Origin of the sequence: Neobacillus mesonae, assembly GCF_001636315.1 — a bacterium.
Lineage (GTDB): Bacteria > Bacillota > Bacilli > Bacillales > Cytobacillaceae > Neobacillus > Neobacillus mesonae.
On record NZ_KV440949.1, the window covers coordinates 2,913,473 to 2,965,972 of the forward strand.

Here is a 52,500-nt window from a genome sequence, read left to right on the forward strand (position 1 = left end):
AACAAATTCACAACGCTTAAACCAGGAAGTACGCAGAAGGGAAAAAGTAATTCGTATCTTTCCAAATACCCAATCTGCCTTTCGATTGGTAGGTGCCGTTCTAATGCAATATCAAGAGGCCTACTCCATGAGGAAGACATTAATTAATAACTAATTTTGCTTTATTTTTCGACTCCACTTCCATCATGGGATGATCACATATCCGGGAAGGGCTGTCAAAGTGAAAAGCCTTTGACAGCCCTTCCCGGATATGTAGAAGAAAAACCATGGAAGTTTCGTCAAAAAAAATGAAAGGGTATGGATAGAGAATATAAAGGAAATAAGTTGAAAATAATTGCCTTTGATTTTACACAAAAATCAGGACTTGACTCCGAAAATCGTGGAGAGCGGCTATTTTGGTCAATGGGTGTGGGGTGCATTGCCCGAAAACAGGAAAGAGCGGTCATTATGGTCAATGGAGTAGGGTTTCATTGACCACAAAAGGAGGAAAGCAGCTATTTTGGTCAATGTATCAAGGCTATCATTAGATCATTACTTGAGAAATGGCTGTAAAAAATAGTAGTATGGGAATAAATATTAGTGAGAGGCAGGAATCGCCAATGATAGCCGTAATTGAAAAAGCAAATAAGGGTTACACCGCCCGTTTTGACCGTCACCTCAAACATCCCGTCGAAGAGGTATGGTCCTGGCTGACGGAAAACGAAAAGCTTGCTAAATGGTTTAACGAACTGCGAGTGTGTGAGCTGCAAGAAGGCGGGCATATGACGTTCGATATGCAGAATGGCACATTAGAAGAACTACCAATTTACGAATTCAAAATGTATTCGGTACTTGAATTCTCTTGGTGGGCTGATACGGTACGATTTGAGTTGGCTCCTGAAAAAGAAGGCTGCAAGTTGACAATGATTGAAAAGCTTGCGGAAATTACTGACCATACCCCCAAAGACCTTGCCGGCTGGCATGTATGCCTTGATGTAATAGAGGCATTAATGGACGGCAGGACCATCGAGAGAATGGAAGAATGGAAAAAGTGGTATGAAAAATATAAAGAAGCAGTTGGGGAAGCTGTTCAAAAATAAACTGGGTATCGCCCCCCTGACTTGTTCAACCAAACGTTTGTTTAAAAGAGTTGAACTGCTAATTAAACGTTTGTTTGAAAAATTCGAGTTGCTAATCAAACGTTCGTTTAAAATGCAGACCTGCTAACCAAACGTTTGATTGAAATCAAAAGCTGTTATCCTTTCATTAATCAGACACCACTTATATAATAGAATCACACCGAACGGAAGGAGATTCTTCATGCGGTATTTATTTCTATTAATTGTCGCCATTCCTGCAGCGGAAATCGCGGTATTACTTTTATCAGGGAAAACCATTGGCGTTTGGCCAACATTGCTGATTATTTTAGCAACTGGAGTTTTAGGGGCTTATTTGGCAAAACGAGAAGGACTCCAAACGATTCGCAGGGCGCAGGAGCAGCTTCGGCATGGACAAATTCCCGGCAGTGCAGTTTTAGATGGAATCTGCATCCTAGTTGGCGGAGTTTTGCTGTTAACACCAGGTTTCATTACGGATATCACCGGGTTTTTAATGCTTTTCCCGCCGACTAGAAAGGTATTTAAATTATTTATGCTCAATTCAATCAGAAAGCGAATTGAGAGAGGAAATATAAAAATTATTAAGTGAGCGATACCAATTTTCTTCACAGAAAGTTGGTATTTTTTTTATAAAGTAAAGGGAATTTTAGTAAATTTCAAGAATATATAAATATGGGCAATATTGCTCAACTCTTGAGAGGAGGATTACATATATGTCAAAAAAGGTACTAATCATTGCTGGGGATGCAGTTGAGGCGTTGGAGATTTATTATCCGTATTTTCGCTGTCTTGAGGAAGGGTATGATGTGAAAATTGCTGCTCCATCGAAAAAGAAGCTGCAAACGGTCGTTCATGACTTTATCGGCTGGGATACGTATACCGAAAGTAAAGGCTATTTAATCGATTCTCAATTGGCTTTTGAAGAGGTTAATCCGGAAGAATATGACGGCTTAATTATTCCTGGTGGAAGAGCGCCGGAATATATTCGTTTAAACGAAAATGTCCCAAGAATTGTTGCTCATTTCTTTGAAGCGAATAAACCGGTTGGTGCGATTTGTCATGCCAGCCTTGTATTAACAACGGTCCGCCAATATTTAGAGGGCCGTGAGCTGACTGCTTATATCGCTTGCAAGCCGGATGTTGAAGCATGTGGCGCAACCTATATTGAAAACACACTGCATGTGGAAGGTAATCTTGTTTCCGGACATGCATGGCCGGATCTTCCAGGATTTATGAAGGAGTTTATTAACCAGCTAAATAAATAGAGTCATAGGAAAACACATTGTGATTCAAATCACAGTGTGTTTTTTATTTTTAAAAGGGATAGGAATTATATGGTAAAATATAATTAAATTATTTCATAGCTTGGGGGTTTTTTTGATGGATCATACATCAAAAGCAACAGAGTGTCCTAAATGTGGTGGACGAGAATTGGGGATAGGGAAGCATTCTGGATATGCTGTCATGTACCCGGATAATAAGATGAGCATGGGTTCGAATGTTGAATACATTCTTTGCACAGACTGTGGATTTATTATTGAGAGCTACGTCAAAAAGCCAGGTAAATTCAAAGGGGCACTTTATTAAAAGGCCTGGTTTTTTATGGTGCCTGACACCAATCTTCCACTTCCCTCTTTTTTAATAATTATATTTCCGCCGCATACATTTAGAGTAATAAGATTATGAACTGCAGGGGGAGCTATAGTGGATATTGTTGCAAGAAGCGGGGATTCGATTGCGTATTATAGTCAATTGTTTCAAATTCATCAGCAGCTTATTATAGATTCCAATCCGGGGATACAGCCGGAGCAGCTATCGATTGGACAAACCGTGAAAATTCCGGGGTTCGAGTTTCGAGGGTATTTGCTTAAGGAAAATGACTCGTTCTGGTCCATTGCTGAAAAAATGGATTTTAAACTGGATGCGTTATTGGCAGCCAATTCGGATATGAACCCCAATTTGCTGCAGCCAGGGCAGATGATCAAAGTACCGCAGCAAATTACTCGCAGAGTGGTTTATGGAAAGCAGAATTACGATTACAACGTTCTAAAAAGAGATATTCGAAGATTGCAGATGATATATCCATTTATGAAGACGAGTGCTATCGGAAAAACTGTTCTAGAGAACGATATTCCAGAAATTACAGTAGGAAGCGGTCTGAAAAAGGTTCACTATAATGGTTCGTTTCATGCTAATGAGTGGATTACCACCGCTGTTTTGATGACCTGTTTGAATGATTATCTTTTGGCGCTTACGAATCAGACTCTAATGCGGGGCATAAAAACTTTTCCATTATACAAAGAAACATTCTTATCCATAGTGCCAATGGTGAATCCGGACGGGGTTAATCTTGTTTTGAATGGCCCGCCGGAAGCATGGGAAAGTAGACTGGTGGAAATGAATAATGGCAGTCAGGATTTTTCAGGATGGAAGGCCAATATTAGGGGAGTCGATTTGAATGATCAATTTCCGGCAAAGTGGGAAGAAGAGGGGGAGGGTCACCCGAAGCAGCCGGGCCCAAGGGATTATGGCGGTGAAAAGCCTCTGACGGAGCCAGAAGCTATTGCGATGGCAGATCTTGCAAAAAGTCGTGATTTCTCTAGGGTGCTGGCATTTCATACTCAAGGTGAAGAGATTTATTGGGGCTTTGATAATCTTGAACCACCTCAATCAGAAATCATGGTGAATGAATTTTTCCGGGTAAGCGGCTACGAGCCGGTAAAGAATATCGAAAGCTATGCAGGTTATAAGGACTGGTTTATCCAAGAATGGCGCCGGCCTGGTTTTACTATTGAACTCGGCAGTGGAACCAACCCGCTACCGATTGAACAATTTGATAAGATTTACGACGATACAATGGGAATTTTTTTAGCGGGTCTTTACATGTAGTTTTTTTGAAAAAACCATTGACAAATATTTAATTATATGCTATAATTAAATATTAATTGACACAATGTAAATTCCGTCTTATTATAGACTCCTGGCTGCATTTAGCTAGGAGTCTTTCTGTTTAAGGGGGAATTTTTTTGAATCAAAATAAGGGTAGTTTAACCGCGTTAGTAAGCTGTTTTGCCAGAGGTTATCATGCGTCGAAAAGCCAAAACCCTATTTTTCAAGATTGTATAGCAAACTCTCTTTTGCATGAGGAAGAAAAACATTTGATTGGGTCAAATTGGGCCAATGCGATTCATTTTTTTGACATGGAAAAAGGTGAGACGTTAAAGAGTTTTGATGAAAAATTAGAGTGGGTGATGAATACCCAGACGATTCCACAGCTGGTCAGCCGGTCCAGGTATGCCGAGAATGGCCTGATATCAGCAATCAAGAGAGGCTACCGGCAGTATGTCATATTAGGTGCAGGGTTTGATACGTTTGCTTGGCGGCAGGAAAACCTTCCGGATGATTTTACTATTTATGAGGTCGATCACCCCACGACTCAGGAGTTTAAACGAAACCGTCTTGAGGAAATGGGGCTGGACATCCCTGAAAATATAAAATTTGTTCCGGTAGATTTTACATCAGATTCTCTTTTGGATGAGTTAAAAAAGGCTGGCTATAATCGGCAACAGTATAGCTATTTTAGTCTGCTTGGTGTCGTAATGTATTTAGAGAAACAAGATTTCTTTAAGCTTTTATCCAGTGTATCGGATTTAGCGGTAAACGGAAGTTCCTTTGTATTTGATTACCTTGATGAAGCGGCTTTTGATGAGAAAACGGCTGCCAAGAAAATGACCCAGATGAGGCAAATAACAGCCAGCACAGGAGAGACGATCTTGACCGGCTTTGATCCGTTTGAAATGGACAGAGAACTCCAGGATTGCAACATGCTGTTGTATGAAAATCTTTCCCCGGCTAATATTGAAGAAATGTATTTTTCCGGCAGAACAGATGGATTACATGCTTTTGATCATTTTCATTTTGCGCACTTAGTGGTTCATAAATAATATTCTGTACGAAACATCGTTCTGAGTATTGGAACGATGTTTTTTTTAAATCAAACGTTCGCTTGAAATTAATACCAGATGAAATGGTAAAATGAGATGGGTTCAAAAACTATATTTTTCCTGGAGATTAGTATGGAAATTTCACTGATTAGGCATGGCAAATCCAAGCATGTTGATAACAACCTAATGAATTGCATGGAATTTCAAGGCTGGGTTGAAAAGTATGACAGAAGCGGAGTGTTTGAAGAAAAGGCTTACCCCTCCTTAGCGCTTGAAAAAATGGCAGCGGCAAATCTTGTGATTACAAGTGATTTGAAAAGGACAATAGAGTCCGCAAGTTTGTTAAACCCGCATATTAAAGCCATTGTGGACAAATTATACAGGGAAGTCGAATTACCAGTGCTGCCCAGAATAGCAGGGGTCAAATTAAGTCCAGCAAGCTGGGCAGTTATGTTAAGATGTCTTTGGTTCATGGGCTATTCACGGCAATGCGAATCTATTGCCCGCGCCAAACAAAGGGCAAAATTAGCAGCTGAACAATTGGTGAAGCAGGCAGAGGATCATCATTCAGTTGTTTTAGTTGGTCATGGATTTTTTAATAGATTCATAGCGAAGGAACTAAAGAAAATGGGCTGGGAAGGCAAGCGGAAATCAAGTGCCAAACACTGGCATTGCACGACATATTCACTAACAATTTAATAGGTGAAAATATTATAAAAAAGAGGTACAAGTATGTTTGGAAATATTTTATGGACGATTTATTTAGGGATATTAGGAACTATTGCGATCGGCTATTTACTTAAAGGGAAATATAAAACGTTTCTAGCAAAAGTTGATTTTGTCGTTTCGATTATTACATGGATTGGCTTGTTTGGTTATGTAACCAATACGCAAATTCTAAACCCGCTTGTTTGGAAATTTGTATTTTTTGGAGGATTATTGTGGGATGTTATTTTTGGTATGTTTTTCAACCATCATTACGATGATGAATCGATCGATGAGATCCCTCCAAATGTAAGATTCATTATTGTAGCGGTGTCATTAGTAATCCTTGTTGGACCGCTCTATTATGGTTTATTTAAATATGCGTTCTAAAGCGTACTAGTTACCCAAAATTCACATGGTGTCAGGCACCAGCATAAAAAAACCGAACGGTGTCAAATACCGTTCGGTTTTTCCTTAATGAATTTGTGTAACTTGTTTATTCTTAGGCGTGACTTGGGCTCGGTCTTTTCTGTTAGTCAAAATCAAGATGGAAGGCAGCAGCATTCCCCTCACAAGGAAGGTATCCATCAAGACACCCACAGCCATCGTAACTCCGAATAAAAATAGCTCTTGCAGCGGCTGCGTCATTAATACCGCAAAGGTTGCCGCCAAAATGATACCCGCTGATGAAATCACACCGCCAGTTAAAGCAACCCCATTTCCAACGGCCTCTCTCCATGAAAACTTAGCAGCTTCTTCCTTAATTCGAGACACGAGCATAATATTGTAATCTACTCCAAGGGCAACCATAAACACAAAGGTGTACACCGGCAAGCGGTAGCTGATGGAATCATACCCCAAAATATCGTGGAAAATAATCCACCCGAACCCGATGGTCGCGCCATATGACAATAAGATCGTTGCCATCATTAAGATTGGCATGAGTATAGATCGTGTTTGAATTCCTAGCATAATTGTTATGAGCACCGTTACTAGAGAAAATAAGATGATCATATCCCGTTGATTCATCGCTCGAATATCTAGCTGTTCTGCTGTCTGCCCAGAGAAATGAATCTGAGTGCCAGACGAAAATCCGCTTTGCTTAAGCATTGAATTTCCTTGGTCACGAAGTTTCTGGACGGCTTCAAGTGCGCCTTTGTCGTAAGGATTATCTTTTAACACGACTTGAAATTTGACTGCTTGTTTGGTATCACTCATTAATCCGTGTGGCAGCATTTCCGGATTTTTCAGCATGGCAGCCGTGATTGGCTGGCTGATAGAATCTATTCCATTAATGGCTTTTATTTTTCCCTCAAGATTTTGGACTTTCGTTAAAAATTCCTCATTTAAGGTAATCTCCTTGTCGCTTTTTAAAATTACTGTTACAGGTGCTAATTCCCCGGCAGGATAATGGTCTTCCAATAATTCAAAGCCTTTACGGGAAGAAAGGTCATCCGGGAACGACTTCATGATGTTAAATGAATATTGAATAGATAGCGTATTAAAAGCACCCGCCAGCAAAGCAATAAGTAAAATAGCAGCTATTACCGCAGGATGCTTGCGGACCTGCTTGCTGACATTATTCCAAAAACCATGTTTCGTTTGAGCTTTTTCTTTCACCTTTGGAATAAACGGCCAAAAGGCTTTTCGTCCAACTAAGGCAAAAATACTAGGGATTAAGGTAAGTCCTGCTGCTAGGATAAATACCATGGCGACCGAAAATACCGGTGCAAAATGGTTATATGGCATGAATACTGTTGTAAACAGCGTTAATACGGCCAAAAGGACGGTGCCGCCGCTAAATAAAATCGGTTCTGACACATGGTGGATCGCCTCTCCCATGGCATCAAATTTACTATCATATTTTTTCAGTTCTTCGCGGTAGCGTGAGAAGATAAATAAGCTGTAATCCGTTAATACGGCAAATAGTAAAACTAACATAATCGAAATGGCTGAGCTGTCGAGAACAAACCAATCATTTTTCCCGCCTAAGCCTAAAACCCGGTCCACAACCTGATACACAATCGCTGCGATGACGAGCGGAATAATTGCAAGTAATGGCGAACGGTAAATGAACAATAATAACGCAAAGATTAAAACAATCGTGGCTAGCATCAACACAAAGTCGGCATTTTTGAAAATCGTGATCGTATCAGAAGTGATTCCCGCAGGCCCTGTGATTTCTATTTGAAGGGATCCCAATCGCATATCTTTTAGTTTTTTGTTCAGGTCCTTAATGACCTGGTTTGCATCATGCGAATCTGTTCCTTCTTTTAAGGAGAAATTAAATAACAGTGTTGTCCCATCTTTTGAAAACATTTGATCCTGTACTGGCTTTGGAAACTGGTGGAACGGAAGGGCACTCGCAATATTTTGCGGTTTTTGGTCAGAAGCAAGCCACTTGCTGAATTCCGTTATTTTTTCACGCTCCTGATCGTTAATTTTATTATTATCGTGAAAAACTAGTAAACCTGTTAAGCCGTCTTTAGAAGGAAACTGCTCTTTTAATTGCTGGCTGGCAATAGCTGAAGGCGTATCGTTTTTCACACTTCCTTCTTTACTGCTTACAGAATACTGCTTGGATGAAGGCGCAAGAACGCTTAATAATATGACAGCGGCAATCCAAATAAAAAGAACTGCTTTGGAACCGCGTTTACTGCTAGAGAATTTAACTAGACTTTGAATGGGTTTAAACATTTTGTTCAACTCCTTATCAACATTTGTCCTTAGCTTAAGCCGTGAATGTGAATGGAGTATGAACATCAGGTTAAAATTGTAATTTGGCGGGTTTCTAAAAATTTTCCCCTGGACATACTTTATAATAAGCATGTTTTCATGGGGTGATGTATATGGGGAAATTAGCCGATCTTTGTTGGCAAGGACTTACTTTACAGCACGTTTCACATAAAAAAATCGTTGTCCCTTATCTTTTGTTTACTGTTATGGCCCTTTTATTTGAGTTGTTTTTGCTGGTGGCCTTTATCGGAACGGGATACTGGAGTTACTCCTTTGGTGTAAGACCAGGCTTTGTATTTTTTATTGCAGGTGGGGTTTTGGTTTTGATGATGGTGATGACGGTGGGTGTTTTGGCAAGGGTTTTGAAGAGGCGGGTTCTATAGAGATCTCTTTTATGGCAGGCTGGAAGGCATGATTGCCGTTGAAATTAAAAAATGTCTTTTATTAGTTCAAATGAAGACCAAATAGCCCAGGCGCAGATAAGAAATGGTCTTCATAAGCGGGATGAAGACCAAAACAGTCGTGGTGCAGGTAAGAAAAGGTCTTCATAAGCGGGATGAAGACCAAAACAGTCGTGGTGCAGGTAAGAAATGGTCTTCATAAGCGGGATGAAGACCAAAATAGCTGTGGTCGAGGTGCGAAATGGTCTTCATAAGCGGGATGAAGACCAAAACAGCCGTGGCCGAGGTGCGAAATGGTCTTCATAAGCCGGATGAAGACCAAAACAGCCGGGTTGTAGGTAAGAAATGGTCTTCATAAGCCGAATGAAGACCAAAACAGCTGTGGCCGAGGTAAGAAATGGTCTTCACAAGCAGGATGAAGACCAAAACAGCTGTGGCCGAGGAACGAAAAGGTCTTCATAAGCGGGATGAAGACCAAAACAGCCGTGCCCGAGGAACGAAAAGGTCTTCATAAGCGGGATGAAGACCAAAACAGCTGTGGCCGAGGAACGAAAAGGTCTTCATAAGCGGGATGAAGGCCAAAACAGCTGTGGCCGAGGTAAGAAATGGTCTTTATAAGCCGAATGAAGACCAAAACAGCCGTGGCCGAGGAACGAAAAGGTCTTCATAAGCCGAATGAAGACCAAAACAGCCGTGCCCGAGGAACGAAAAGGTCTTAATAAACCGAATGAAGACCAAAACAGCCGTGGCCGAGGAACGAAATGATCTTCACAAGCAGGATGAAGATCAAAACAGCTGTGGCCGAGGAATGAAATGGTCTTCATAAGCCGAATGAAGACCAAAACAGCCGTGGCCGAGGAACGAAATGGTCTTCATAAGGTCGATGAAGGCCAAAATAGCCGGGTTGCAGGAACGAAATGGTCTTCATAAGTCCGATGAAGGACAAAACTAATAGCAACACAAACAAAATTGTCCTTCATCACGCACTAACCCTTTAACATACTAATTCTCACCAGGAACTTACTCAAAGTAGGCCCACTGGTGAGCACCAACCAACCTAAAGTGCTTCCCAAGTATTCTGCGTATCCTCTTCTTGTCCCCCACACCGCCGTACCAATCATAAACAAGATTAGTCGTAATCTTCAACTCAGGAAACAGCATTTTTATCTCCCAAACTATTCGTAACACTGCGGATTCAACATTCTCTACATGGCCACAATCCTCGCACACGCAATGCTGTCCATGAACAGAGATTGCAAACGAATTGCAGATAGCACATGTAAAACCTTTTCGCATTCCCCCATATTTATAGGGCGGCAGCTTTGCGTAAGGATCCTCCTCAACATGGAGCGAAATTAATTTGTCACAAAGAATTTCATGTTTTCGATTTAATATTGTAGGAATCCTATTTAAGTTACTAATATATCGATTAATTTGTGTCGGAAAAATAATTGGCGCGTCGAGAGGAGCTTGGTATAAGGTGAATTCAGGATTAATATGGACAACATAAGACTCTACCTTTATTTTATACCCAAGATGATGGAGCAGCTGTCTAAGTTGAGATGAGCTTCGTTCCAATTGGACCAGCGGATCTTTGCGTTCGGAACCATTTCGCGAATAGAACTTGCCATTTTTATAAAAGTAATCGCCTTCAAAGTTTTTTACCTCATTTATATACAAGGTTTGCTGCATAGCAATCATTGAATCAATTTGAAACGTGGTATTGTTAAATTCAAAACGCAGACCATTTAATATGTAGCAATCACAAGACAGCTTTTCTGTCAAAGCGTCAAACATCATCTCGCCTTCATAACCTTTTTTTAGTTGGGAGTAGTAAAGTTTCTGGTCGTGAGGCAAGTCCATGCGTTTGTTTAAGATTTCTAGAAGTATTAACTTTAAAGGTTTAGTAAGAGGTCTTTTAATCATGCGCTTCACCCTTTCTGAATTGGCAAATCTTCAAATCTATTTTATAAAAAATACTCCAACTAAAATAATGGACATTTTGTTAAATGTTTTATAATTGGATTAAAGAAATGGAAATACATTAAACTGGTAATAGAATAAAAATCTGGGGGTAAGAAAATGAAACCACGAATTACGGTACTAACGTTGGGTGTAGATAATTTGGAAAAATCGCTGCAGTTTTATCGCGATGGCCTTGGATTGCCGACAGAAGGTATAGTGGGCCAGGAACTTGAGCATGGGGCTGTTGCTTTTTTTGATCTGCAAGGGGGCCTAAAATTAGCAATTTGGAAACGTCAAGATATTGCACATGATGCCCAGATTAAGCAGACCGTATCAAGTCCCACCGAATTCACGATCGGTCATAACGTAGAAAGTAAAGAAGAAGTGGACAGGGTAATGGAACAGGCGAAGCAGGCGGGTGCTGTAATCACAGTCCCCCCTCATGAGACTTTTTGGGGTGGATATTCTGGCTATTTCCAAGACCCTGATGGGCATTTGTGGGAAGTAGTGTGGAATCCACACTGGGATTTTAATGCCTAGAATGATTACGAAGTGACAGCTGGTTAAGAGATAATGCATATATTTAATATGGAATGAAAAGTACTTACCTACTCTGTTGCGAAGGGACTAAATAATCAATGTCTAAAGCTATTAATATGCTTTCTATACTTTGGTTGCTTAAAACAGGAAAACGAATGACTGCGAAGCAGCTGGCGGAAGAATTGGAAATCAATGTCCGCACGGTATACCGTTATATTGATGCCTTGTGTGCCAGCGGAGTCCCGATCATTTCCGATTCTGGTCATAATGGAGGATACAGTTTACTCCATGAATTTATAAAGGCTCCGTTATTTTTTGACGTGGATGAGCAAAAGGCGTTAATTCATGCTGCAAGTTTTGCATCAGAAGCAGGATATCCCTTTAGTGAGGTATTGAATCAGGCTGTCACAAAGCTGAAAAAGTATACAAATCCCGAACAATTAGAATATATTAATCGACATGTAATTGGATTTGATGTCATTCAACCTCCGATTAATTCTGACTTGGAATCGCTTTTGCAAGAAATAGAAGAATCTGTGGCAGAAGGTTTTACGCTATTGATGAAGTACCAAAAAGGAAATGAAAGCTCCCCCAAATCACGGAGTATTGATCCTTATGGACTCGTATATTGGAAAGGGAATTGGTATGTCATCGCTTATTGCCATCTGCGTCGTGAATTACGCAGCTTTCGTGTAAACCGTATTGTTAGCATTTCTAGAACAGGTACTGAATTTGAACGTCCAGTAGACTTTTCTGCACGTGCATTTTTTCTAAATGGTCTTTTGCCTGATCTCGACCAGTCCGATCAATTAATTTCCATTCATATAGAAGGACATGCGCACGCTCTTGATGATTTGTGTCAACATTGGTTATTTGGGCATGCACTTACCTGCCGTTCGAAAAATCATGCTCATTTTAAAATAGATGAGCAATCAATCAATACTTATGTACCTTATTACCTTCTCCCATATGGAAAAGCAATAAATATCCTAGAGCCGTTATTTTTAAAAGAAAGAATGGTAACTGTCACTTCTGAATTGGTTAAACATTATCAAAAATCTTAAACTTCACTGACCGTATATGTCAGTGAAGTTTGTTTATGATGATAAGGAAAAATGAATATCAGGAGGAATAAGAGGATGAGGGACCTTACTTATGTCTTTTATATTGGCGGGACTCCTAGAGAAGTATGGGAGGCATTAATCTCACCTGAGGGAACGAAGAAGATATATTATGGCAGTGTAATTCATTCTACCTTTCAAGTGGGTGATCCTTTGGAATACGTTGGGCCAGGGGTGGATGGGGATGAGACTGTCCATGTTTATGGAAAGGTATTAGAGCATGTACCAAATCAAGTACTCCGTTTTACGCATCTTGTTGGAAAGTCGTATATGAAAGATAACGAACAGGAGTATGAATCTAGAATATCTTACCTATTAGAACCAGCTGGCGGGTGTACGAAGTTAACTCTTATTCATGACCAATGGGAGGAAGGGGATCCTTATTACGAAAACAGCGATGCCGCATGGTGGATGATCCTAAGTAATACAAAAACATTGGTGGAAACAGGGAAAACATTAGATATTGGTTAATTTGTCTAAATCACTTTTAATAACCTGAAAATAGTAAAAGGATTTTTCAACAATCGTATAGAAAAAGAAGAAGGTATGCACTTATCCTGAGGTTACAAGGAGGATGGAACAGAATGAACGATAGTATTCGTTTGTATGATTACCATGTTTGGGCAAATAAGCGGGTTTTTAACCATTTAAAAGAATTGCCTTCAGAGATTTACCGTCAGCAAATCAAGAGTGTGTTTGCAAGTTTGGAAGAAGTAGTGGTCCATCTTTTTAAAACGGATGTAGTTTGGTTATGTGCAATGTCAGATAAAAGCTATGAGGAAATACAGCAGCTGTTTGGAGAGTATTCTAATAGGTTGGAAAATAAGAGTCTTGAAGAGATGGAAAAAGAGTACATGGAATTCTCGAATGAATATTTTGATTTTTTGAACAACCAAGAGGATTTAAATGCCAATAAGACGCTGAAACATCCGGCGTTTGGTCAACTGGAAACAAGACTTTCAGAATTAGTGCAGCATGTGGTAAATCACGGCACTTACCATCGAGGAAATATCACGGCAATGCTGCGGCAGCTAGGTTATCCAGGTCCATCAACAGATTATATTTTTTACTTGTATGAAAAACAGGATGGTCAATAATGATTGTTAATGGACGGACTTTTAAAATGGGAAGTCCGTTTTTTTATGCTCATCTTTAAATTCCTACTGTTCAGAAAATTATTGACAACCAAACAAATTAAATGTTATTATTTTCCTCTGTGACTCAAAAATGCAGGGGGGGATTCGAGCATGATTCACATAGAAGGAATAAGCAAATCCTATAAGATTGCCAAACGTCAAACGGGACTAAAGCAGGCAGTAAAGGCACTTTTCTACCGCGAGCATACGACAATTGAAGCCTTAAAGGATATCTCTTTTTCTATTAATCAAGGAGAAATCGTCGGCTACATCGGACCGAACGGGGCGGGGAAGTCGACCACGATAAAAATCATGAGCGGAATCTTGGTGCCTGACACCGGGACGTGCCAAATCATGGGCTTTACACCTTGGAAAGAGCGCACGAAGTATGTGCAGCATATCGGTGTCGTTTTTGGGCAGCGTTCGCAGCTTTGGTGGGACGTCCCAGTGATGGATTCATTTGAACTGCTGAAAGATATCTACAAGGTCCCGCATCAAGAATATCAAACTACATTAAAACTCCTCATCGAAACATTGGAACTTCAAGAAATTATGAACTCGCCTGTAAGACAGTTAAGCCTAGGGCAGCGGATGCGCTGTGAAATTGCCGCTTCTCTCATCCATAGTCCTGAGGTTTTATTTTTAGACGAACCAACCATTGGACTTGACGCAGTTTCAAAAATTGCTGTCCGCCAATTTATTAAAACAATTAATCAGGAAAAAGGTGTCACAGTCATCCTGACTACCCATGATATGAACGATATTGAAGCCCTTGCAGACAGGGTTATTTTAATTGGAAAAGGGAGCGTCCTTTACGATGGCCATTTAGAGGCATTGCGGAAACGGTTTGGCACTCGTAAAACGATCACCGTGGATTACAGCCAAAACACAAGTCCAATTAGCACGCCGGCGGGTACAGAACTCCTTTCTTGGTCACCGGAACGCCTTGTCTTACGTGTCGAAACAGACCAAACCAGAACATCTAACGTCATTACGGAATTATCTCAGCAAGTGGATCTCACCGATGTCGCAATCGAAACCCAGCCTATCGAAGATATAATTGTTCAGCTGTACAAGGAGTACCAAATATGAAAGTGTATCTTTCCGTATTGAAGCTGCGGTTGGGTATGGGAATGCAATATCGGACAGCTGCCCTCGCTGGGGTAGCAACACAATTTTTCTGGGGATTTATCATGATTATGGTGTTTGAAGCTTTTTACGAACATGCCAGCAGTACACCGCCGATTTCTTTAAAAGAATTAACCCAGTACATATGGCTTCAGCAGGCATTTCTTGTCTTCGTCATGATGTGGTTTCGTGATAATGAATTATTCGATTTAATTACAAGCGGGAATATTGCTTATGAGCTTTGCCGGCCAAACGGGCTGTATGGATTTTGGTATGCAAAGCTTCTTGCCCAGCGGCTTTCTAGTGCAATTCTTCGCTGTTTTCCTATATTAATCATCGCTTATTTTTTACCTGATCCTTACAACCTGGAATTTCCACACAGCATCTCAGCGTTTTTATTGTTTGTGAGCTCCTTATTCTTGGGCTTGTTCTTATTAGTTTCTATCTCCATGTTTTTATATATTTCGGTTTTTATAACATTGTCACCGATGGGATCACTACTTGTTTTTGGCGTATTAAGTGAATTTTTCGCAGGACTTATTATCCCAGTCCCGCTGATGCCGGATTGGCTGCAAAAAATTGCAAACGTACTGCCGTTTCGTTGGACGGCCGATTTCCCATTCCGCGTTTATTCAGGTAATATCCCGGAGCACGAAGCTGCCATTGGCCTCCTGGTTCAAATGGCGTATTTGCTTGTTCTTATTTTGCTGGGGAGAAAAGCGCTGAACGGTGTGTTAAAAAAAGTGGTGGTGCAAGGGGGTTAGACAAGGGGTGAGACTTTATATAAAATATTTGCTTATCCATTTAAAATCGCAAATGCAATACCGTACTTCGTTTTGGCTGTTGTCGATCGGACAGTTTTTTATCCCATTTTCCGTGTTTGCCGGTCTTTATTTTTTGTTCGACAGGTTTGGCCAGATTAAGGGCTGGAATTTTTCTGAGGTGGCGTTATGCTTTGCGGTGATCCATATGGCGTTCAGCTTGAGCGAATGCTTTGCCCGGGGGTTTGATTCTTTTTCGGCATTAGTAATTAAAGGGGATTTTGACCGCGTCCTGGTACGGCCTCGAAGTACGTTTGTTCAGGTGCTGGGCTCGAAATTTGAGTTTACGAGAGTTGGCAGAATGCTTCAAAGTGTGCTTGTTTTAATCTTGGCACTTAGCGGCCTTTCAATTGAATGGAGTCTGATCAAAGTTATTACCCTCTTGTTGATGATTACGAGCGGGGTATTTATTTTTACTGGAATCTATATGCTTGCAGCGACGATGTGTTTTTGGACAGTTCAGGGCCTGGAAGTAGCGAATATTTTTACCGACGGGGGCCGGGAGATGGCCCAATACCCATTAAATATTTATCAAAAATGGGTGGCCCGTTTCTTCACTTATGTCATTCCATTCGGGACTGTCAATTATATCCCGTTACAATTTATTCTTGGAAAAACGAACGGAAACGACTTGATGTATATGCTAATTCCTGTTCTTGGCAGCCTGTTTATTCTTCCGTGTTTTTTTGTCTGGCAATTTGGTGTCAGGCACTATCGATCGACGGGGTCATGAAGCTTGGCGAATTAACCAAACGTTTGTATAGTATACATCATTGAAAACTGCTATTTAAACAAACGATTGTTTAGTATATTCTATTATGTTCGGCTCATATAAAATTCAATATTTATTAAGGGCAGCCATTCAACCGCTATTTAATCAAACATTTGAGTAGCGTATCACATTGAAAACTGCTTTTTAACCAATCGTTTGTATAGTATAGCACAATGAGAATCGAGCCTAATTCAAAACTATAAAAATAATTTCCAGTCACTTTTTTGAAGCGTACGAAGATGGTATAATGTCAAGTATTGTGTTTTACTAGAAATGGAAAGTAATAATAAAGTGAGGAGAAATAGTCAATGTCAATTTCGGAATTAAACATAGATGTTTTTCGCTCTATTAATGATGTTGGAAAAACATATCATGCAATAGAACCTGTTGCTGTATTTATGGCTGAATACATGTTGTATGTGTTAATTTTGGGAATGGTTGTTTATTGGTTTACACGCAGCGACCTGAACCGAATGATGATGATTCAGGGAGTTTTCGCTGTCGTGCTTGCGGAGGTCCTTGGAAAAATTGCTGGAAAACTCTATTCTCATTACCAGCCGTTTGCCGAGCTGCCAAATGTAAATAAGCTGGTGGAACATGAAGTAGATAATGCTTTTCCGAGTGACCACTCCATCATATTTTTTACGATTTGTATCACCATTTGGCTTGTCCGGAAAAGAGAAGGCTGGATTTGGCTGGCTGTAGCAGTTGCTGTGGGAATTTCCCGTATCATGGTCGGCGTTCACTACCCTGGAGATGTCCTTACAGGAGCACTGCTGGGATTAATCTCAGCTCTAATCATGCACTGGCTGGTACCAAGGCTTGCATTCATAAAAACCCTGCTCGCCCAATACGAAAAAATCGAACAAAAAATACTGCCTCTGAAACCAAAATCAGAAGGAAAATATAGAAACTTCTAATTTTACATTGCTAGGTGTCAGGCACCATGTGAATTTTTCACATGGTGCCTGACACCTATTTTTTTGAAATATTTTTCCAAATAGCCCTTTTATTTGTGACATCAAAGTGATATCATAATGATATAAGATGGAAAATGTTTCAAAGGGGAGTGGTAGGGTATGAAAGAGAAAGACATGTTTAAGGTGAATGGTTTTTTGGGGGTGTTATTGTTTATATTGCTGGGAGCAGCAGCTGTTATTGGGGTTAGACAATTCACCTTATATGAAAACTACGTACTTTTAGTTCTTGGGGTTCTCTGCGGCTTGGTGATGTTCCTTATCCTTACTGGATTTACGATTGTCCAGCCGAATCAGGCTAAGGTTTTTACTTTATTCGGGCGTTATCTCGGTGTGATTAAGCATGAAGGATTCTACCTAACGATTCCTTTAACGGTAAGGAAAACAGTATCCCTAAGGGTTATTAACTTTAATAGTGATAAATTAAAAGTAAATGATTTAGAAGGCAACCCAATTGAGATTGCTGCGGTTGTTGTATACAAGGTGGTAGATTCAGCTAAAGCTGTTTTTGACGTTGAAAATTATAAAGGATTTGTGCATACCCAAAGTGAAACAGGATTGCGCCATGTTGCCAGTCAATATCCTTATGATAATATGAATAATGATTACGAAATCTCCTTACGTCAGCACTCCGATGAGGTTGGGGATGAATTGACGAAGGATTTGCAAAAGCGGCTGGAGCTTGCCGGAGTAGAAATTATTGAAGCACGTATCATGCATTTGGCTTATTCGAGTGAAATTGCATCGGCCATGCTGCAAAGGCAGCAGGCTAAAGCCGTGTTAGCTGCAAGAAAAGTCATAGTTGATGGGGCGGTTATGATGGTCAAATCGGCGATTGACCAACTGAAGGAAGAGGGCATTGTAGAGCTGGACGAAGAAAAGAAAGCGCAAATGGTGAATAACTTGATGGTGGCGATTGTGTCTGAAAAGGGGAGCCAGCCTGTAATCAATACAGGAACGATTTACTAAGGTTGTGATGTTGTGGCCGAAAAGAAGCGATTTTTACTGCGTGTTGACCAAAAAGTCTACGATGCATTGGAAAAATGGGCAGAAGATGAATTCCGCAGTGTAAATGCGCAAATTGAGCTAATCATTAAAAAAGCACTAAAGGAAGCCGGCAGATTAAAAAACGACAAGTAGGTGTCAGACACCATGTGAATTTTCACATGGTGCCTGAAACCTTCATCTTTTTCCGGACTTTTGTGACAATCCATAGTAATATAGGGATGCCTACCATGTTGATGGGCAGCGCGTACTGGGTCCAATAGGTTTTCATGTAGCCCAAGGTGTAGGATGTGTCTGGAAAGAATTGGGCTAGGATAAAGAAAAAGATGCCGCAAAACCAGATCATTTTACGCCAGTCCTTCATTTTGAATAGTTGGGCGGTGCCATAGCAGCTTAGGAAGAAATATAGTGATAACTTAATAAACACACTAAGGATCCAGACCAGTACGGCAATGATCTCTAAATTTTGAATGAAATCCATGATTGATAAATAGCTAACCACATCAAAGGTTGGGTGGCGCAGTTTAGCAGAAATATCCGGTCCAAAAACTAAGAGCACACATAATCCAACAAGGGTGGCTGAAATTGCCGCTAATGCAATCCCAGAAACGGCGCTTTTTACCACGTTCTTTGGGTTATCCGTAAAGGAGGCAAGCATTAGGATGATGACAGACTCACCTAAAAAGGCGAGTGGCGTTAATGCACCTTTCCAAATAGAAAAAAATCCTGTATCAATATAAACCGGCATTAAATTAATGGTTTCAACATCCTTCAATGAAAAAATGACAAGAATAATGACAGAAAAGAGAATGATGGGACCGAAGACCTCGCTGCATCGCCCAATGCCTTCTATGCCGCCAATAAACGTTACATAGATCATTAATAAAAGCATGGTAATAAATAACGGCCATGGCGGAGTCAAGGGGAGCAGGATGGTAATCGTAAAGTCCGCGAATTCGCGTAAAATATTGCCTACCACCGAATACCATTGTACAAGATAAATAAGCACAACAAAGGTTCCAATCCATTTGCCGAAAACACTTTTACTAAATTGCACCAATGTTTGTTTCGGATGCAGCAGGGCAGTTTTTGAAGCAATATAGACTATTAGAACACCTAATAAGCTGGCAATCAAATAAGCAATCCACACATCTTGCTTGGCATCTTCTATGACCGGGCTAACGGTAAGCAGGATCATATTCCCTGTTTCAAATGTAAACATCAGCCAAAATATTTGCAGCCCTGAAAGTTTCATTTATGCTCTCACTTTCCCTTTTTATAAAATTTTCTCCACTCCCATTTGGAAGCCCTGCGATATTTATTTCTTAATCTCACTTTCTTTAAATAATACAGATGGTCCATCCATTCCAATTCGCTTAATCTTGATTTGGGCTGTGACGGAAATGTTTGTTTTTGGAAATGTTTGATCCCAGTCATCCTTTAATGACTTCCATCTTATAGGGTGTTTTCGGTGAACAGCCTCACCAAATCCAAAAATATCTTGACCATATTCTTTTTGAACTTTTTCAATAGTACGCTGAACTTGTTTTTCCGCCATTTTTTCAAACTTCTTATTAAGAATCTTAAGGTTTTCTGTATATTCCATGTCCATGCCTGAATTGCTTTCCTGAAGAGCCCCTTCTCCCTTTAAAATGACTTTAAAACTAACCTGATTATTTTGATTAAATATTGGTTTTATTTTGCAGTCAATTTTTGTCAAATTGATACTGGCGCCGCCTTTACTATGAGTAGTACTAATTGTCATTTTTTTGAGAAGTCCCATAACCCAAAGCAAGTCTCTATTTTCTTCAGTATTTAAAAAACCAATCATCTTAAGATTTCGATCAAATACGGTCACCCCTGATAATCGGACAACCTTGGGGTTTGGAGAATTCTCTTTCCCCCCTTTTTCTCCTTCTATTGAGCTGCTGATTTCCATAGAGGGGACTGATGGTCGAATTCCATCACGGGTAGCAGCGGTAAGAAATTTTAAATAGGCTGTATCTCCCCTGCCGCCGCTTTGTTTATGTTCTTTTAACGCCGAGACAGCCGGGGATTTCTCCAATGGATTGGGTAACCTAAGCAGGTCTTTAGCTTTTCCACCCTTTACAACAAACAGGTCGGCTCTAAGGCTGACATCAGAGGCCCGCTGATTTGCATCAAAATATCCTTTAAGACCTCGTTTGGCAAATTCCTCTCCTAAAAACACAACTCGGCGCTGGCCGAAAAATGCCTCTCTCGGGAGTTTTGTCTGCATGTTTTGCATTGCATCACTTACGTTTTTGCCTTTCGCCGATATTGTGAAGAATCCTTGCCCGCTAGCGCTTCCGCTCCCGCCGCCACTTTGTGTCTGTACGTTCGCCGGAATGACAATTTGACCGCTAATTTCAATTTCACCCTTTTCAGCCACGTCCCAGCCGGTTGCCAGCCAAATAGCCCGGTCATTTAATTCCTTCCGATCCCAGCAGCCAGATAAAAAAAGTAAACTGAAGCATAAGCCAAAACGGAAGACTGAGTATTTTTTCATGGTTCCCGACCTCCTTTTTGAGGACCCGGCACTTGTCCTGGAGGGATCCTCTGCTTATTCCTGCCAAATGTAAAAATCGGACCAAAACGATTTGTCCATCTTGGCGAACGCACCAACACGTCTTTTATATCCGTTGGAATTTGCGGTGCGATCGGGGTAAAATAAGGAACTCCAAAGGAGCGAAGATTGACTAGGTGAATAATCAGAGCAATAAAACCGATCACGATTCCGTATAACCCAAAGACTCCGGCCAATAGCAACATAGGGAATCTTATTAGCCTTAAGGCAGTTCCAAGATTGTACCTTGGGACCGCAAATGAGGCGATTCCGGTAGTAGCAACGACAATAACCATTGGGGCGGAGACAATCCCTGCCTGTACTGCAGCCTGGCCGATTACGAGCGCACCCACGATACTGACCGCGGAACCGACTGCTTTTGGCAGGCGAATCCCAGCTTCCCTAAGCCCCTCAAACACGACCTCCATAATCAATGCTTCTATGATTGCTGGAAACGGAACACCTTCTCGTGCCGCTGCAACACTAATAAGAAGTGTTGTTGGTATGAGTTTTGGGTGATAGGTGGTCAGAGCAACATAAAGAGACGGCAGATACATAGCGACATTAAACAAGATAAAACGAATAATACGAATAAAGGATGTATAGATAAATCGTTCATAGTAATCCTCGACCGCTTGAAATCCATTCCAAAAGGTCATTGGAATAATCAGGGCAAACGGCGTGTTATCAACGAGTATGGCAACCCGGCCTTCGAGTAAATTGGCCGTGACAATATCAGGTCTTTCTGTATTTTGAATTTGCGGGAATGGAGTAAAAGGTACGTCCTCAATAAATTCTTCGATAAACTCAGATTCCAGAACCGCATCAATTTCAATTCGATTCAGTCTTTTTCGAACTTCCTGCAGCAGTGTTTCGGGAGCAATTCCTTCGATGTAGGCAATCGCTATATCTGTCTGTGAAAGTTCCCCAATTGTCATTGATTCCATCTTCAGCCTAGTGCTGCGGATTCTTTTTCTAATGAGCGTCGTATTGGTTCTTAATGTCTCCGTAAAAGAATCTCTTGGACCGCGAATCGCAACTTCTGTTCCCGGTTCCTCTACACTTCTTTGTTCTGACCCCGATATATCTACGACTAATCCCTTTGTTTCACCTTCGACTAAAATAGCAATATTACCCTTTAAAATACGGTCTATTAGTTTACCAACTTCAGAAAATGTTTTAACAGGAGTGGCTGCTATAAGGTGCTTCTCGACTATTTGCCCTAAAGAACCTACATTATTTAACGCATTGGGCAGACCCTGAAACATCAACGGCTTTAACAACACGGTATCGAGCGTTTTTGTATCAGTTAACCCTTCTAGATAGAATAAAATGATTTTCGGTTCGTTATTAATATGGATGGGGCGGGTTATTAGATCCGAGCAGTTGTTGAATAAATTTTTTATTATCTGTTCATTTGCAAAAAGGTCCGCTTCCAATTGCTGGTTTTGCACATCGACGGGCATTTGCGTAGTTGTTTTCAGCTTTTGTTTTAATTTTTGTCTACGGGACTTGAACATATCGAGGCACTCCTCTTTTATACTACTGATTATCATTCCAAATTGTGGGGAGTGTATGCATCATAGTAGGGTGTCAGGCACATGGTACCTGACACCCTTTTCTTTAATAGCAGGCTATGATATAGTGAAAATATATAGAATTGACCGTAGAACTAATTTAGTCAATAGGGGATGATTACTGTGGCACCTGATCGCAGAAAGATGATAGTGGATGCAGCGACAAAGTCTTTTTCATTATTTGGCTTTAAGGCAACGACAATGGATCAAGTGGCGAAGCTTGCTAATGTCGGTAAGGGAACCATTTATACATTTTTTAAAAATAAAGAAGAGCTGTTTGAAGAAATCATTTCATCGATGGTTAAAGAAATGATCGCTGAGGCTGATGCGGCGATTCAACCCGGTCTGCCGATTACGGAAAATGTCCATCATGCCTTATATCGCTTATTGGAGTTTCGTTCCAAGCACCAGCTAATGATTAAACTTGTTCAGGAAGAAGCGGAAATGGGCACTTTGGCGGTTTCTGAAATGCTGCAGCATGTGGAAAATGAGATAATTGCCTATTTAAAAAATAAGCTTGAAATTGCGATTGAGAAGGGATCTATCCCGCCAATGAATACAGAGCTGACAAGCTTCTTATTGTTAAAAATGTATATTGCGTTAGTGTCGGATTGGGAAAGAAATCATGAACCACTAAGCTCAGGGCAAATTGCCGAAGTCATGAAGGTGTTTCTATTAAAAGGACTTCCGGAATAAAAAAAGCAATAGGTTGGCAAAATTCCAAAAGGACTATGGGACAAAAAAGCGGGTAACAGATCGGAAATGTCCTTCATAAGCCCGATGAAGGACAAAACAGGCGGGATCCAGGTCCAAATGGTCTTCATAAGGCTGATGAAGGACAAAACAGGCGGGAGCCAAGTTCAAAATGGTCTTCATAAGGCTGATGAAGGACAAAACAAGCGGGATCCAGGTTCAAAATGGTCTTCATAAGGCTGATGAAGGACAAAACAGGCGGGATCCAGGTTCAAAATGGTCTTCATAAGGCTGATGAAGGACAAAACAGGCGGGATCCAGGTTCAAAATGGTCTTCATAAGCCCGATGAAGGACAAAACAGGCGGAATCCAGGTCTAAAATGGTCTTCATAAGGCTGATGAAGGACAAAACAGGCGGGAGCCAAGTTCAAAATGGTCTTCATAAGGCTGATGAAGGACAAAACAGCAGGGAACCAGGTTTAAAATGTCAAGCGGGAAACTGTCCCATAGAGAGGTTCTATGGGACAAAAAAGCGGGTGACAAGCCGGGAACTGTCCCATAGAGAGGTTCCATGGGACAAAAAAGCGAGTGACAAGCCAGGAACTGTCCTATAGCCCAAATTTATATGAACCAATTTAAGCTGCCAAATTCCCTAAGGAATGCCTCTCTCATAGTCAAAAACAAAGCTAGCGCTTTTTTCGCAGATTTTCCTGTGCCATTTTGACAAGCTCGCGGACCATGCTGCCGCCAAGCCTGCCGCCAACTTTGCCAGCCTGTTCAGACGTAAGCTGTCCATTGTAGCCCTTTTTTAATGGCACGCCTACTTCTTCTGCCGCTTCAAACTTGGCATCTTCAGGGCTTTGTGACTGAACAACCTTCGCCTTAAGCTGGTCTAATCCCTGTCGAGCTTCGGGGACCAATATTTTATTTCTCCTTGCCATCAGTAATCCCTCCTTTAACAATAGGATGACCAGACAGCAAAAAAATCATCAGCAAGACTGGATAATTCGTTTGGCATTCAGTATAATAACTAAATAACCTGAGTCTTTATAAAATCAATGACAAAGAGAGTAGTTATCTAGGATGTGCTTAGCGAGTCAGGGATGGTGGAAGCCTGATACGGATGAGATAATGAAACGCACTTTGGAGATGCGGACCCGAAACAAGTAGGGTTCAGCCGGAGAACACTCCGTTACCAAAATAAAGCTGGTTCTTATTGAACAATTAGAGTGGTACCGCGGGAAATATAACTCTCGTCTCTTCATCATAGAGGCGGGAGTTTTTTGTTTTTTATAAAATAGGAGGTCGAACAAAATCATGAATTTTAAGAAAGAGCTTGCCGAAATTTTAGCAGGGCTGCTGGACGGAGAAAAAACAGCGGCAGAACTTGAACTGCTGATTGAAAAACCGAAAAACGCATCACATGGAGATTTAGCATTCCCATGCTTTTCGCTTGCAAAAATTAAACGTAAAGCGCCAAACCTAATCGCACAGGAATTGGCGGAAAAAATCCAATCCCCGACATTTGAAAAGGTAGAGGTCGTGGGAGCTTACTTAAATTTCTTTTTAAACAAAAAGCTTGTCGCAGAACAGCTTGTCAGCCAAATTATCTCGCAAAATGGAGCGTTCGGTACGCAGGAATTTGGACAGGACGGCAATGTGACCATTGATATGTCATCACCAAATATCGCAAAGCCATTTTCTATGGGTCATTTGCGCTCTACCGTGATCGGGAATGCCATCGCGCTGATTGTGGAGAAGTGCGGTTATAAACCAATCAAAATCAACCATCTTGGCGACTGGGGCACCCAGTTTGGGAAACTAATCACCGCTTATAAGCTTTGGGGTGATGAGGACAAAGTAAAAGCAAATCCAATCAAGGAATTATTAACCCTTTACGTGCGTTTCCACGAAGAGGCGGAATCTAATCCATCTCTTGAGGATGATGGACGCGCTTGGTTTAAAAGATTAGAGGATGGCGATGAAGAAGCCCAATCCCTATGGCAATGGTTCCGCGATGAATCATTAAAAGAATTTGCAAGAATTTACGATTTAATGAACGTCGAGTTTGATTCTTTTAATGGTGAAGCTTTTTATAACGATAAAATGGACCGCGTCGTCAACCTGCTCGAGGAAAAAGGGCTGCTGGTAGAATCCGATAGCGCGATGGTCGTTGAGTTAACGGAAGAAGAACTGCCTCCATGCTTGATCAAAAAGTCAGACGGAGCAACGCTTTACGCGACACGTGATTTAGCAGCTGCCCTATACCGTAAAGAAAACTATGATTTTGTAAAATCGTTATATGTGGTCGGTCACGAGCAAAGCCTTCACTTTAAGCAATTAATTGCCGTGCTTAAAAAGATGGGCTATGACTGGGCTGAGAAAATGGTCCATATTCCATTCGGCATGATGCTGAAGGACGGCAAGAAGATGTCCACACGTAAAGGTAAAGTCGTGCTTCTTGAAGAAGTATTAAATGAATCGATTGAAATGGCGCGCCACAATATTGAAGAGAAGAATCCGTCCCTTGCTAACAAGGATGAAGTCGCTAAACAAGTTGGTGTTGGCGCGGTTATTTTCCACGATTTAAAAAATAACCGGATGAATGATATCGAGTTTTCATTAGAAGAAATGCTGCGTTTTGAAGGAGAAACAGGTCCATACGTACAATATACGTTTGCTAGAGCATGCTCTATTTTACGAAAAGGAAATTGGCAGGCAGAGGCAGCACAGCACACATTCAACACTTCATGGGAGAAAGAATGGAAGGTTGTCAGCTTCCTAATGGAATTCCCGAATGCCATTAAACGCGCATGTGAGAATTTTGACCCATCCCTGATTGCAAAATATGTTGTTGATCTTGCGCAAGTCTTTAATAAATACTATGCAGAAGTTCGGATTCTTGAAGAAAGCGAAGAGCAGCCAGCCCGCTTAGCACTAGTATATAGCGTGACCGAAGTTCTTAAAGAAGGTTTAAGATTGCTTGGCATTAAAGCTCCTGAGGAAATGTAAGCCTTATTGGTTTAAAAATTGGGGGATTATGGTATAGAATAAAGTTATACGAAATACAAGGGAGGCTAAGTAATGAGTGAACTGCTAATTAAGAGCTATGAAACCGCAAGAAGATTTTTTATAAAAAATGTGGAAGCGTTGGATGAGAGTATTTTACATGTCCAGCCTGAAGGCTTTAAAAATTCTATTCATTGGCATGTTGGCCACGTATTAACGGTGGCTGAGCAATTTGTCTTTGGTTTCCCGAAAAAATCAAACAACCTGCCGGCAAATTATCTCGAACTTTTCGGGAACGGTACGAAACCAGCTGATTGGAACGAAGATGTTCCATCTGTTAAGGATCTGACCGCCCAATTAAAGGATCAGATTAAGCGGATTAAAGAAATTCCGGCTAACAGCTTTGACCATAAGCTTCCAGAGCCATTTTTAGGGCAGGAAACTGTTGGCGAATTAACTAGTTTTGCTGTTTTCCATGAGGCGCTTCATTTAGGGAAAATTCAAGAAATGAAACGTGTCATTGAAATAGCTGGCTCAAAGTAAACGGCATCATGAAATTTCGTTTCTACAATTTGTAGAAACGTTTTTTCATTTATTTTAAAGAGAGGAATTCTAACGTCTTTATGGAAAAATCACTACGTAAAGAAAAGATTTGGACAAAGGATTTTGTGCTGATTGTTTGTGCCAACTTTTTTATCTTTCTCGGATTTCAGATGACGCTGCCAACGATTCCGCTTTTTGTTGAGGATTTAGGTGGAAATGACCAATTAATCGGTTTTGTCGTTGGAATCTTTACCTTTTCAGCCTTACTGCTTCGCCCGTTTGCCGGGAATTGGCTGGAGACAAAGGGGAGGGGCTTTGTCTATTTAACAGGCCTGACCATTTTTGTTCTGTCTGTCGGTTCCTTCGGTTTTTTAATGAGTATTGCCTTGTTATTTTTCATGCGGGTCATCCAGGGGGCTGGATGGGGGCTTTCGACGACAGCATCAGGGACGATTGCTACGGATTTAATTCCATCATCGAGACGCGGCGAAGGGATGGGCTATTACGGCCTGTCCGGGAATATCGCAATGGCATTTGGGCCATCACTTGGGCTGATTTTAACCGGGGCGATCTCCTTTAAGCTCTTTTTCCTCATTTGCGCAGGTTTAGGGCTGACCGCCTTATTCCTGTCATCGAGGATCACCTATCGAAAGGTGGAACCAAGACCGAAAGAGAAGATGGCCAGGCTGGATATTTACGAAAAGAGTGCCATAAAGCCGGCAATGCTGATGTTTTTCATCACGGTAACGTTTGGCGGAATTGCATCCTTTTTGCCGTTATATACAGCACAAAAGAATATTACCGGTATCCAATGGTATTTCTTGCTGTATGCTATTTCCGTAATGTTAACGAGGACATTCGCCGGGCAGCTATATGATCGTAAAGGCCACCGGGCTGTGTTTATTCCTGGAACGCTATTAATTTTGATTGCCATGGTGTTACTAGCATGGCTGCCAAATAGTACGATTCTATTTATAGCTGCTGTGTTGTATGGTTTAGGTTTCGGAACCGTACAGCCAGCCCTGCAGGCATGGTCGATTGAAAAAACGCCAATTAATCGTAGGGGAATGGCGAATGCCACTTTCTTCTCTTTCTTTGATTTAGGGATTGGCATCGGGGCGATGTTCTTTGGGCAAATCAGTCACATGTACGGATACAGTACCATTTATCAAACCGCTGCCGTGTCCGTGTTCTTATCGATGCTGTTATATATGTACTTCCTATATAAGGAAAAAACTTCAATTAAAAAGACGTGCTGATAAGTTCGTTATGTGCTAAAATGGTTTTAAATTCAATATAGAAGGTTTTCTAGGGTTCCGTGACTTTGAGAAGTCAGTCTGGTCCGAGAGAAAACGCACACTGTGGAATAGTGTGTACACGGAGGGATAAAAGCCTGGGAGATACTGATGAAACAGTTATCTCCTAGGCTTTTTATTATGAACTTTTTAGGGAGTGGTTAGAATGAACTTACAATGGACGAAGGTGTTTTTTGCGGCCTTTTTTGAAGTGTTTTGGGTAATTGGATTAAAGCATGCATATGATTTTTGGACATGGGCTGGAACAGTGGTATCTATTATTATTAGCTTCTATGTATTAATTGATGCCGGACGAAAGCTGCCAGTGGGAACAGTATACGCTGTATTTGTAGGCTTAGGGACAGCAGGAACGGTTCTTTCCGACATAATCTTTTTTGGCGAACCTTTTGAAGTGAAAAAAATGGTATTAATTCTTGTATTGTTAATTGGGGTAATTGGGTTGAAGCTGGTTACCGATGATAAGGCTGTGGAAGGAGCGGATTCTTAATGGCATGGGTTTCTTTGGTGTTGGCCGGCATATTTGAAATGTTTGGGGTTACGATGATTAATAAAGTGAATAAAGACAAAAGCTTGCTTTCAATCATTTTATTAATGGTCGGGTTTGGCTGCAGCTTTCTATTCCTCGCGCTCGCGATGCAATCCTTGCCGATGGGAACTGCCTATGCGATTTGGACAGGTATTGGTGCCTCCGGCGGCGCGCTGCTAGGAATGGTTTTATATGGTGAATCAAAAGATTGGAAGAGGCTTTTGTTTATTTTTATGGTATTAGGAGCGGCTATTGGATTAAAGCTTGTTTCTTAATATTATTGAGGACGAAAAACAAAATGAAACCAGTGAAACTGTCTTTAATAAGGAATCTTGGAGACAAACCGCCCTACAGAAATTGAGAAACTGTCTTCAAAAAAGGTTCTTCTTGTAGACAAACGGCCCTACAAAAATGGAGAAACTGTCCTCAAAAAGGGTTCTTGGAGACAAACGGCCCTACAAAAATGGAGAAACTGTCTTCAATAAGGCTTCTTAAGGACAAAATGCCTTACAAAATAGTGAAAACTGTCTTTAATAAATCCTCTTAAAGACAAAATACCTCCGAAATCCTAAAAAATTGTCTTTAATATTTAAAACACCCTCAAGAAAGTTCTTAAGGGTGTTTTTTTGAACAGATTAGTCGTTCGTTTTCCTCGTCTTTTGAATTAAAAAATAAATGGCTCCAATTACCAGCGCTGCAATGATAATCGGAATGATATATGGCTGTGCGTATTCTTTAATATGTGACCAGTTGCTGCCTAAGACTTCTCCTAAATAAAGGAAAAGAATGGTCCATGGGATGATGGCCGCTACCGTATAAAGAGTAAACTTTGAAGCAGACATTTTGGCAATCCCGGCTGGAATCGAGATGGCGTGCCGGACGACAGGGATGAACCTGGCTGTGAAAATAACGCCAGCGCCATATTTTCGGAACCAATTCTCCGCAACATCAATATGTTTCTTTTTAATTAACACATATTTGCCATATTTCTCTAAAAAAGGTCTTCCGCCATAATAGCCCGCCCAATACAAAAATAATTGCGCCAGCGTACCGCCGATGGTGCCTGCGATAATAGCACCAAAATAATTAATATGCCCTTGTGAAATCATGTATCCCCCATAGCCTAAAACGATTTCGCTGGGGATAATTTCAATCATTAATCCTAAAGCAATGCCTAAGTATCCTAATTGTGATAAGAAATCTAAAATAGAAAAAATAAATTCCGACATAGCGCACCCTTCACTTATGTAATCAGTCGTTAACTATAATCAAGGTCCAGCTTCAGCCCCTGATCGAGGCGTTCCGCTTTTCTAAGTTTATAACAGTTTGTCTCATATTAAAATATATATGGCCTCCTATTGGAAACATTCCTTCAAATGGGCTCGAAATAAAATAGTAAAGGCAGCGGAATATGAACCGCCGCCCTGTTCATTTACGCACTTAACGATTTTCTAGAAGAAAACATATAGTTTCGATGATGGTAATGAATACTGTACACAAGTCCCATTGCGAACATATTTCCCATTAGCGAACTGCCGCCGTAGCTTATAAATGGGAGCGGGATCCCAGTGATCGGTAGCACCTGTATCGTCATCCCGACATTTTGGAACACATGGAAGGTTATCATGCTAATGATCCCAGTGCAGACATACGTATTAAACGAATCATTCGTATCCAGTGCTGTTTTGATTAAATGATAAATTAGCAGGAAGAATAGGCTGATTACGATGCTTCCGCCAATAAACCCATACTCCTCGCCTATGACGCTGAAAATAAAATCGGTATGGGATTCCGGAACATACACCTCGCTATTGCGAAACCCCTTTCCGGAGATAAGTCCTGATCCAATCGCACTTAGCGACTTTACCAAGTGGTAGCTCGAACCGCTCGCATACGTATAAGGATCTAGCCAAGAATAAATACGATTAAATTGATAGGTTTGAACCTTTAGGTATTTTTCAAGCAGCTCCGGTTTTATGATAACAAGATAAATTATAAAACCACCCAATGAGGCTCCGGTCCCGTAAATCGGCAGAATGAGTTTCCATGAAATTCCGGACACAAGAATGATACCGGTTAAGATCGATAAAATGACAAGCGCTGTTCCGAGGTCAGGCTGAAGCATGATTAATCCGACCGGAACGGCGGTGGTTACTCCTAATTTCAATAACAAGCCAAAATCTGTTTTCAGAGATTTAATAATATATTTTTCGTGGTGCGAGGTAATCACGCGGCTAAGGGCTAAAATCAAAAACACTTTCACAAATTCTGAAGGCTGAATTTGCCCTATTGCGGGAATGACAAACCAGCTTTTTGCCCCATTTCGGTACGGGGCGATGCTTTCAGGAGCAACATAAACCGCAATTAGCAGCAATAAGCCAAACCCATATAAGATCCATGCAAGCCTTTTAAGCTGAAAACTGTCAAAGAAAATCGTGATAGTAATAATAATGGCACCAACCACATACCAAACGACCTGCATGATCATAAAGTTCCTGTCGCCATATTGGCCGGTCGATTGCGCGCTGTTGATGGCAATGCAGCTAATTAGGAAAAAAAGAAATAACAGCAGCGTTAATGTCCAGTCGAACCGATCTGTCTTTTTTGTGTATTTTTCCATAGGCTTCACCTGGTAATTACATATTTCCCTCCATTATAGGGTACTTCTTCCTTTTTAAGCGTAACATAGTAACCGACATTAATATAGCATTCCCTATATACTAAACGATTCTCATAAAGAAAGGTTTCACCTTTTCAAAAAAACAGCAAGGCTGTAAACGAAAGCCTTGCTACATAAGATATTGGATAAACATTGTCGCGATGCCGAAATAGGTAAGCAAGGAAAAAATATCATTTAAGGTTGTGATTAACGGGCCTGACGCTACCGCAGGGTCGATTTTTAATTTGTAAAGAATGAGTGGAATGACTGTCCCGGCAAGTGTTCCGATAATCAGGGTGAAAAATAGCGAACAGCCGACAACCATCCCTAAAATGAAATTCCCCTGCCAAATATAAGCAATGACAGAAATTAATACTGCACAGGTGACCCCAATGGAAACACCGACTCCGAATTCACGCATAACTAAACGAAAAACCACTTTTTTATCAATATCATGGGAAATCAGACCGCGGACAACAACAGCAAGTGACTGCGTTCCGGTATTTCCGGTCATTCCGGCAATCATCGGCATGAAAAAAGCAAGGGCTACCACCTTCTGAAGTGTTTCTTCAAAACCGCTAATAATTCTTCCTGAAATAAGTCCAATAAATAATAACAAAATCAGCCATGGGAGCCGTCTTGCTGCGGCCACAAGAGTCTTTGTCTCAAAATCAATCGATTTACCTGATGCCGATAATTTCTCAATATCCTCATTGGCTTCTTTGATCACAACATCGATGACGTCATCGACCGTTATTATCCCGACTAGAATATGGGCTTCATCCACGACTGGAACGGAAATAAAGTCATAGCGTTCAACGGTTTTGGCAACAACTTCCTGGTCGGTGGTCACCGTAACATAAATGACTCGTTCATACATGATGTCATCGATTTTCTCCCCAGGGTCCGCTAAAAGCAAGTCCCGGTAGGAAACAACGCCAACAAGCCTGCGGGCGCCATCAATTACATATAAGTAGTTAAGCGACTCAGCGAACTCAGCGAAGGATTTCAGCTTATCGACCGCTTCTCTAACTGTGTAGTAATTACGAATCCAGACGAAACGGTTCGTCATAATTCTTCCCGCGGTTTCCGGAGGATATTTCATAATATCCTGAACAGCATTAGACTCCATTTTATTCATTTCGGAAAGCAATGAGTCCTTCTTCTCCGGGGAAAGTTCATCCAGGAGTGATGCCAAGTCATCGTTATCCATTAAATTCAGAACATTACTGGACTTCTCAACCCCGAGCATATTCAAAAGGTCAAGCTGTTCTTCTTTATCGAGCTCCTCCATCAAGTCGGCAAGAATATCGGGATTTAAAAACAAGAGAAATCGAGCTTTATGCTTGAAGGGCAAATCTTGATATATTTTCGCTAAGTCATATGGCTGAAGCTCATCGACAATGATTTCAAATTCAGCCTTTTTGTTTTCCTTTAATGTTTTAATAATATATAAACTAATTTCGTCCTGCGTCATATCTTTAATCATTTCATTCACCTCTTCCCTCTGTGTCACGCAAATTCAAAAATAAATTATGTGGAGAAACAAATAATAGTTAAAATTAGTATGTGTAGATCCTGCGTAAATTCCCGTCCGTTTCCTAAATTACAACCATGTTATAATAGCTTATTTTTTGTAAAAAAAATGAAATAAGCTATTTGACCTATTTTTTGTTAAAATGAGTAAGTATGAACTAAGTAAGTGGAAGTTTTTTGGAAACTTCCTTCAAATATAATTTTTGACTTGAGATTTGTTCGGCGCATTTCTCGATGAACGGAGGAGTTTTACCTTGAAGAAGCATCATCAGGACATACGGGATCTTATTTATGTACATTTAAATCAGACAGACCAGTATGTCATTTCCCATGGTATCGAATTTGATGAGTTTGTTTCAACCTTTTCTGGTTCCCTAAATAATCTTTTGCTGTTAGCGCACCGCTATGATGATGCCGATTTTAACATGCACACATTACTCGAATACTGTCCGGTTGACAGAATTAACAAGCTGGCAGCAGATGATGTGTATGGCTACGGGAATTTCTGCTGGATTGATTTTTTGGAAGAAGAGGTGCTAAATGAGCTGACTGGCCAGGAAATGGCGGAACTATTATACTTAGGTCACCATAAACATCATTTGAAATTGCCATTTTATAATAAACTTGGCAATCGGTTTGTTTATTTAGCTCATGATGACGGCTGGTTCAATAAAATTTATTATCGTAGCTTTAAGGACTTTTTTCAATTGTTTAGCGTTGTGATCTCCCATAAGCTTGGGGAACTAAAACCGGAAAAAACCCTTCTTGGGATTCGCAAAAAACGTACGTATCCTCCGGTAAATAAAGAAATCCTGTTATCCTTAACACCGTTCATCAAAGAGGGAATCTGCATTTCCTTAAGAGATGCTGATCATCAGCGCACTCGTATAGAAGTTCCTATTTGGGTGATTGGTGATTTTGCCAATATGGATGACATGTATGAGGAATATTTACAGGCTTCGCAAGAGCAATATCATGCAAAAATTATTTTTGATAAAAAGACAAAAGAGTGGAAGTTGAACGTTATGTAATATCTGTTAAAACCAGCCCATCTTTTGGGGCTGGTTTTAACTTGTGTGATAAATTTTAGATAGAGCGTTTTGAAGCAAGCTGGTTATTTCATAAAATAAATACAGGTAAAGATGGTTCGTTTTTCCCAAGAAAATCATGTGCCTAAGAATACTTTCTGATGCGATAAAGTGATAAAATAAAACGTGAGTTAGAAAATGGAGGGTAACCCATGAAAACAAAATTAGGCTTGTTGTACGGTGGAAAATCCGCCGAGCATAGCGTATCGTTACAGACGGCATTAGCTGTCATTAAAGCATTAGATCTAGAAAAATTTGAAATTCATCCGATTTACATAAATACAGAAGGCCGTTGGATTAAAGGTCCGGAGCTGACAGGACCGGTTGACAACGTGAAAGCGTTGGAGTTTTCCCCAGAGGATTCCTTAACACCAGCAGCGCTAGCGCCGGCAATATTCCAAGCGGCTGACCAGGAACAGGCATCTCTTGATGTTGTTTTTCCGCTGCTTCATGGACCAAATGGTGAGGATGGAACGGTTCAAGGATTATTAGAATTGTTGAACCTTCCATATGTTGGAAATGGGGTATTAGCTTCTGCGGCAGGAATGGATAAAGTGTTAATGAAAAATATTTTTGCCCAAGCAGGTCTTGCTCAGGTTAACTATGTGGCCTTTATTAAGAGGGAATGGGATAAGGCAAGAGAAGCCGCTTACGAAAAAGTAGAAGCTGAGCTTGGCTATCCTTGCTTTGTTAAACCGGCTAATCTTGGGTCCAGTGTGGGGATTAGCAAATGCCGTAATCGTGAAGAATTAGAAGCTGCATTTGAAGAAGCATTCCAATTTGACCGCAAAGTAATTATTGAAGAAGGCGTTATAGCCCGTGAAATTGAAGTCGGTGTGCTCGGAAATGATGAACCGGAATGTTCAGTAGCAGGCGAAATTGTTCCGAAAAAGGACTTCTACGATTATAAAGCAAAATATGAAGATGGAAATACAGCGCTGATTATTCCTGCTGATATTACCGAAGCTGAATATCGGGAATTAAAGGAAATGGCCGTTCAAGCGTTTAAAGCATTGGATTGCTCTGGTCTCGTTCGTGCAGATTTCTTTTTAACAAAAGAAGGCAAGTTATTAATTAATGAAGTAAACACAATGCCTGGCTTTACACCATTTAGCATGTTCCCGTTATTGTGGAAGCATACCGGTGTTGAGTATCCGCAATTAATTGAACGCCTCGTTGAGCTGGCAAAAGAACGGCATGATGAGAAGCAGCAAATTAAGTATACGTTTTAAAACAATCGACACGGCTATAGTGCCGTGTCCATTTCTGTTATAACAGGAAAGGGAGGTAAAACACATTGATTAAACGCACTTTAAAGCAGATTGCTGAAATGGTTTCAGCAAAAAACGATATCACACCGTTTTCTGACACGCTGATTTCAGGCGTAACCATTGATTCAAGAAAAATTGAAAACGGCAATTTATTTGTTCCTTTTAAAGGAGAGCATGTTGATGGTCATCAATATGTCGTAGAGGCGATTGGCAAAGGTGCTTCAGCTGCATTATGGCAGGAAGACGTCCCGAATCCCCCGAAAAACCTGCCAATCATCATTGTTGATGACTGCCTTACCGCGCTGCAGGAGTTAGCGCGGAAATACCGCCGAGAATTAAATGTCAAGGTCGTCGGAATAACTGGCAGTAATGGAAAAACGACGACAAAGGACATGACCGCAAGCTTGTTGTCGTTAAAATACAAAGTGCAAAAAACAGAAGGAAATTTCAATAACCATATCGGGATGCCATTAACGGTATTAAACTTAAGTGAAGACACGGAAGTAGCCGTTCTTGAAATGGGGATGAGCGGCCGTGGGGAAATTGCCTTTCTAACAAAGCTTGCTTGTCCGGATGCTGTTGTGATTACCAATATCGGCGAATCTCATTTGCTCGACCTCGGCTCAAGAGAAGCGATTGCCGAAGCCAAGCTGGAGATTTTGCAAGGGCTTAAACCTGGAGGTCTCGCTGTCCTCCATGGAGACGAACCGCTGTTAATGGAACGGATCAACCAATATAAGGGCAATATCGAATTACAGACATTTGGCAGAAGTGATTCTAATGATCTTTACCCAATCGAAATAACACAGCTTGGACAGGGGAACCGCTTTACGGTCAATGCTTCCAGTGAGGTATTCGAACTTCCGGTTTTAGGAACACATAATATTCTTAATGCACTCGCTGCTATGCTGATAGCTCGTTATTTTTCCATTTCCTTCGAAAAAATGATAGAAGGACTGCAGGCAATTAAGCTTACCAACATGCGCATGGAGCTTGTTGAAGGAAAGCACGGCGAAAAGATTATTAATGATGCTTATAATGCCAGCCCTACATCTATGATGGCGGCAATCGAGCTAGTAGCGAATCTTCAGGGCTATGAGCAGAAAATCCTTGTTCTCGGTGACATGCTGGAGCTTGGACCGGAGGAAGAGCAATATCATGTAAAGATTGGTGCAGGTTTAAATCCTGAGCAAATTGATTTGCTGTTCACTTATGGCCAATTAGGCGCCCACATCGCAAATGGGGCTAGAGAAGCTTTAGGTGAGAACCGGATATTTGCTTTCTTGGATAAGGAAGAGTTGATTCAGGAATTAGAGCGTCATGTAAATGATAATAGTCTTGTTTTGGTAAAAGCTTCCCGTGGTATGAAATTAGAGGGAGTTGTCAAGGCTTTACAGAAGGATTAAGAAAGCTGCTGTTATTTTTGAAAAACAGCATATATCGCATGAAAAGCTGCAGATATCCGGTGCGAAATCTCAGATAAATTGTTTCAATCAGCAAACGTGAAAATATTTTTCGGACAAGCGCGGCACCTGCGGCTAATATTGCAAAATACGGTTGAAAATGATATTATTATTTTCAATGTGTCTAGAGATTGTTGAAAAAAGGGCATACTCCTTTGGAGAATGTCTTTTTTTTGGTAAAATAAAGATGTTACGTAAATGCAAATGGATGCGTATCCTAGGTATAAATGCAGCACTAGATATATAAAATATTTTCAAATAGATGAAGGAGAATGAAAACATTGACGAAGTTTGAAGATTTAGGTATAGGCCAGGCGACGTTAAAAGCCGTCCTACGGATGGGCTTTGAGGAAGCTACCCCAATTCAGGCAGAAACGATTCCGTTAAGCCTTGCGAATAATGATGTGATCGGTCAAGCACAAACAGGTACAGGTAAAACAGCAGCCTTTGGAATTCCATTAGTTGAAAAGGTGGATAAAGAAGAGGAAGCAATCCAAGGAATTATTATTGCCCCAACAAGAGAGCTTGCAATTCAAGTATCAGAAGAACTATATAAGATTGGTGCCGGAAAAAGAGTTCGTGTACTGCCAATTTATGGAGGTCAGGATATTGGCCGCCAGATTCGCTCGTTAAAAAAAGCCCCACACATTATTGTCGGTACCCCGGGACGCCTGCTTGATCATATTAACAGAAAGACGATTCGTCTTGACCATGTTCACACAGTTATTCTTGATGAAGCAGATGAAATGCTCAATATGGGATTTATTGAGGATATTGAAACCATTCTTGCGGAAATTCCAGAAGCACGTCAAACGCTGCTATTCTCTGCTACAATGCCTGGTCCGATTCAGCGAATTGCAGAGAAGTTCATGAAAGACCCCAAAATTGTCCGCGTGAAGGCGAAGGAAATGACCGTCCCTTCCATTGAACAGTACTATCTGGAAGTACAGGAAAAAAATAAGTTTGATGTGTTAACCCGTCTTCTTGATATTCAGTCACCTGAATTGGCGATTGTTTTTGGACGGACAAAACGCCGTGTCGATGAATTGTCCGAAGCATTGAATTTAAGGGGATATACTGCTGAAGGAATTCACGGCGATTTAAGCCAGGCAAAACGTCTTTCTGTCCTTCGCAAATTTAAAGAAGGTTCCATTGATGTTCTTGTCGCAACAGACGTAGCAGCACGTGGGCTGGATATTTCCGGTGTTACCCATGTATATAATTTCGATATTCCACAAGACCCGGAAAGCTATGTACATCGTATTGGCCGTACTGGGCGTGCTGGTAAAACAGGGGTGGCAATGACATTTGTTACACCAAGGGAAAAATCCTATCTTTCAATTGTGGAGAAAACAACAAAACGTAAAATGGAACGGATGACGCCGCCGACCCTTGATGAAGCATTAGAAGGTCAGCAGCGTGCTGTTGTCGATAAGATTTTACAAACCATTGATAATAATAATCTTCAGTATTATAAAGCAGCGGCTGAGGAATTGCTGGAGACTAATGATGCCTCCACTGTTGTTGCAGCTGTGTTGAAGATGTTAACGAAAGAGCCGGACACGACCCCGGTAAAACTTACAGAAGAATCACCACTGCCGCAAAAGAGAGAGAAAAAGCCATTTGATCGCGATCGCCGCAGACGTGACGATTCACGGGGCTTTAATGGCGACCGTCGTAAAAAGTCATCATATAAACCTAGAAGCGGTGAAAAAAGAAATAGCGGAAAACCATCCAAATCAAGAAGCTATAATCATTAATCAATAAGAGCATGGACAAATCGTCCATGCTCTTTGTTCATTTGTTTTCAATTTTTTTTGATTTACTCTTTTTGGATTGTTTGACTGTGTCTATTAGTAAATATAGTATAGGAATCCCTTGGAGAAAATATGAAAAGGTGGCCCATGATTGGTTATAAAAGCTAGTAACCTCCGCAGATCCGCTTGCCATGCTTACAGATAATGCAACCATAACGGCGGCCAACGAAAAAGTCAAGGGGCGGTAATCTTTTAAGCGTAAAAGATGGGTAAGGATTTGAACAGCTGTCGTAAAAAAAACGGTTATTTTGATAAAAACTGTTGTCGCCCAGATGGAAATTAATAAATGATCCAGGTTTTGGATGAAATCTGCGATTCGAACATAGCGAATCATCTCTAACATAGGATACGTAAGATGGCTCGTTAAATTTGGGCCAAAAAGTAATATAAGCCAAACAATATTTACACCAATAAATAGGACGGAGAAAATAGTCCCCAAGATAATAGATTTCAAGGTCTTATGCTTTTGGCTTAAGTATGGAAATATAAAAAGTAAAATTATCGCTTCCCCAAAAAAAGGAATAATTGAATAGCTGCCTACAAAAATTCCGTGACCGCTATGGTTAGTAATAAAGGCCATCAATCGATTCCATTGTAATTCTCTTCCAATTAAAATTAGATTTCCGATATTTGCCAAAATGCAGAGATAAAATAAACCTTGGGCAATTCGAAATAAATTTTCAAATCCTAATCGCGCTGTAACGGCAATTACCAATCCGAACATGAAGCCAACAGCCCAATTTGGAGTTCTTGGCAGATAGGTTTGCACGATGAAATCTTCATATTCTCTTAAAATAAGGGCGCTTATTTGCAGAAAGGAAACAAAGAATATCACCATAAAAGGGATATGAATCCAGCTGGGGAAAATCTCTTTGCCGTAGTTAACATAAAACTCATTAGGTCTTCGGTTTGCAAGTTTAATGAAAAAAAAGGCAAGAATAATCCCAGCTAAACCGCTTATACAAAGAGCAATGATCGAATCATATTGGGATAGGTAGATTAGTTGACTAGCCCCAAACCCAACCTGGGTGGAGAAAGAAAAAAGAATGATAAAAAGGATCAGTTGATTTTGGGAAATCTTTTCAGTCTGCAAAGGAATCCACCTAACCTATAATTTTCTGTTGGATCGGTCCGAATAGAAATTGAATTAAATCAATCGGACTAGGTACATGTTTGAAATATGCGGTAGAAATACAATAAAAAAAGGAAGCACCCATAATACAAAAGACAATCCAATAGGTTCTTTTTTTTCGATTCTTATTTTTTAAGTATGTCCACTCGTAGCCAAATAAAAAGAGAAAGCCAAGAATAATCAAAATCATAGGTCTCTTTCCTTTTTCCAATATGGGTTATTTTCAGCACCAAGTCGCTGGATTTGTAATTCAACATTCACATTTATCTTTACTTTATCTTGATAAACTTCCGGCCAGTCTTCTTTCACTGTTTTCCATATTTTTGGTTTATACCATGATAAGTATTCAGCGAATTGAAAAGCATCTGATTTCACTTCTTTAGTAGTCTTTAAAGCGGCTTCAATTCTTTTGCGAATTTGTTTTTCTGCCGCTCGCTCTAGTTTTTTAATCTTTTCTATACTAGATAAATCTAGGTTGGAATGAGATTCAGAAATATTCGCCTTTGATTTGATTGCCACATTAAAGGTGAACGGCTCGTTTTTAGAAGGGCGAATTTTGGTATGTGCCTCCATGACCAATAAACTAATCAATTTTTGATCTGTAGGAGATTTTATCGTTATTTCTGAACCTTTAATTAGGTTTCGGAGCCAGAATGCTGCCCGGCCGACCGTTGTGTCTAGTTTTCCGACCATTTTATAATGATGAAACAAGGCCATTTCCCCTGGTTTGACAAAAAGCCCCTCTTTGCCGCCTTCACTAAGCATTTTCATTTTGGTCTTTGATAACAGACCGACAATCATATCGCCGTTCAGTGCTTCAAGGAAGTCTTTTGGTGTCGTATCTACTGTCACTTTTCTTTGTGTAAATGATATTGGAATAGAGCTTGGAAACCGTTCGAATACTGGTGTTAAATTTTCAATATCTTTTGCTTTTCCGGGTGCAATTAGTATAGTCTGGTTAATATTCAAACTTGGTTCTCGAATAACAAATTCTAATACTGCCTCGATACCCTCCTTGGCCATTTCTTCGCTGATCACAATAATTCTTGTATGCCCCCAGCTAATACTTCTGGTTAGAGTTGCTTGTATTTTCTTATAGGCTTCCGTAAACGACTTTCCTGTTGCGGATTGAATTGAATACGGTTTTCCGGATGTCCCTGCACCACCAAGATCACCAGGTACAAGTCGATTGGGAAGAGAAAATGAAAGAGATACCTCCATATGGCCATTAGCTGCTTTGTCAATATATATACCAGAAACAAAAGCACGTTCATTGAGCTCCAATTGTGACCAGCAGCCTGTTAATAATAAAGGCCATAACACGATAACCCACTTTAGCCGTTTCATTAATCCTCATCATCCTCTATTATTGATTTCTGGATATTTGACCTCATATCATCATTTGAACCAGTGAATGAAGGACGAGCCTTCATCAGCCACCATGGGACACGGATAAAGGTGTCCTTTAAGTCGCTCGTTCTAAGCGGTGCTGTAGGAGAAAGATATGGCATGCCAAAGGAACGAAGGCTAACAACATGGATATAAATTAGAATTGTTCCTATCATTAAACCGAATATGCCAAATGTGCCGGCTAAAATCATAAGTGGAAAACGAAGTAATCTGACAGTAAATCCTAAATCATAACCTGGTATGACAAAGGAGGCTATCCCGGTTATGGAGACAATGATGACCATAATCGCTGAAACAATCCCGGCTTGTACTGCAGCCTGTCCAATGATAATTGCCCCAAGGATGCCAATGGCCTGTCCCACTGCTTTAGGAGTTCGAATGCCTGCTTCTCGTAATCCTTCAAAGGCAATTTCCATCAGAAATGCTTCCACGATACTCGGAAAAGGAACATTTTCACGTGATGCAGCAACACTCAATAATAAGCTGGTAGGAATCATTTCTGGATGAAACGTGGTAATCGCGATATAAAAGGATGGAAACGTTAGTGTAACGATTAACCAGCCGTAGCGAAGCATTCGGATAAAGCTAGTAAGAAAATATCGTTGATAATAATCTTCAGCCGCTTGAAGAAACATGTAAAAATTAACGGGCGCAATAAGTGGGATGGGGTCTCCATCTACAAAAATGACCACTCTACCTTCCAGCAGGGCTGCAGCTGCCACATCTGGGCGCTCCGTCTTTTGGGATTGGGGAAAGGGGGATAGCGGCCTATCATCGATACATTCCTCAATATAGCTGCTCGCTAAAACACCATCAATTTTAATCCGGGTTATTCTTTGTTTTACTTCAGCAATTAAATCATCCCTGCAAATTCCCTCCAAATAACTAATAATTACTTTTGTTTTTGTATATTTTCCAATTAAAAGTTGTTCCATTTTTAGATGCGGAGATTTTATTCTTCTGCGTACCATCGTAACATTCGTATGAATATCCTCTAAAAAAGCTTCTCTTGGTCCCCTAATGACATTTTCATTACTGGTTTCACTTCCAGTTCTCTTTTCGAAGCTTGTTAGAGGAAATGCAATCATTCGGTTGTCGCCTTCGAAAAAAACAATGACTTTTCCGTCCAGAATATTTTCCGCGGCCTCTTGCATGTCGGTTAGAATACTAGTGCACATGGTACTTACGGATTGTAAATCAAGTACTTTATGAATTAATTCATGACGCGACGATGCAAAATCCGGTGAAACAATATATTTTAATACTTGATCATCAAATAATTGTTGATCTACCATGCTTTGTACAAATACGATTCCACAGCGTGTTTCATTGGCTGTTAATTCATGAAAGGTGATATCAATACTTTGATGGAAGGTCTCTTTAAACCATTCCATCCGAACATCAAAATTTTCCCCTAAGAAAACTTGCCTTTTTTGTTTTTTTTCTTGTTGATCCTGCTGTAGTCTTTTGAATACCGAAAAAATAGACAAATTGCTTCACTCCACGAACTTTTTGTTAGATTTCCCAAGCTGCCAAATTTTTATAAAAAATTTACAGTGGTAGCGTATCTGAATTATTTGTCTGTATACTGGAATTGATGGAATGCTATGGAGGAGTGGATTTCGGGTGGTTTTAAAACCTCAAAAACGGATTTCAAACAAAGCGCTGACAGTCTGGAGAATCTCTGGTGTCATCAAATCAGTCATTGGCTGGTCAATTACCGCTACGGCATTATTTATATTACCTTTTTTCGATGTTCCATTTTGGGTTTCTATTGTTTTAATTGTGCTTGGAGTGATCTTCCCCTGCTTACATATTTTTATCTTCCCATCATTGAAATGGCGGAGCTGGCGGTACGAGGTGCGTGAAGAGGAGATTGAGCTTGAAGAAGGGATTTTTATTAAAACGAGAACATTAGTCCCGATGATTCGTGTTCAACATGTAGATACGAATCAGGGCCCTATTTTACGGAAATTTAAGCTTGCCTCTGTGGTGGTACACACGGCAGCAACCGCCCATGAGATTCCTGCATTAGAGGAGGATGAAGCGGAGGAATTACGTTTCTCTATTTCCAGATTAGCAAGGGTGGCGGAAGAAGATGTCTAAACCACAGCGGCTTCATCCGATTGCAAGTGTTGTGACCACTGGCAAAAGAATCCGAAACTTATTAATACCTATGCTTGCGATTAATTTTTCCGGTGGTCGAGAAGGAATATTTTCGTTACTCATTACATTGGCTATTTCTCTAGTGGTCATTTTAATTACCTTGCTGACGGGAATCTTATCATGGCTCCGATTTACATACAGGTTTGAGGAGGACGAGCTTAGGATCGAATATGGAATCTTTGTCCGTCAAAAAAGGTATATTCCGTTTGAGCGGATTCAAAGCATCAACCTCACGGAGGGGTTATTGCAGCGAATATTCGGGCTTGTGAAGGTTCAGGTTGAGACGGCCGGCTCTGGTGATGAAGCGGAAGCGGTTCTGTCGGCTATTACGAAAGAGGAGGCTGGAATGATTCAGGGATATGTCGCAGCCGCAAAAAATGACGGAAGCCGTGAAGTGGAGAATGTACGGGCGGGCAATAAGGTTTTTACTATTTCTACCTCGGAATTACTAATTCTCTCCTTAACATCGGGGGGAGTCGGGGTCGTCATTTCAGCCGTCGTTGCATTATTTTCTCAGCTTGATGATATTATTCCCTATAAAAAGATTTTTGGGGACTTTGAAAAATGGGCGGTTCACAACATCATTACTCTTGCAGTCATCGTGTTTTTCGGTCTTTTCCTCGCTTGGGTCATTTCGTTGATCATTACGATGATGAAATATGCCAACTTTAGTGTTGTCAAAACAGAAAAGGATTTCATTATTTCGCAAGGCCTGCTGGAGAGAAGGCAAATTACGATTCCTTTAAGGCGGATTCAGGCAATTCGTATTCATGAAAACATCGTCCGGCAGCTTCTTGGTTACGGCACAGTTTATATCGTTAGTGCGGGCGGCTCCGCGGAAAATGAAGAAGGCGCTAAGGTCATGCTGCTTCCCGTCGTAAAGGTTAAGCACATAGTCCCATTGTTAAAAGAGGCATTACCAGACTATCAAATGGAGCCGCTTCTTTTTTCCGCACCAAAAAGATCGATGCGCCGCTATATTTTACGGGCATGGTATCTTACGGTTCCAATTGTATTAGCTGCAATCATTTTTTTAAAGGCATGGGGCCTGCTGTCGCTTATCATTTTTGCTATTGCTACAATTTGGGCTATTTTAAAATATAAAGATGCCGGCTGGAGCTTGGGGCCAAAGCAGCTGACCCTGCGTTTCCGGAGGATTAACAGAACAACGGTTTTCATACAAAAAAACAGAGTTCAGAGCCTGAAAATGCGGGAAAGCTTATTTCAACGAAGGCAAAGCCTTGGGACTTTGGAGGCATTTGTGAAATCAGGCACCGGTGATGCATGGGCAACAGTGGTCGACTTGGAAAGAAGCGATATTCATCAAGTTTATGAATGGTATTCCAGAGAAAAGCAAAGGGAGATCTCCGGCTGATGGGTTCGGAGTCTCCCTTATTTTTTTATAACGTATCCAAGCAGGAATCCGCCTATAAGGCCAAATAAATGAGCTGTAATATTTATATTTGGCTGGATAAAGGTCATAATGAGACTGACAACACAAAGAGTAATAATAATTTGCGAGTTTTCCTTTGAAAGTCTATTCTTTTGAAACACAATCATGGCAATATAATAACCGAACAATCCAAATATTGCTCCGCTTGAACCTACATGTGTGTAAGTGAGGGGCTCAAGAATAAGAGTCGCAACATTGGCGATAATACCGGAAATGAGATAAATGAGTAAAAATTTTCCGCCGCCAAGCAGCCGTTCTAATGCCGGACCAAATAGAACGAGGGAAAAACTATTAAACAGCATATGGGAAAAACCGCTATGCATGAAAATCGGGGTAATCAGCCGCCAAACTTCCCCCTCTATAATATAGAAATTCACACCGGAGAAATGTTCAAAGAACCAATAGTTAGGGAAAATCGGTAAAATGGTTAATAGATATAGGGCAATATGAATGGCAACAATGACAGAAACAACCGGATACAAGCGAATAAATTCACGGAAGCTTTCAGTTCTGGTAAACATGGGAAAAACCCCCTTTATAACCATCATAAACGGAATTATAGTCTTTTACACTATTATGCTTATAAAAATTAATATAGAAGGATGTTGTACATGATTAAAGGGATTGGAATTGATATTATAGAACTTTCAAGAGTTCAGGAGTTAATGGGCAGGCAGCAGAAGTTTGTTGACCGGGTCCTGACGGAGAATGAAAAAAGAAGGTTCGAAAAATTAACTTCGGTACGCAGGACAGAGTTTTTAGCTGGAAGATTTGCTGCAAAGGAAGCCTATGCTAAAGCGGTCGGTACCGGCATAGGGAAAGAGCTGTCTTTTTTAGATATTGAAATTGACACAGATGAGTTTGGTAAACCGTTTGTTTCAGGACCGTACGAACACGCTCACGTTTCGATTTCACACAGCCGCGACTATTGCGTCGCTCAGGTGATTATCGAGGAGCTATAGATTTATAAAAAGGGCTTATTCAACTCTGCTAGCATATTCCTCATGGTTGTCTCATATATTCGTATGGAATAGGAGAGACAAGGTCAGCTATGGTTAATTTGAAGCCTGATCCCTGCCTTTCTCTTCTCAAAACCATACGAATGAGACAAGAAGGGGTTGAAGGAATGAGGAAAAAGTTAATGCTGCTCATGACAGGGCTGATGGCCATCTTAATTCTCGCTGCCTGTGGCTCTAAGTCACAACAAGATGTAGTAAAGGAGTTAGAGGGTAAACAAAAGGATTTAACGAGCTATAAAGTAGACGCAAAAATGACACTAAAAATGGGCTCGGATTCTCAAGTGTATAACGTTGAAATCTGGCATAAGGATCCATCCTTTTATCGTGTGAATTTGAAAAATGCCGAAAAAGACCAAAGCCAAATGATTTTACGAAATAATCAAGGTGTATTCGTATTAACACCAGCGTTGAATAAGAGCTTTAAATTCCAAAGCGATTGGCCGCAAAACAGCAGCCAGGCCTATCTGTATGAATCATTGATTAAAGATATTGTCGCCGACAAGGAAGCTAAGTTCACCGAGACAAAAGAACATTATGTATTCGAGACGCAAACCCGCTATCAAAATAATAGTATGCTGCCAACCCAGGAAATTAAGCTAAAGAAAAAAGATTTGTCTCCGGTTAGCGTAAAGGTCATGGACCCAGACCGCAACGCACTGGTGACAGTTGAATTTAAAAAGGTGAAGTTTAAAGCAAGCTTTGATAAAGACGATTTCGAAATGAAGAAGAATATGACACGTGCCCAGCTTAACTTACCAGCGATGGCAGGCGGCGGGGATGAAGTCTTAACCGTTAAGTATCCAACACTAGACTTAAAAGGGACAAAGCTAATTGACGAGAAAGAAATCTCCCTTGAGAATGGTAAACGTGTTGTTCTTACTTATGATGGCAAAAAGTCTTATACACTTGTTCAGGAAAAGGTAAAAGCGAAGGAAGCATCTACAACATTTGTGGAAGGCAACCTTGTTGATTTAGGCTTTACCATTGGTGCTGTGTCCAGCCATTCCATTACCTGGTCGCATGATGGGGTAGATTATATTATCGCCTCCAAAGACTTATCGAAAGACGAAATGATAGAAGTTGCCAAATCTGTTCAGGCTGAAGAGGTTAAATAATCCTTTTAACAAGCAGACTCCATATAATGGGGTCTGTTTTTTGTGGCTGTTGTTGTTAGAGTGCGTTATTTTTATGGTAAAATGAAAAATGGTATTTAACATAGACGCAGGAAGTGAAACCATGGGAGCGCAAGGGAATTTCTACCGAGACACTTGGGTTGAAGTGAATTTAGATTGTATTTCAGGAAATGTTGCCGTAGTGAAAAAACATCTCCCTAAAGACATAAATATCATTGCGGTGGTGAAAGCAAATGCTTATGGCCACGGTGATGTCCAGGTGGCAAAGACAGCACTTGAGGCAGGAGCAGTATACTTGGCCGTTGCTTTCTTGGATGAAGGGATTGCTTTAAGAAACAAAGGAATTACCGCCCCTATTCTTGTATTAGGTGCATCCCGCCCTGAAGATGCAGAAATAGCAGCTAGAAAGCACATTACCTTGACTGTTTTTCAAAAGGAATGGCTGGAGAAAGCGGGACAGCACTTATCTGACGAAGCTCGTCTGCTGCTCCATATCAAAGTCGATTCAGGCATGGGACGGATTGGAGTGCGAAGCAGTGAGGAATTAACTGCTATCGAGCACATCATTTCGGAAGATGAAAGGTTTGTGTTTGAAGGGATCTTTACCCACTTTGCAACGGCTGATGAACTTGATACAACCTATTTCCGGCAGCAATTAGCTTTTTTTGAAAAAATGCTTGCTGCATTATCGGTACGTCCTAAATATATTCATTCCAGTAATAGTGCTGCGGCGATTCGCTTTAAAGAGGCTTACTTTAATACCGTCCGCCTCGGGATCGCGATGTACGGGTTAACACCTTCGCTTGAAATGGAGAATGAAATTCCATTTCAGCTGCAGGAAGCTTTTTCATTGAAGACACGGCTTGTCAATGTGAAGAAGCTGCACAAGGGAGATAAGGTGAGTTACGGGGCAACGTATGAGAGTGAGGGCGAAGAGTGGATCGGTACCCTGCCAATCGGTTATGCCGATGGCTGGATTCGAAAGCTTTCAGGACAAGAAGTTTTAGTTGAGGGTTTCCGAGCACCCATTGTCGGCAGAGTCTGTATGGACCAGTGCATGATTCGGCTTCCGGAATATTTTCCAGTCGGAACAGAGGTTACGTTAATTGGAGGGCAGGGGAATCAAATGATTTCCGTCAATGAAATAGCCGCAAAGCTGGAAACCATTAATTATGAAGTGCCATGTATCATTACCGGCCGGGTTCCACGTGTGTATAAGCAGCATGGGGAAATTGTCGAAGTGAAAAATAATTTGATTGGTAATTGATGGGTTCTAAATAAAAAAAACCGGCATAATTATGATATCGTGTGTAAATTGGTGCATAAAAGCATGTCTAATTGGCTTATAATACAGTAGGAATTATATTTAGTCTATGCATCGAGGCAGAATAGTGTTATTATAAATTATGGTATAGATAAATGATAACATGCCTAAGACGGCTCTTTTAAAGAGTGGTTCTTGTGGCATGGACAGTTTTATGTGTTTATAGATATAATTCTGATTATCTAAAAAATGGTGTGTAGTGATGGTGGAGGTGTATGTTTGTGTCTGAACCCAGCGCAACTACGGAGATCTTGGTAAAGTTACCGCAACATCTTTTAACTGAACTTGATGGTTTCGTTAAACAGGAAAATGTAAACCGTAGTGAATTTATCTACCAAGCAACAAAAATGTATTTACGCGAACGCAAACAGAGACAAATTCGCGAATCCATGAGACGTGGATACATGGAAATGGCTAAAATCAATCTTAGAATCGCATCAGAAGCATTTCAAGCAGAATATGAGGCAGAGCATACTGTTGAACGTCTTGTAAGCGGAGGTTAAACCTTTGATTGTCAAGCGTGGTGACGTATATTTCGCGGACCTATCCCCAGTTGTTGGTTCTGAACAAGGCGGCGTCCGTCCTGTACTTGTCATCCAAAACGACATCGGGAATCGGTTTAGTCCCACAGTGATTATTGCAGCGATTACAGCTCAAATTCAAAAAGCGAAGCTACCTACTCATGTTGAAATTGATGCCAAGCGCTACGGATTTGAACGAGATTCGGTCATCCTGTTAGAGCAAATTCGTACAATCGATAAACAGCGGTTAACCGATAAAATCACCCATCTCGATGACGAAATGATGGAGAAAGTGGATGAAGCCTTGCAAGTGAGCCTAGGTCTCATCGAATTCTAGTAAAAAAGCACGCTCTTTTAATATATAAAGGGCGTTTTTTTGTACATATTATCTGCCCTCATCTGCGAAGCAAGCTGTCATGGCTTGCTTTTTATTTTGGGCACAAGGTTGTGGAATGAAACACACCTGCTATTTTGATACAATATGGAAAAAGGAATGGAGGATACACGAGTGACTGAAACAGTAGTGAAAGACGATCAGCATATCGGCCGAATTGCTGCCGAACAAGGAATATCCCCAAAACAAGTGAAAAGTGTCATTTCATTAACAAATGAGGGCAATACGGTTCCATTTATTGCGCGTTACCGCAAGGAAATGACTGGCGCCCTTGACGAGGTACAAATCCGCAGCATCTTAGAGCGGTGGCAATATATTCAAAATCTCGAGCAGCGGAAAGAGGAAGTGCTGCGAATCATTACCGAACAGGGGAAATTAACGGAAGATCTCAAGAAATCCATTGTAAAAGCTGAGAAACTGCAAGAGGTAGAAGATTTATACCGTCCATATAAACAAAAACGTCGGACAAAGGCGACCGTCGCTAAAGAAAAAGGCTTAGAGCCGTTGGCAGAGTGGCTGCTGACATTCTCGAACGAAAATCCAGAGGATAAAGCGAGGGAATTTTTATCAGAGGAAAAGGAAGTTCTGACAGTGGAAGATGCCATTGCAGGAGCGAAAGACATTATCGCCGAAATGGTTTCCGATGATGCGGAAGGCCGCAAGTGGATCCGGCGTGAAACCTTTAAAACAGGTGCTGTCGTCTCCGTTGTGAAGGATGCGGAAAAGGACGAAAAAAATGTTTACGAAATGTACTATGAGTACGAAGAACCGGTAAACAAAATTGTTCCGCACCGGATTCTAGCCTTAAATCGCGGCGAAAAAGAGGATATCCTAAGAGTATCCATTAAAATGAACATGGATATAATCCTCTCTTATTTAGCTAAAAAGTGGGTTAAAAAAGAGCATGTCCCTGCGGCTCAGCTTGTAAAAGAAGCCATTGAGGACGGCTACAAACGTTTGATCCAGCCTTCAATTGAACGGGAGATTCGCAACGAACTGACTGAAAAAGCGGAAGAACAAGCAATACATATTTTCTCAGCAAATCTTAAGAACTTACTATTACAGCCGCCGTTAAAAGGGAAAATGGTTCTAGGTGTAGATCCTGCTTATCGGACAGGCTGTAAGCTTGCTGTCGTTGACGAAACAGGGAAGGTTCTTAAAATTGATGTCATCTACCCGCATCCGCCTGTTTCAAAGACAAAGGCTGCACGTGAAAAAATCATCAACATATTGCATGACTACAAGATAGAAATGGTTGCAATCGGGAACGGAACGGCTTCGAGGGAAACTGAACAATTTGTCACCGATATTTTAAAAGAAATCGATGAAGAGATTTTTTATTTAATCGTCAATGAAGCTGGTGCAAGTGTGTATTCTGCATCAGACCTTGCACGGGAAGAGTTTCCGAATCTCCATGTTGAGGAAAGAAGCGCGGTATCAATAGCCCGCCGTCTACAGGATCCGCTTGCTGAATTAGTAAAAATTGATCCGAAATCGGTAGGGGTCGGCCAGTATCAGCATGATGTATCGCAAAAACGTTTATCTGAATCTCTGAACTTTGTCGTTGAAACCGCAGTAAACCAAGTTGGCGTCAATGTGAATACAGCTTCTGCTTCACTGCTGCAATATGTCGCCGGACTTACAAAGACAGCTGCAAATAATATTGTGAAAATGAGGGAAGAGGAAGGAAAGTTTACAAGCCGGGTGCAATTGAAAAAGGTTCCGCGGCTTGGAGCTAAAACCTATGAGCAGGCGATTGGCTTTCTTCGTGTATTAGACGGGAAACAGCCGCTTGACCGAACAGGCATACACCCGGAAACCTACGATGAGGTCAAGAAACTATTAACGAACCTTGGATTTACAGCAGCTGACCTAGGGACGGAAGAACTTAAAAATGCTTTAAGCGAACTGGATTTAAAGACCGTCTCTGAAGAATTAGCCATTGGAGAATTAACATTAAAGGATATAGTAGATGCTTTAATGAGACCAGAAAGAGATCCGCGTGATGATTTACCTCGTCCGTTGTTGAAAAAAGATGTGTTAAAGCTGGAAGACCTAAAACCAGGGATGGAACTTCAGGGAACAGTTCGAAATGTGGTTGATTTTGGTGCGTTTGTTGATATCGGAGTTAAGCAGGATGGGCTTGTTCATATCTCGAAATTAAGCAACCGCTTTGTCAAACACCCATTGGACATCGTATCTGTAGGCGATGTCGTAACGGTCTGGGTTGATTCTGTCGATATGAAAAAAGGCCGTGTAGCCCTAACAATGCTCCAGCCGTCATAAGGAATAGAAAACACTGCTTATTATGAGCAGTGTTTTTTTCTGTAGAAAAACCAGCATTGGTTTAGCAGCTTGATTTGGTAGCGATTCTTCTCGTAGAAAGCACGTTTCATTTGGTTTTGAAACCAAGTCGGCATAATGAAACCTCCTGTAGAGTGGATTTTCATTAAGTGTATAAACAATATATGCTATAATAGGTTGTCACGTTCATAAAGAAGTGAGGGAAGCGCAAAGTTGAACGATTTAGAACTTCAAGCACTAGTGGAAAACATATCTTCTGAAATCTTTGGCCAGCCGTTTAAGCATAAAGCAACGTTTAACTCCAGATTAAGAACTACCGGCGGACGATATCTTCTTGGTACACATAATATTGAAATCAATAAGAAGTATTTAGAACAGCTTGGTAAGGAAGAATTAATCGGGATCATTAAACACGAACTCTGCCACTACCATCTCCATCTTGAAGGAAAAGGACACCAGCAGCGTGATACGGATTTTAAGCTTTTATTAAAAAAGGTTGGTGCACCACGCTTTTGTAATCAGCTCCCGGAAGAAGCGAAAAAAACTAAGCGCCCGGCTAAAAAGATTTTATTCTATCAGTGTACGAATTGCCGCCTCACATATCAGAGAAAAAGAATTATAGATACAAGTAAATATGTTTGTGGAAAGTGTCGCGGTAGATTGAAAAAAATAAAAGAAGTTGTACTAAGATAAGAAATAATAGTTCCAATTATTTCTTCTTAAAATGTTATTGACTTTAATTAACTACGTCATTATAATTTAAAGAGTCGATAAGGCAATGCCTTATTAAATGAAGTAAATTTGGTAAAGCTAATATTATTCCGCAGTAGCTCAGTGGTAGAGCTATCGGCTGTTAACCGATCGGTCGCAGGTTCGAATCCTGCCTGCGGAGCCATATTGGGGAAGTACTCAAGTGGCTGAAGAGGCGCCCCTGCTAAGGGTGTAGGTCGCGTAAGCGGCGCGAGGGTTCAAATCCCTCCTTCTCCGCCAGATTAATTCATATATTTGGCCCCTTGGTCAAGCGGTTAAGACACCGCCCTTTCACGGCGGTAACACGGGTTCGAATCCCGTAGGGGTCATCAGAAATGGGAGATGAGCATTAACTCCATTTCCTGTTTCTTATCTCACATATTAATAATGTGAATTTTGGGCACGTTGGGCTATAGCCAAGCGGTAAGGCAACGGACTTTGACTCCGTCATTCGTAGGTTCGAA

The 52,500-nt window shown here is 40.8% G+C and carries 54 protein-coding genes, 4 tRNA genes, 1 riboswitch and 1 other annotated feature (1 of these 60 running past the window's edge); of the genes, 44 read left to right on the top strand and 14 right to left on the bottom strand.

The genetic code is table 11. The features are described from left to right. From A6749_RS27670 to A6749_RS13845, 9 genes are all read left to right on the top strand, one after another. On the top strand, positions 1 to 154 hold a 154-nt coding region (locus A6749_RS27670), incomplete at its 5' end, for a transposase (protein WP_180321131.1). A 445-nt stretch (positions 155 to 599) separates the two neighbouring features. Next, positions 600 to 1,079 carry an SRPBCC family protein gene (locus A6749_RS13810; protein ID WP_066390377.1) on the top strand — a complete coding sequence of 160 codons (480 nt, stop codon included), beginning with the start codon at positions 600 to 602 and terminating at the stop codon, positions 1,077 to 1,079. A 220-nt stretch (positions 1,080 to 1,299) separates the two neighbouring features. After that, positions 1,300 to 1,686, top strand: a complete 387-nt coding sequence (locus A6749_RS13815; RefSeq protein ID WP_066390381.1) for an FxsA family protein — start codon at positions 1,300 to 1,302, stop codon at positions 1,684 to 1,686. Between the two features lie 124 nt (positions 1,687 to 1,810). Continuing rightward, the gene (locus tag A6749_RS13820) at positions 1,811 to 2,362 is read left to right on the top strand and encodes a DJ-1/PfpI family protein (RefSeq protein WP_066390384.1); all 552 of its coding nucleotides are present in this window, start codon (positions 1,811 to 1,813) and stop codon (positions 2,360 to 2,362) included. Between the two features lie 115 nt (positions 2,363 to 2,477). Further along, positions 2,478 to 2,684 (top strand): transcription initiation factor TFIIIB, encoded by a 207-nt coding sequence (locus A6749_RS13825; protein WP_066390386.1) that lies wholly within the window; start codon positions 2,478 to 2,480, stop codon positions 2,682 to 2,684. Positions 2,685 to 2,801: 117 nt separating this feature from the next. After that, positions 2,802 to 3,986, top strand: a complete 1,185-nt coding sequence (locus tag A6749_RS13830; RefSeq protein WP_066390387.1) for a M14 family metallopeptidase — start codon at positions 2,802 to 2,804, stop codon at positions 3,984 to 3,986. A gap of 137 nt (positions 3,987 to 4,123) precedes the next feature. Next, complete coding sequence (locus A6749_RS13835; protein WP_066390388.1) at positions 4,124 to 5,041, top strand: class I SAM-dependent methyltransferase; 918 nt, start codon at positions 4,124 to 4,126, stop codon at positions 5,039 to 5,041. 132 nt (positions 5,042 to 5,173) lie between these two features. After that, positions 5,174 to 5,740, top strand: a complete 567-nt coding sequence (locus tag A6749_RS13840; protein WP_066390389.1) for a histidine phosphatase family protein — start codon at positions 5,174 to 5,176, stop codon at positions 5,738 to 5,740. 33 nt (positions 5,741 to 5,773) lie between these two features. After that, on the top strand, positions 5,774 to 6,136 hold the full coding sequence (locus tag A6749_RS13845) for a hypothetical protein (protein ID WP_084797823.1): 363 nt from the start codon (positions 5,774 to 5,776) through the stop codon (positions 6,134 to 6,136). A gap of 84 nt (positions 6,137 to 6,220) precedes the next feature. Here A6749_RS13845 and A6749_RS13850 read toward each other — a convergent pair whose 3' ends face one another. Beyond that, on the bottom strand, positions 6,221 to 8,443 hold the full coding sequence (locus A6749_RS13850) for an MMPL family transporter (protein ID WP_084797824.1): 2,223 nt from the start codon (positions 8,441 to 8,443) through the stop codon (positions 6,221 to 6,223). A 152-nt stretch (positions 8,444 to 8,595) separates the two neighbouring features. Here A6749_RS13850 and A6749_RS13855 point away from each other — a divergent pair, with 152 nt between their 5' ends. Then, the gene (locus A6749_RS13855; RefSeq protein ID WP_084797825.1) at positions 8,596 to 8,865 is read left to right on the top strand and encodes a hypothetical protein; all 270 of its coding nucleotides are present in this window, start codon (positions 8,596 to 8,598) and stop codon (positions 8,863 to 8,865) included. 1,038 nt (positions 8,866 to 9,903) lie between these two features. On the opposite strand, the gene A6749_RS13860 is transcribed toward A6749_RS13855, so the two are convergent. Next, the gene (locus A6749_RS13860) at positions 9,904 to 10,809 is read right to left on the bottom strand and encodes a nuclease-related domain-containing protein (RefSeq protein ID WP_066390393.1); all 906 of its coding nucleotides are present in this window, start codon (positions 10,807 to 10,809) and stop codon (positions 9,904 to 9,906) included. A gap of 156 nt (positions 10,810 to 10,965) precedes the next feature. Here A6749_RS13860 and A6749_RS13865 point away from each other — a divergent pair, with 156 nt between their 5' ends. From A6749_RS13865 to A6749_RS27675, 10 genes are all read left to right on the top strand, one after another. After that, on the top strand, positions 10,966 to 11,388 hold the full coding sequence (locus tag A6749_RS13865; protein ID WP_066390401.1) for a VOC family protein: 423 nt from the start codon (positions 10,966 to 10,968) through the stop codon (positions 11,386 to 11,388). 98 nt (positions 11,389 to 11,486) lie between these two features. Continuing rightward, on the top strand, positions 11,487 to 12,452 hold the full coding sequence (locus A6749_RS13870) for a helix-turn-helix transcriptional regulator (protein WP_066390403.1): 966 nt from the start codon (positions 11,487 to 11,489) through the stop codon (positions 12,450 to 12,452). A gap of 75 nt (positions 12,453 to 12,527) precedes the next feature. Then, on the top strand, positions 12,528 to 12,980 hold the full coding sequence (locus A6749_RS13875; RefSeq protein ID WP_066390405.1) for an SRPBCC domain-containing protein: 453 nt from the start codon (positions 12,528 to 12,530) through the stop codon (positions 12,978 to 12,980). Positions 12,981 to 13,093: 113 nt separating this feature from the next. Next, on the top strand, positions 13,094 to 13,606 hold the full coding sequence (locus A6749_RS13880; RefSeq protein WP_066390407.1) for a DinB family protein: 513 nt from the start codon (positions 13,094 to 13,096) through the stop codon (positions 13,604 to 13,606). Between the two features lie 150 nt (positions 13,607 to 13,756). Next, on the top strand, positions 13,757 to 14,737 hold the full coding sequence (locus A6749_RS13885) for an ABC transporter ATP-binding protein (RefSeq protein ID WP_066390409.1): 981 nt from the start codon (positions 13,757 to 13,759) through the stop codon (positions 14,735 to 14,737). After that, the gene (locus A6749_RS13890) at positions 14,734 to 15,537 is read left to right on the top strand and encodes an ABC transporter permease (protein ID WP_066390411.1); all 804 of its coding nucleotides are present in this window, start codon (positions 14,734 to 14,736) and stop codon (positions 15,535 to 15,537) included. Before A6749_RS13885 ends, A6749_RS13890 begins: the two co-directional genes overlap by 4 nt. A gap of 7 nt (positions 15,538 to 15,544) precedes the next feature. Then, on the top strand, positions 15,545 to 16,327 hold the full coding sequence (locus A6749_RS13895; protein WP_174842902.1) for an ABC transporter permease: 783 nt from the start codon (positions 15,545 to 15,547) through the stop codon (positions 16,325 to 16,327). Positions 16,328 to 16,674: 347 nt separating this feature from the next. Further along, complete coding sequence (locus A6749_RS13900; protein ID WP_066390415.1) at positions 16,675 to 17,286, top strand: undecaprenyl-diphosphatase; 612 nt, start codon at positions 16,675 to 16,677, stop codon at positions 17,284 to 17,286. A 159-nt stretch (positions 17,287 to 17,445) separates the two neighbouring features. Next, entirely contained in the window at positions 17,446 to 18,312 is an 867-nt protein-coding gene (locus A6749_RS13905) for an SPFH domain-containing protein (protein ID WP_066390417.1), read from the top strand. Between the two features lie 12 nt (positions 18,313 to 18,324). Continuing rightward, a complete protein-coding gene (locus A6749_RS27675) occupies positions 18,325 to 18,483 on the top strand; it encodes a type II toxin-antitoxin system antitoxin (RefSeq protein ID WP_084797826.1) in 159 nt (52 codons plus the stop codon). A gap of 22 nt (positions 18,484 to 18,505) precedes the next feature. On the opposite strand, the gene A6749_RS13910 is transcribed toward A6749_RS27675, so the two are convergent. From A6749_RS13910 to A6749_RS13920, 3 genes are all read right to left on the bottom strand, one after another. Continuing rightward, positions 18,506 to 19,603 (bottom strand): GerAB/ArcD/ProY family transporter, encoded by a 1,098-nt coding sequence (locus A6749_RS13910; protein ID WP_066390421.1) that lies wholly within the window; start codon positions 19,601 to 19,603, stop codon positions 18,506 to 18,508. Positions 19,604 to 19,666: 63 nt separating this feature from the next. Further along, positions 19,667 to 20,875 carry a Ger(x)C family spore germination protein gene (locus tag A6749_RS13915; RefSeq protein ID WP_066390423.1) on the bottom strand — a complete coding sequence of 403 codons (1,209 nt, stop codon included), beginning with the start codon at positions 20,873 to 20,875 and terminating at the stop codon, positions 19,667 to 19,669. Further along, on the bottom strand, positions 20,872 to 22,452 hold the full coding sequence (locus A6749_RS13920; RefSeq protein ID WP_066390424.1) for a spore germination protein: 1,581 nt from the start codon (positions 22,450 to 22,452) through the stop codon (positions 20,872 to 20,874). The genes A6749_RS13915 and A6749_RS13920 overlap by 4 nt, the downstream gene beginning before the upstream one ends. A 180-nt stretch (positions 22,453 to 22,632) precedes the next feature. Here A6749_RS13920 and A6749_RS13925 point away from each other — a divergent pair, with 180 nt between their 5' ends. Next, positions 22,633 to 23,205: a TetR/AcrR family transcriptional regulator gene (locus A6749_RS13925; RefSeq protein ID WP_066390429.1), complete on the top strand. Its 573-nt coding sequence runs from the start codon at positions 22,633 to 22,635 to the stop codon at positions 23,203 to 23,205. 66 nt (positions 23,206 to 23,271) lie between these two features. Beyond that, positions 23,272 to 23,439 carry a hypothetical protein gene (locus A6749_RS28420; protein WP_161487145.1) on the top strand — a complete coding sequence of 56 codons (168 nt, stop codon included), beginning with the start codon at positions 23,272 to 23,274 and terminating at the stop codon, positions 23,437 to 23,439. A gap of 449 nt (positions 23,440 to 23,888) precedes the next feature. Here A6749_RS28420 and A6749_RS13935 read toward each other — a convergent pair whose 3' ends face one another. After that, positions 23,889 to 24,143, bottom strand: coding sequence for an alpha/beta-type small acid-soluble spore protein (locus A6749_RS13935; RefSeq protein WP_066390432.1), 255 nt, complete (start codon positions 24,141 to 24,143; stop codon positions 23,889 to 23,891). 108 nt (positions 24,144 to 24,251) lie between these two features. Further along, positions 24,252 to 24,466: a binding site (T-box leader), on the top strand. A 53-nt stretch (positions 24,467 to 24,519) separates the two neighbouring features. On the opposite strand from A6749_RS13935, the gene argS reads away from it, so the two are divergent. The 5 genes from argS to A6749_RS13960 all read left to right on the top strand — a co-directional run bounded on the left by argS (position 24,520) and on the right by A6749_RS13960 (position 28,871). Beyond that, positions 24,520 to 26,214 carry an arginine--tRNA ligase gene (gene argS, locus A6749_RS13940; protein WP_066390434.1) on the top strand — a complete coding sequence of 565 codons (1,695 nt, stop codon included), beginning with the start codon at positions 24,520 to 24,522 and terminating at the stop codon, positions 26,212 to 26,214. A 72-nt stretch (positions 26,215 to 26,286) separates the two neighbouring features. Beyond that, positions 26,287 to 26,754: a DinB family protein gene (locus tag A6749_RS13945; RefSeq protein WP_066390446.1), complete on the top strand. Its 468-nt coding sequence runs from the start codon at positions 26,287 to 26,289 to the stop codon at positions 26,752 to 26,754. An 80-nt stretch (positions 26,755 to 26,834) separates the two neighbouring features. Next, positions 26,835 to 28,013 (top strand): MFS transporter, encoded by a 1,179-nt coding sequence (locus A6749_RS13950; protein ID WP_066390454.1) that lies wholly within the window; start codon positions 26,835 to 26,837, stop codon positions 28,011 to 28,013. A 38-nt stretch (positions 28,014 to 28,051) separates the two neighbouring features. After that, positions 28,052 to 28,156, top strand: a riboswitch (guanidine-I (ykkC/yxkD leader). A gap of 59 nt (positions 28,157 to 28,215) precedes the next feature. Beyond that, on the top strand, positions 28,216 to 28,557 hold the full coding sequence (locus tag A6749_RS13955) for a DMT family transporter (RefSeq protein WP_066390457.1): 342 nt from the start codon (positions 28,216 to 28,218) through the stop codon (positions 28,555 to 28,557). Next, positions 28,557 to 28,871 carry a DMT family transporter gene (locus A6749_RS13960; protein ID WP_066390466.1) on the top strand — a complete coding sequence of 105 codons (315 nt, stop codon included), beginning with the start codon at positions 28,557 to 28,559 and terminating at the stop codon, positions 28,869 to 28,871. The genes A6749_RS13955 and A6749_RS13960 overlap by 1 nt, the downstream gene beginning before the upstream one ends. A gap of 360 nt (positions 28,872 to 29,231) precedes the next feature. On the opposite strand, the gene A6749_RS13965 is transcribed toward A6749_RS13960, so the two are convergent. From A6749_RS13965 to mgtE, 3 genes are all read right to left on the bottom strand, one after another. Continuing rightward, entirely contained in the window at positions 29,232 to 29,825 is a 594-nt protein-coding gene (locus A6749_RS13965) for an undecaprenyl phosphate transporter UptA (protein WP_066390469.1), read from the bottom strand. A gap of 203 nt (positions 29,826 to 30,028) precedes the next feature. Further along, entirely contained in the window at positions 30,029 to 31,216 is a 1,188-nt protein-coding gene (locus A6749_RS13970; RefSeq protein ID WP_066390472.1) for an FtsW/RodA/SpoVE family cell cycle protein, read from the bottom strand. A 169-nt stretch (positions 31,217 to 31,385) separates the two neighbouring features. After that, a complete protein-coding gene (gene mgtE / locus A6749_RS13975) occupies positions 31,386 to 32,744 on the bottom strand; it encodes a magnesium transporter (protein WP_066390475.1) in 1,359 nt (452 codons plus the stop codon). 301 nt (positions 32,745 to 33,045) lie between these two features. On the opposite strand from mgtE, the gene A6749_RS13980 reads away from it, so the two are divergent. The 4 genes from A6749_RS13980 to A6749_RS13995 all read left to right on the top strand — a co-directional run bounded on the left by A6749_RS13980 (position 33,046) and on the right by A6749_RS13995 (position 38,373). Further along, a complete protein-coding gene (locus tag A6749_RS13980) occupies positions 33,046 to 33,822 on the top strand; it encodes a hypothetical protein (protein WP_066390478.1) in 777 nt (258 codons plus the stop codon). 209 nt (positions 33,823 to 34,031) lie between these two features. Further along, positions 34,032 to 35,111 carry a D-alanine--D-alanine ligase gene (locus A6749_RS13985; protein ID WP_066390479.1) on the top strand — a complete coding sequence of 360 codons (1,080 nt, stop codon included), beginning with the start codon at positions 34,032 to 34,034 and terminating at the stop codon, positions 35,109 to 35,111. 65 nt (positions 35,112 to 35,176) lie between these two features. Further along, positions 35,177 to 36,556, top strand: coding sequence for a UDP-N-acetylmuramoyl-tripeptide--D-alanyl-D-alanine ligase (locus A6749_RS13990; protein ID WP_066390492.1), 1,380 nt, complete (start codon positions 35,177 to 35,179; stop codon positions 36,554 to 36,556). 395 nt (positions 36,557 to 36,951) lie between these two features. Further along, positions 36,952 to 38,373: a DEAD/DEAH box helicase gene (locus tag A6749_RS13995; protein ID WP_407937530.1), complete on the top strand. Its 1,422-nt coding sequence runs from the start codon at positions 36,952 to 36,954 to the stop codon at positions 38,371 to 38,373. Between the two features lie 37 nt (positions 38,374 to 38,410). On the opposite strand, the gene A6749_RS14000 is transcribed toward A6749_RS13995, so the two are convergent. The 3 genes from A6749_RS14000 to A6749_RS14015 all read right to left on the bottom strand — a co-directional run bounded on the left by A6749_RS14000 (position 38,411) and on the right by A6749_RS14015 (position 42,462). Beyond that, entirely contained in the window at positions 38,411 to 39,523 is a 1,113-nt protein-coding gene (locus tag A6749_RS14000) for a GerAB/ArcD/ProY family transporter (RefSeq protein WP_066390504.1), read from the bottom strand. Between the two features lie 225 nt (positions 39,524 to 39,748). After that, a complete protein-coding gene (locus A6749_RS14010) occupies positions 39,749 to 40,909 on the bottom strand; it encodes a Ger(x)C family spore germination protein (protein WP_066390509.1) in 1,161 nt (386 codons plus the stop codon). After that, complete coding sequence (locus A6749_RS14015) at positions 40,909 to 42,462, bottom strand: spore germination protein (RefSeq protein WP_066390510.1); 1,554 nt, start codon at positions 42,460 to 42,462, stop codon at positions 40,909 to 40,911. The genes A6749_RS14010 and A6749_RS14015 overlap by 1 nt, the downstream gene beginning before the upstream one ends. A gap of 136 nt (positions 42,463 to 42,598) precedes the next feature. Here A6749_RS14015 and A6749_RS14020 point away from each other — a divergent pair, with 136 nt between their 5' ends. Together A6749_RS14020 and A6749_RS14025 are read left to right on the top strand one after the other, a co-directional pair. Beyond that, a complete protein-coding gene (locus tag A6749_RS14020; protein WP_066390511.1) occupies positions 42,599 to 43,078 on the top strand; it encodes a PH domain-containing protein in 480 nt (159 codons plus the stop codon). After that, complete coding sequence (locus tag A6749_RS14025) at positions 43,071 to 44,513, top strand: PH domain-containing protein (protein WP_066390524.1); 1,443 nt, start codon at positions 43,071 to 43,073, stop codon at positions 44,511 to 44,513. Before A6749_RS14020 ends, A6749_RS14025 begins: the two co-directional genes overlap by 8 nt. A 17-nt stretch (positions 44,514 to 44,530) precedes the next feature. Here the strand turns inward: A6749_RS14025 and A6749_RS14030 are convergent, their stop codons facing one another. Continuing rightward, a complete protein-coding gene (locus A6749_RS14030) occupies positions 44,531 to 45,112 on the bottom strand; it encodes a rhomboid family intramembrane serine protease (RefSeq protein ID WP_066390531.1) in 582 nt (193 codons plus the stop codon). A gap of 90 nt (positions 45,113 to 45,202) precedes the next feature. Here A6749_RS14030 and acpS point away from each other — a divergent pair, with 90 nt between their 5' ends. From acpS to A6749_RS14060, 6 genes are all read left to right on the top strand, one after another. Continuing rightward, entirely contained in the window at positions 45,203 to 45,553 is a 351-nt protein-coding gene (acpS, locus tag A6749_RS14035; protein ID WP_066390536.1) for a holo-ACP synthase, read from the top strand. 164 nt (positions 45,554 to 45,717) lie between these two features. Beyond that, a complete protein-coding gene (locus A6749_RS14040) occupies positions 45,718 to 46,725 on the top strand; it encodes an outer membrane lipoprotein-sorting protein (RefSeq protein ID WP_066390541.1) in 1,008 nt (335 codons plus the stop codon). A 121-nt stretch (positions 46,726 to 46,846) separates the two neighbouring features. Beyond that, entirely contained in the window at positions 46,847 to 48,010 is a 1,164-nt protein-coding gene (alr, locus tag A6749_RS14045; protein WP_066390544.1) for an alanine racemase, read from the top strand. A 278-nt stretch (positions 48,011 to 48,288) separates the two neighbouring features. Next, positions 48,289 to 48,570 carry a CopG family ribbon-helix-helix protein gene (locus tag A6749_RS14050; protein WP_066400964.1) on the top strand — a complete coding sequence of 94 codons (282 nt, stop codon included), beginning with the start codon at positions 48,289 to 48,291 and terminating at the stop codon, positions 48,568 to 48,570. Positions 48,571 to 48,574: 4 nt separating this feature from the next. Then, positions 48,575 to 48,925, top strand: coding sequence for a type II toxin-antitoxin system endoribonuclease NdoA (gene ndoA / locus A6749_RS14055; RefSeq protein WP_041967053.1), 351 nt, complete (start codon positions 48,575 to 48,577; stop codon positions 48,923 to 48,925). A gap of 156 nt (positions 48,926 to 49,081) precedes the next feature. Beyond that, the gene (locus tag A6749_RS14060; RefSeq protein ID WP_407937509.1) at positions 49,082 to 51,268 is read left to right on the top strand and encodes a Tex family protein; all 2,187 of its coding nucleotides are present in this window, start codon (positions 49,082 to 49,084) and stop codon (positions 51,266 to 51,268) included. A gap of 20 nt (positions 51,269 to 51,288) precedes the next feature. Here the strand turns inward: A6749_RS14060 and cmpA are convergent, their stop codons facing one another. Then, positions 51,289 to 51,402, bottom strand: coding sequence for a cortex morphogenetic protein CmpA (cmpA, locus tag A6749_RS28130; RefSeq protein ID WP_127484595.1), 114 nt, complete (start codon positions 51,400 to 51,402; stop codon positions 51,289 to 51,291). 97 nt (positions 51,403 to 51,499) lie between these two features. Here cmpA and A6749_RS14065 point away from each other — a divergent pair, with 97 nt between their 5' ends. From A6749_RS14065 to A6749_RS14085, 5 genes are all read left to right on the top strand, one after another. After that, on the top strand, positions 51,500 to 51,979 hold the full coding sequence (locus A6749_RS14065) for a SprT family protein (protein WP_066390560.1): 480 nt from the start codon (positions 51,500 to 51,502) through the stop codon (positions 51,977 to 51,979). A gap of 127 nt (positions 51,980 to 52,106) precedes the next feature. Beyond that, positions 52,107 to 52,181: transfer RNA gene (locus A6749_RS14070), tRNA-Asn, on the top strand. 4 nt (positions 52,182 to 52,185) lie between these two features. Next, positions 52,186 to 52,276: transfer RNA gene (locus tag A6749_RS14075), tRNA-Ser, on the top strand. A gap of 17 nt (positions 52,277 to 52,293) precedes the next feature. Continuing rightward, a tRNA-Glu gene (locus A6749_RS14080) sits at positions 52,294 to 52,365 on the top strand. 77 nt (positions 52,366 to 52,442) lie between these two features. Beyond that, positions 52,443 to 52,500, top strand: a tRNA-Gln gene (locus A6749_RS14085) (it continues 17 nt past the right edge of the window).

Bases quoted from the DNA above. Each gene is read 5' to 3' on its own strand.
- A6749_RS13810 (WP_066390377.1), top strand. From the start codon at position 600: ATGATAGCCGTAATTGAAAAAGCAAATAAGGGTTACACCGCCCGTTTT.
- A6749_RS13815 (WP_066390381.1), top strand. From the start codon at position 1,300: ATGCGGTATTTATTTCTATTAATTGTCGCCATTCCTGCAGCGGAAATC.
- A6749_RS13820 (WP_066390384.1), top strand. From the start codon at position 1,811: ATGTCAAAAAAGGTACTAATCATTGCTGGGGATGCAGTTGAGGCGTTG.
- A6749_RS13825 (WP_066390386.1), top strand. From the start codon at position 2,478: ATGGATCATACATCAAAAGCAACAGAGTGTCCTAAATGTGGTGGACGA.
- A6749_RS13840 (WP_066390389.1), top strand. From the start codon at position 5,174: ATGGAAATTTCACTGATTAGGCATGGCAAATCCAAGCATGTTGATAAC.
- A6749_RS13845 (WP_084797823.1), top strand. From the start codon at position 5,774: ATGTTTGGAAATATTTTATGGACGATTTATTTAGGGATATTAGGAACT.
- A6749_RS13850 (WP_084797824.1), bottom strand. From the start codon at position 8,443: ATGTTTAAACCCATTCAAAGTCTAGTTAAATTCTCTAGCAGTAAACGC.
- A6749_RS13855 (WP_084797825.1), top strand. From the start codon at position 8,596: ATGGGGAAATTAGCCGATCTTTGTTGGCAAGGACTTACTTTACAGCAC.
- A6749_RS13860 (WP_066390393.1), bottom strand. From the start codon at position 10,809: ATGATTAAAAGACCTCTTACTAAACCTTTAAAGTTAATACTTCTAGAA.
- A6749_RS13865 (WP_066390401.1), top strand. From the start codon at position 10,966: ATGAAACCACGAATTACGGTACTAACGTTGGGTGTAGATAATTTGGAA.
- A6749_RS13870 (WP_066390403.1), top strand. From the start codon at position 11,487: ATGTCTAAAGCTATTAATATGCTTTCTATACTTTGGTTGCTTAAAACA.
- A6749_RS13875 (WP_066390405.1), top strand. From the start codon at position 12,528: ATGAGGGACCTTACTTATGTCTTTTATATTGGCGGGACTCCTAGAGAA.
- A6749_RS13880 (WP_066390407.1), top strand. From the start codon at position 13,094: ATGAACGATAGTATTCGTTTGTATGATTACCATGTTTGGGCAAATAAG.
- A6749_RS13885 (WP_066390409.1), top strand. From the start codon at position 13,757: ATGATTCACATAGAAGGAATAAGCAAATCCTATAAGATTGCCAAACGT.
- A6749_RS13890 (WP_066390411.1), top strand. From the start codon at position 14,734: ATGAAAGTGTATCTTTCCGTATTGAAGCTGCGGTTGGGTATGGGAATG.
- A6749_RS13900 (WP_066390415.1), top strand. From the start codon at position 16,675: ATGTCAATTTCGGAATTAAACATAGATGTTTTTCGCTCTATTAATGAT.
- A6749_RS13905 (WP_066390417.1), top strand. From the start codon at position 17,446: ATGAAAGAGAAAGACATGTTTAAGGTGAATGGTTTTTTGGGGGTGTTA.
- A6749_RS13910 (WP_066390421.1), bottom strand. From the start codon at position 19,603: ATGAAACTTTCAGGGCTGCAAATATTTTGGCTGATGTTTACATTTGAA.
- A6749_RS13915 (WP_066390423.1), bottom strand. From the start codon at position 20,875: ATGAAAAAATACTCAGTCTTCCGTTTTGGCTTATGCTTCAGTTTACTT.
- A6749_RS13920 (WP_066390424.1), bottom strand. From the start codon at position 22,452: ATGTTCAAGTCCCGTAGACAAAAATTAAAACAAAAGCTGAAAACAACT.
- A6749_RS28420 (WP_161487145.1), top strand. From the start codon at position 23,272: ATGTCCTTCATAAGCCCGATGAAGGACAAAACAGGCGGGATCCAGGTC.
- A6749_RS13935 (WP_066390432.1), bottom strand. From the start codon at position 24,143: ATGGCAAGGAGAAATAAAATATTGGTCCCCGAAGCTCGACAGGGATTA.
- argS (WP_066390434.1), top strand. From the start codon at position 24,520: ATGAATTTTAAGAAAGAGCTTGCCGAAATTTTAGCAGGGCTGCTGGAC.
- A6749_RS13945 (WP_066390446.1), top strand. From the start codon at position 26,287: ATGAGTGAACTGCTAATTAAGAGCTATGAAACCGCAAGAAGATTTTTT.
- A6749_RS13950 (WP_066390454.1), top strand. From the start codon at position 26,835: ATGGAAAAATCACTACGTAAAGAAAAGATTTGGACAAAGGATTTTGTG.
- A6749_RS13955 (WP_066390457.1), top strand. From the start codon at position 28,216: ATGAACTTACAATGGACGAAGGTGTTTTTTGCGGCCTTTTTTGAAGTG.
- A6749_RS13960 (WP_066390466.1), top strand. From the start codon at position 28,557: ATGGCATGGGTTTCTTTGGTGTTGGCCGGCATATTTGAAATGTTTGGG.
- A6749_RS13965 (WP_066390469.1), bottom strand. From the start codon at position 29,825: ATGTCGGAATTTATTTTTTCTATTTTAGATTTCTTATCACAATTAGGA.
- A6749_RS13970 (WP_066390472.1), bottom strand. From the start codon at position 31,216: ATGGAAAAATACACAAAAAAGACAGATCGGTTCGACTGGACATTAACG.
- mgtE (WP_066390475.1), bottom strand. From the start codon at position 32,744: ATGATTAAAGATATGACGCAGGACGAAATTAGTTTATATATTATTAAA.
- A6749_RS13985 (WP_066390479.1), top strand. From the start codon at position 34,032: ATGAAAACAAAATTAGGCTTGTTGTACGGTGGAAAATCCGCCGAGCAT.
- A6749_RS13995 (WP_407937530.1), top strand. From the start codon at position 36,952: ATGGGCTTTGAGGAAGCTACCCCAATTCAGGCAGAAACGATTCCGTTA.
- A6749_RS14010 (WP_066390509.1), bottom strand. From the start codon at position 40,909: ATGAAACGGCTAAAGTGGGTTATCGTGTTATGGCCTTTATTATTAACA.
- A6749_RS14025 (WP_066390524.1), top strand. From the start codon at position 43,071: ATGTCTAAACCACAGCGGCTTCATCCGATTGCAAGTGTTGTGACCACT.
- A6749_RS14030 (WP_066390531.1), bottom strand. From the start codon at position 45,112: ATGTTTACCAGAACTGAAAGCTTCCGTGAATTTATTCGCTTGTATCCG.
- acpS (WP_066390536.1), top strand. From the start codon at position 45,203: ATGATTAAAGGGATTGGAATTGATATTATAGAACTTTCAAGAGTTCAG.
- A6749_RS14040 (WP_066390541.1), top strand. From the start codon at position 45,718: ATGAGGAAAAAGTTAATGCTGCTCATGACAGGGCTGATGGCCATCTTA.
- alr (WP_066390544.1), top strand. From the start codon at position 46,847: ATGGGAGCGCAAGGGAATTTCTACCGAGACACTTGGGTTGAAGTGAAT.
- A6749_RS14060 (WP_407937509.1), top strand. From the start codon at position 49,082: ATGGAGGATACACGAGTGACTGAAACAGTAGTGAAAGACGATCAGCAT.
- cmpA (WP_127484595.1), bottom strand. From the start codon at position 51,402: ATGCCGACTTGGTTTCAAAACCAAATGAAACGTGCTTTCTACGAGAAG.